Source organism: Haemophilus sp. SZY H56 (assembly GCF_054332415.1).
This window is the reverse complement of record NZ_JBTGNX010000001.1, coordinates 115,344-172,823: the sequence shown is the minus strand read 5'-3', so window position 1 is coordinate 172,823 and position 57,480 is coordinate 115,344. Positions and strand designations below refer to the sequence as shown.

The 57,480-nt window shown below is 38.8% G+C and carries 60 protein-coding genes and 1 pseudogene (2 of these 61 running past the window's edge); 39 read left to right on the top strand and 22 right to left on the bottom strand.

Annotated features, from left to right (window positions below; translation table 11 throughout):
• The 21 genes from ACXVWP_RS00915 to ACXVWP_RS00815 all read left to right on the top strand — a co-directional run.
• Positions 1-214, top strand: the 3' portion of a protein-coding gene (locus ACXVWP_RS00915) for a YqaJ viral recombinase family protein (RefSeq protein WP_369866564.1). It extends 407 nt beyond the left edge of the window; the window shows 214 of its 621 coding nt (coding positions 408-621); the start codon falls outside the window, past its left edge; it ends in the stop codon at positions 212-214.
• 2 nt (positions 215-216) lie between these two features.
• Positions 217-669, top strand: a complete 453-nt coding sequence (ssb, locus tag ACXVWP_RS00910) for a single-stranded DNA-binding protein (protein ID WP_369866562.1) — start codon at positions 217-219, stop codon at positions 667-669.
• A 9-nt stretch (positions 670-678) separates the two neighbouring features.
• The gene (locus tag ACXVWP_RS00905) at positions 679-858 is read left to right on the top strand and encodes a hypothetical protein (RefSeq protein ID WP_070714533.1); all 180 of its coding nucleotides are present in this window, start codon (positions 679-681) and stop codon (positions 856-858) included.
• Positions 859-958: 100 nt separating this feature from the next.
• The gene (locus ACXVWP_RS00900; RefSeq protein ID WP_369866560.1) at positions 959-1,096 is read left to right on the top strand and encodes a hypothetical protein; all 138 of its coding nucleotides are present in this window, start codon (positions 959-961) and stop codon (positions 1,094-1,096) included.
• A gap of 30 nt (positions 1,097-1,126) precedes the next feature.
• A complete protein-coding gene (locus tag ACXVWP_RS00895; RefSeq protein WP_369866558.1) occupies positions 1,127-1,615 on the top strand; it encodes a hypothetical protein in 489 nt (162 codons plus the stop codon).
• Positions 1,616-1,617: 2 nt separating this feature from the next.
• Complete coding sequence (gene rdgC, locus ACXVWP_RS00890) at positions 1,618-2,514, top strand: recombination-associated protein RdgC (protein WP_458473147.1); 897 nt, start codon at positions 1,618-1,620, stop codon at positions 2,512-2,514.
• On the top strand, positions 2,511-2,837 hold the full coding sequence (locus ACXVWP_RS00885; protein ID WP_369866554.1) for a DUF6378 domain-containing protein: 327 nt from the start codon (positions 2,511-2,513) through the stop codon (positions 2,835-2,837). The genes rdgC and ACXVWP_RS00885 overlap by 4 nt, the downstream gene beginning before the upstream one ends.
• Entirely contained in the window at positions 2,830-3,174 is a 345-nt protein-coding gene (locus ACXVWP_RS00880; protein ID WP_369866553.1) for a hypothetical protein, read from the top strand. The genes ACXVWP_RS00885 and ACXVWP_RS00880 overlap by 8 nt, the downstream gene beginning before the upstream one ends.
• 1 nt (position 3,175) lies before the next feature.
• On the top strand, positions 3,176-3,964 hold the full coding sequence (locus ACXVWP_RS00875; RefSeq protein WP_369866551.1) for a class I SAM-dependent methyltransferase: 789 nt from the start codon (positions 3,176-3,178) through the stop codon (positions 3,962-3,964).
• Positions 3,965-3,976: 12 nt separating this feature from the next.
• Entirely contained in the window at positions 3,977-4,423 is a 447-nt protein-coding gene (locus tag ACXVWP_RS00870; RefSeq protein ID WP_369866549.1) for a hypothetical protein, read from the top strand.
• Positions 4,424-4,425: 2 nt separating this feature from the next.
• Positions 4,426-4,686: a hypothetical protein gene (locus ACXVWP_RS00865; RefSeq protein WP_369866547.1), complete on the top strand. Its 261-nt coding sequence runs from the start codon at positions 4,426-4,428 to the stop codon at positions 4,684-4,686.
• Positions 4,683-4,805, top strand: a complete 123-nt coding sequence (locus ACXVWP_RS00860; protein ID WP_369866546.1) for a hypothetical protein — start codon at positions 4,683-4,685, stop codon at positions 4,803-4,805. Before ACXVWP_RS00865 ends, ACXVWP_RS00860 begins: the two co-directional genes overlap by 4 nt.
• A gap of 1 nt (position 4,806) precedes the next feature.
• On the top strand, positions 4,807-5,322 hold the full coding sequence (locus ACXVWP_RS00855) for a MazG-like family protein (RefSeq protein WP_369866545.1): 516 nt from the start codon (positions 4,807-4,809) through the stop codon (positions 5,320-5,322).
• A complete protein-coding gene (locus ACXVWP_RS00850; protein ID WP_369866544.1) occupies positions 5,306-5,503 on the top strand; it encodes a DUF551 domain-containing protein in 198 nt (65 codons plus the stop codon). The genes ACXVWP_RS00855 and ACXVWP_RS00850 overlap by 17 nt, the downstream gene beginning before the upstream one ends.
• A gap of 56 nt (positions 5,504-5,559) precedes the next feature.
• Entirely contained in the window at positions 5,560-5,835 is a 276-nt protein-coding gene (locus ACXVWP_RS00845; protein ID WP_297570188.1) for a hypothetical protein, read from the top strand.
• Positions 5,836-5,981: 146 nt separating this feature from the next.
• Complete coding sequence (gene ttcA, locus ACXVWP_RS00840) at positions 5,982-6,911, top strand: tRNA 2-thiocytidine(32) synthetase TtcA (RefSeq protein WP_128787319.1); 930 nt, start codon at positions 5,982-5,984, stop codon at positions 6,909-6,911.
• 1 nt (position 6,912) lies between these two features.
• Positions 6,913-7,242 carry a TusE/DsrC/DsvC family sulfur relay protein gene (locus ACXVWP_RS00835; protein ID WP_128787318.1) on the top strand — a complete coding sequence of 110 codons (330 nt, stop codon included), beginning with the start codon at positions 6,913-6,915 and terminating at the stop codon, positions 7,240-7,242.
• A 107-nt stretch (positions 7,243-7,349) separates the two neighbouring features.
• Positions 7,350-8,336 carry a FecCD family ABC transporter permease gene (locus ACXVWP_RS00830; RefSeq protein ID WP_289901770.1) on the top strand — a complete coding sequence of 329 codons (987 nt, stop codon included), beginning with the start codon at positions 7,350-7,352 and terminating at the stop codon, positions 8,334-8,336.
• A complete protein-coding gene (locus ACXVWP_RS00825; protein WP_289901769.1) occupies positions 8,336-9,124 on the top strand; it encodes an ABC transporter ATP-binding protein in 789 nt (262 codons plus the stop codon). Before ACXVWP_RS00830 ends, ACXVWP_RS00825 begins: the two co-directional genes overlap by 1 nt.
• Before the next feature lie 20 nt (positions 9,125-9,144).
• Positions 9,145-10,179, top strand: coding sequence for an ABC transporter substrate-binding protein (locus ACXVWP_RS00820; RefSeq protein WP_369866540.1), 1,035 nt, complete (start codon positions 9,145-9,147; stop codon positions 10,177-10,179).
• 71 nt (positions 10,180-10,250) lie between these two features.
• Positions 10,251-10,460, top strand: a complete 210-nt coding sequence (locus ACXVWP_RS00815) for a TOBE domain-containing protein (RefSeq protein ID WP_007525241.1) — start codon at positions 10,251-10,253, stop codon at positions 10,458-10,460.
• A 126-nt stretch (positions 10,461-10,586) separates the two neighbouring features.
• On the opposite strand, the pseudogene ACXVWP_RS00810 reads toward ACXVWP_RS00815, so the two are convergent.
• A pseudogene (locus ACXVWP_RS00810) lies at positions 10,587-12,984 on the bottom strand (FepA family TonB-dependent siderophore receptor).
• Positions 12,985-13,285: 301 nt separating this feature from the next.
• Between ACXVWP_RS00810 and metE the strand changes: the two are divergent.
• On the top strand, positions 13,286-15,559 hold the full coding sequence (metE, locus tag ACXVWP_RS00805; protein WP_289901767.1) for a 5-methyltetrahydropteroyltriglutamate--homocysteine S-methyltransferase: 2,274 nt from the start codon (positions 13,286-13,288) through the stop codon (positions 15,557-15,559).
• A gap of 87 nt (positions 15,560-15,646) precedes the next feature.
• Here the strand turns inward: metE and cdd are convergent, their stop codons facing one another.
• The 5 genes from cdd to ACXVWP_RS00780 form a co-directional block, all read right to left on the bottom strand.
• Positions 15,647-16,522, bottom strand: coding sequence for a cytidine deaminase (gene cdd, locus ACXVWP_RS00800; protein WP_289901766.1), 876 nt, complete (start codon positions 16,520-16,522; stop codon positions 15,647-15,649).
• Positions 16,523-16,700: 178 nt separating this feature from the next.
• Positions 16,701-17,513, bottom strand: a complete 813-nt coding sequence (locus ACXVWP_RS00795) for an ABC transporter ATP-binding protein (protein ID WP_005696082.1) — start codon at positions 17,511-17,513, stop codon at positions 16,701-16,703.
• Between the two features lies 1 nt (position 17,514).
• A complete protein-coding gene (locus ACXVWP_RS00790) occupies positions 17,515-19,491 on the bottom strand; it encodes a dipeptide/oligopeptide/nickel ABC transporter permease/ATP-binding protein (protein WP_289901765.1) in 1,977 nt (658 codons plus the stop codon).
• Positions 19,491-20,444, bottom strand: a complete 954-nt coding sequence (locus ACXVWP_RS00785) for an ABC transporter permease (RefSeq protein ID WP_049358061.1) — start codon at positions 20,442-20,444, stop codon at positions 19,491-19,493. The genes ACXVWP_RS00790 and ACXVWP_RS00785 overlap by 1 nt, the downstream gene beginning before the upstream one ends.
• A 297-nt stretch (positions 20,445-20,741) precedes the next feature.
• Positions 20,742-22,340 carry an ABC transporter substrate-binding protein gene (locus tag ACXVWP_RS00780; protein ID WP_289901764.1) on the bottom strand — a complete coding sequence of 533 codons (1,599 nt, stop codon included), beginning with the start codon at positions 22,338-22,340 and terminating at the stop codon, positions 20,742-20,744.
• 355 nt (positions 22,341-22,695) lie between these two features.
• On the opposite strand from ACXVWP_RS00780, the gene ACXVWP_RS00775 reads away from it, so the two are divergent.
• On the top strand, positions 22,696-23,178 hold the full coding sequence (locus tag ACXVWP_RS00775; RefSeq protein WP_289901763.1) for a Dps family protein: 483 nt from the start codon (positions 22,696-22,698) through the stop codon (positions 23,176-23,178).
• Between the two features lie 50 nt (positions 23,179-23,228).
• Here ACXVWP_RS00775 and ACXVWP_RS00770 read toward each other — a convergent pair whose 3' ends face one another.
• From ACXVWP_RS00770 to recB, 5 genes are all read right to left on the bottom strand, one after another.
• On the bottom strand, positions 23,229-23,690 hold the full coding sequence (locus ACXVWP_RS00770; protein ID WP_049363622.1) for a threonine/serine exporter family protein: 462 nt from the start codon (positions 23,688-23,690) through the stop codon (positions 23,229-23,231).
• Between the two features lie 4 nt (positions 23,691-23,694).
• The gene (locus tag ACXVWP_RS00765) at positions 23,695-24,465 is read right to left on the bottom strand and encodes a threonine/serine exporter family protein (RefSeq protein WP_289901762.1); all 771 of its coding nucleotides are present in this window, start codon (positions 24,463-24,465) and stop codon (positions 23,695-23,697) included.
• A 128-nt stretch (positions 24,466-24,593) separates the two neighbouring features.
• Entirely contained in the window at positions 24,594-25,241 is a 648-nt protein-coding gene (grxB, locus tag ACXVWP_RS00760; protein WP_369866536.1) for a glutaredoxin 2, read from the bottom strand.
• A 3-nt stretch (positions 25,242-25,244) separates the two neighbouring features.
• Positions 25,245-27,179, bottom strand: a complete 1,935-nt coding sequence (gene recD, locus ACXVWP_RS00755) for an exodeoxyribonuclease V subunit alpha (RefSeq protein WP_369866534.1) — start codon at positions 27,177-27,179, stop codon at positions 25,245-25,247.
• Positions 27,179-30,832, bottom strand: coding sequence for an exodeoxyribonuclease V subunit beta (recB, locus tag ACXVWP_RS00750; protein ID WP_369866532.1), 3,654 nt, complete (start codon positions 30,830-30,832; stop codon positions 27,179-27,181). Before recB ends, recD begins: the two co-directional genes overlap by 1 nt.
• 138 nt (positions 30,833-30,970) lie before the next feature.
• Between recB and ACXVWP_RS00745 the strand changes: the two genes are divergently transcribed.
• The 4 genes from ACXVWP_RS00745 (at position 30,971) to ACXVWP_RS00730 (ending at position 37,589) form a co-directional block, all read left to right on the top strand.
• Positions 30,971-32,515 carry a type I restriction-modification system subunit M gene (locus ACXVWP_RS00745; RefSeq protein ID WP_369866530.1) on the top strand — a complete coding sequence of 515 codons (1,545 nt, stop codon included), beginning with the start codon at positions 30,971-30,973 and terminating at the stop codon, positions 32,513-32,515.
• 83 nt (positions 32,516-32,598) lie between these two features.
• A complete protein-coding gene (locus tag ACXVWP_RS00740) occupies positions 32,599-33,768 on the top strand; it encodes a restriction endonuclease subunit S (RefSeq protein WP_369866529.1) in 1,170 nt (389 codons plus the stop codon).
• Positions 33,769-33,854: 86 nt separating this feature from the next.
• On the top strand, positions 33,855-34,385 hold the full coding sequence (locus tag ACXVWP_RS00735) for an REP-associated tyrosine transposase (RefSeq protein WP_071162753.1): 531 nt from the start codon (positions 33,855-33,857) through the stop codon (positions 34,383-34,385).
• A 108-nt stretch (positions 34,386-34,493) separates the two neighbouring features.
• The gene (locus tag ACXVWP_RS00730) at positions 34,494-37,589 is read left to right on the top strand and encodes a type I restriction endonuclease subunit R (protein ID WP_369866527.1); all 3,096 of its coding nucleotides are present in this window, start codon (positions 34,494-34,496) and stop codon (positions 37,587-37,589) included.
• A gap of 79 nt (positions 37,590-37,668) precedes the next feature.
• Here the strand turns inward: ACXVWP_RS00730 and ACXVWP_RS00725 are convergent, their stop codons facing one another.
• From ACXVWP_RS00725 to ACXVWP_RS00715, 3 genes are all read right to left on the bottom strand, one after another.
• A complete protein-coding gene (locus ACXVWP_RS00725) occupies positions 37,669-38,025 on the bottom strand; it encodes a DsrE/DsrF/TusD sulfur relay family protein (RefSeq protein WP_289901755.1) in 357 nt (118 codons plus the stop codon).
• Positions 38,026-38,088: 63 nt separating this feature from the next.
• Positions 38,089-39,396, bottom strand: coding sequence for an NCS2 family permease (locus ACXVWP_RS00720; RefSeq protein ID WP_289901754.1), 1,308 nt, complete (start codon positions 39,394-39,396; stop codon positions 38,089-38,091).
• Between the two features lie 20 nt (positions 39,397-39,416).
• Complete coding sequence (locus tag ACXVWP_RS00715; RefSeq protein ID WP_289901753.1) at positions 39,417-40,370, bottom strand: oxidoreductase; 954 nt, start codon at positions 40,368-40,370, stop codon at positions 39,417-39,419.
• 76 nt (positions 40,371-40,446) lie between these two features.
• On the opposite strand from ACXVWP_RS00715, the gene ybaK reads away from it, so the two are divergent.
• The gene (ybaK, locus tag ACXVWP_RS00710) at positions 40,447-40,926 is read left to right on the top strand and encodes a Cys-tRNA(Pro) deacylase (protein ID WP_005696054.1); all 480 of its coding nucleotides are present in this window, start codon (positions 40,447-40,449) and stop codon (positions 40,924-40,926) included.
• Between the two features lie 58 nt (positions 40,927-40,984).
• On the opposite strand, the gene fabA is transcribed toward ybaK, so the two are convergent.
• Entirely contained in the window at positions 40,985-41,518 is a 534-nt protein-coding gene (fabA, locus tag ACXVWP_RS00705) for a bifunctional 3-hydroxydecanoyl-ACP dehydratase/trans-2-decenoyl-ACP isomerase (protein WP_014065350.1), read from the bottom strand.
• Positions 41,519-41,687: 169 nt separating this feature from the next.
• Positions 41,688-43,490 (bottom strand): Lon protease family protein, encoded by a 1,803-nt coding sequence (locus tag ACXVWP_RS00700; RefSeq protein ID WP_289901752.1) that lies wholly within the window; start codon positions 43,488-43,490, stop codon positions 41,688-41,690.
• Positions 43,491-43,592: 102 nt separating this feature from the next.
• Here ACXVWP_RS00700 and matP point away from each other — a divergent pair, with 102 nt between their 5' ends.
• The gene (gene matP, locus ACXVWP_RS00695) at positions 43,593-44,042 is read left to right on the top strand and encodes a macrodomain Ter protein MatP (protein ID WP_297567947.1); all 450 of its coding nucleotides are present in this window, start codon (positions 43,593-43,595) and stop codon (positions 44,040-44,042) included.
• Between the two features lie 80 nt (positions 44,043-44,122).
• On the opposite strand, the gene cspD is transcribed toward matP, so the two are convergent.
• The 5 genes from cspD to ACXVWP_RS00670 form a co-directional block, all read right to left on the bottom strand.
• Positions 44,123-44,332 carry a cold shock domain-containing protein CspD gene (cspD, locus tag ACXVWP_RS00690; RefSeq protein WP_049358078.1) on the bottom strand — a complete coding sequence of 70 codons (210 nt, stop codon included), beginning with the start codon at positions 44,330-44,332 and terminating at the stop codon, positions 44,123-44,125.
• A 146-nt stretch (positions 44,333-44,478) separates the two neighbouring features.
• A complete protein-coding gene (locus ACXVWP_RS00685; protein ID WP_128787298.1) occupies positions 44,479-44,643 on the bottom strand; it encodes a YoaH family protein in 165 nt (54 codons plus the stop codon).
• 12 nt (positions 44,644-44,655) lie between these two features.
• Positions 44,656-45,372, bottom strand: a complete 717-nt coding sequence (gene truC, locus ACXVWP_RS00680; protein ID WP_289901751.1) for a tRNA pseudouridine(65) synthase TruC — start codon at positions 45,370-45,372, stop codon at positions 44,656-44,658.
• Positions 45,373-45,693, bottom strand: coding sequence for a YqcC family protein (locus ACXVWP_RS00675; RefSeq protein ID WP_289901750.1), 321 nt, complete (start codon positions 45,691-45,693; stop codon positions 45,373-45,375).
• A 70-nt stretch (positions 45,694-45,763) separates the two neighbouring features.
• Entirely contained in the window at positions 45,764-46,033 is a 270-nt protein-coding gene (locus tag ACXVWP_RS00670) for an acylphosphatase (RefSeq protein ID WP_289901749.1), read from the bottom strand.
• Between the two features lie 120 nt (positions 46,034-46,153).
• Between ACXVWP_RS00670 and ACXVWP_RS00665 the strand changes: the two genes are divergently transcribed.
• From ACXVWP_RS00665 to ACXVWP_RS00620, 10 genes are all read left to right on the top strand, one after another.
• Positions 46,154-46,810, top strand: a complete 657-nt coding sequence (locus ACXVWP_RS00665; RefSeq protein WP_369866524.1) for a curli polymerization inhibitor CsgI-related protein — start codon at positions 46,154-46,156, stop codon at positions 46,808-46,810.
• A gap of 94 nt (positions 46,811-46,904) precedes the next feature.
• Entirely contained in the window at positions 46,905-49,058 is a 2,154-nt protein-coding gene (gene yccS / locus ACXVWP_RS00660) for a YccS family putative transporter (protein ID WP_369866523.1), read from the top strand.
• Positions 49,059-49,159: 101 nt separating this feature from the next.
• The gene (gene rsxA, locus ACXVWP_RS00655) at positions 49,160-49,738 is read left to right on the top strand and encodes an electron transport complex subunit RsxA (protein ID WP_049363585.1); all 579 of its coding nucleotides are present in this window, start codon (positions 49,160-49,162) and stop codon (positions 49,736-49,738) included.
• 70 nt (positions 49,739-49,808) lie between these two features.
• Positions 49,809-50,387 carry an electron transport complex subunit RsxB gene (rsxB, locus tag ACXVWP_RS00650; protein ID WP_369866522.1) on the top strand — a complete coding sequence of 193 codons (579 nt, stop codon included), beginning with the start codon at positions 49,809-49,811 and terminating at the stop codon, positions 50,385-50,387.
• A 7-nt stretch (positions 50,388-50,394) separates the two neighbouring features.
• A complete protein-coding gene (gene rsxC, locus ACXVWP_RS00645; protein ID WP_369866521.1) occupies positions 50,395-52,860 on the top strand; it encodes an electron transport complex subunit RsxC in 2,466 nt (821 codons plus the stop codon).
• 14 nt (positions 52,861-52,874) lie between these two features.
• Positions 52,875-53,957 (top strand): electron transport complex subunit RsxD, encoded by a 1,083-nt coding sequence (gene rsxD / locus ACXVWP_RS00640; protein ID WP_289901746.1) that lies wholly within the window; start codon positions 52,875-52,877, stop codon positions 53,955-53,957.
• The gene (gene rsxG, locus ACXVWP_RS00635; RefSeq protein ID WP_289901745.1) at positions 53,957-54,583 is read left to right on the top strand and encodes an electron transport complex subunit RsxG; all 627 of its coding nucleotides are present in this window, start codon (positions 53,957-53,959) and stop codon (positions 54,581-54,583) included. Before rsxD ends, rsxG begins: the two co-directional genes overlap by 1 nt.
• 10 nt (positions 54,584-54,593) lie before the next feature.
• Entirely contained in the window at positions 54,594-55,304 is a 711-nt protein-coding gene (locus ACXVWP_RS00630) for an electron transport complex subunit E (protein WP_289901744.1), read from the top strand.
• Positions 55,301-55,936: an endonuclease III gene (gene nth, locus ACXVWP_RS00625; protein WP_289901743.1), complete on the top strand. Its 636-nt coding sequence runs from the start codon at positions 55,301-55,303 to the stop codon at positions 55,934-55,936. Before ACXVWP_RS00630 ends, nth begins: the two co-directional genes overlap by 4 nt.
• A gap of 26 nt (positions 55,937-55,962) precedes the next feature.
• Complete coding sequence (locus ACXVWP_RS00620) at positions 55,963-57,333, top strand: sodium-dependent transporter (protein ID WP_049374534.1); 1,371 nt, start codon at positions 55,963-55,965, stop codon at positions 57,331-57,333.
• A 44-nt stretch (positions 57,334-57,377) separates the two neighbouring features.
• On the opposite strand, the gene ACXVWP_RS00615 is transcribed toward ACXVWP_RS00620, so the two are convergent.
• Positions 57,378-57,480 carry the 3' portion of an ABC transporter ATP-binding protein gene (locus ACXVWP_RS00615; protein WP_289901742.1) on the bottom strand. The gene runs 1,841 nt beyond the window's last position, so the window shows 103 of its 1,944 coding nt (coding positions 1,842-1,944); its start codon lies beyond the right edge, outside the window — the gene reads right to left on this strand; the stop codon is at positions 57,378-57,380.

Sequence of the window (57,480 nt, the reverse complement as noted above, 5' to 3'; positions counted from 1 at the left end):
CGGAGGCGTGCCGTCTGAGTATGTTATCCAGGTGCAAGCAAATTTATGGGTGACTGGATATAAAACATGGGATTTTGTGAGTTATTGCCCTGAATATCAAAAACAACCGTTTTATCTCTTTACGGTTGAGCGAGATGAAAAATTAATGGCAGCGTTTGACAAGGAAATACCCGCATTTATCAAAACATTAAAAGCATATAAATCTATGGAGTAAATATGGCTGGAATTAATAAAGTAATTATCGTTGGCTTTTTAGGCAATGATCCTGATGTGCGCACTATGCCTAATGGTGAATTAGTGGTAAATATCAGCGTGGCAACAAGTGAAAGCTGGACGGATAAAAACTCAGGCGAGAAAAAAGAAGTGACCGAATGGCATCGCATTGTCATTTATCGAAAACTAGCCGAGATCGCCGCTCAATATCTACATAAAGGATCGCAAGTGTATGTTGAGGGAAGATTAAAAACTCGTAAATGGCAAGACAATAATGGCCAAGACCGTTACACAACAGAAATTCAAGGCGATAACTTACAGATGTTAGGCGGTCGAAACCAAGATGCTGCACAAAATCAACCGCCTAAACAGCAAGATAAACAACAAAAAGCGCAATCTAAACCTCAACAATCTGATCCACCAGTGGATGCTTTTGATGACAACATTCCATTTTAGGGGTGAGCTATGGGAAAGAAAATAACTTTAACGCACTTTGATAACAAACCGATAGAGCTTGATGTTGATGATATTCATGTTGTCGGGCCAAAAGATAAGGGAGCGTATATCGTCCTTAAAACCAAGAAAGTCTTTCTTGTAATGGAAAGTCAAAGCCGTATTTTAAGAATGATTGAGACCGCCAAATAAGGCGGTTTTCTTTTAGGAGAAAGAAATGGTTAGTTATAACTTGGTGATTAATGGCGTGATTATAAAGTTACGTGGTAAATATTTGAAAAGGCAATAAACAATGAATAAAGAACAAGCAGAACACGAATTAGCGGAACTTCACGAAAAAGAACGGAGTTTAGAAAAAGCTCTTGAGCTTGTGCGTGAGAAAATCCGTGAGTTAATCAACTACACTAACAAAAATAAGGCCGCTAGATAGTGGCCTTTAAGTTTATAAGGATGAGTAAAAATGAAGTTAAGCAAGCAAGTTAAAGAAGTGATTTATTTTAAAATTATGAATACTTTAAACATAAAAAAAGCAAGACAGTTTGCAGAAGAATTACAAGTAGATATTGATAAGGAGCAAGATCAAAAATTTGTCAAATTCTACAAAGGGGTTTTAAAGCAAATGCAAGGACAGCGATTAACTTTTGCCTCACACGTAGGATGTAGATTACAAAATTACACATATAACCTCTTTGTTGATGCAGATTTTTACAAAAGCGAAAGATTCAAAGAATTAGTGGAAAATACTCAAAAAGAAATCCGTCAAATTGAAATTGATTTAAAACAACTTAAAGAAACAATTTTATCAGTCGATACTGACAAAACATTCTTAACAATGTTTCCTCAATGGGAAAAACAACTATTAGATAGCTTGCCAAAAAATAAAATTAAACTACCGGCAACCGTAGCCGATGTTTCTTATTTAGACAAGTACAAAAAACAAGGAGAGTGACTATGTATTGGTTTAAAAATGCGATCATTTATTGCCTAACAAAAAATATTGACTTCGGTGAAATCGAATCAAAACTAAAAGAATGCCAGTTTACACCGTGCGAACCGTCTGAGATTAGTCGATTCGGTTGGACTGCACCGTTAGAAACAAATGGTGATTTAGCCTATTTTGCAGATAACAAAGTCTTGCTAATGGCTAAACGTGAAGAAAAGATTTTGCCGGTAGATGTAATCAACCGTGAACTAAATATCCGAATTGCGGCGCTTGAAGAAAAAGAACAGCGAAAATTGAAGAAAACAGAGCGCCTATCATTAAGAGATGATGTTGTTGCATCGCTAACCTCTCAAGCATTTTCCAAGTTTAAATTTACCGCACTTTTCATCGATTTAAAAACAAACCTGATTTACGTTGATGCAGCATCATCAAAAATCGCTGAAGATGCCCTAGCACTATTGCGTAAATCACTAGGCTCACTTCCAGTTATTCCAGTTAGCTTTAATACAGCGCCTTGCGAGGTTATGACTGAGTGGATTGCAGATAAAGAGCCTAATTGGCTAATCTTGTTAGAAGAGGCTGAGATTCGTGAGAAAAACGATCTTGGCGTAATCAGTTGCAAAAATAAATCATTGCTCGATGAAGATATTGTGGAGCTTGCGCAATCAGGGCTTGTATCAAAACTCGCTCTTGAATGGGAAAACAATCTCAAATTTGTTTTGCGTGATGATGGAACACTAAAACGGTTGAAATTTGATGACCGAATCACAGAGCAAAACAATGATATTTCCAAAGAAGAAATTGGCAAACGCTTTTACGCTGATTTTATTTTAATGGCCAACGTGCTATCAGGCTTATTGAATGAGCTATCAGTTGAATTTAATGGATTAAAGGTTGCACTATGAAAACAGCAGAAGAAATTTTAGAAGAACGAAAAAATACGCATGGCGATTTTGAAAAGGGTGCGCAAGATTTTGCACAACTAATGCGCCCGGTTGTCGAAAAATGGTTAGCTGGCACAATTAGCAATGTTAAATTTTATGGTTTAACAATGGCTAATGCAAAACAAGTGAGAATCTTGAATGGAGATTCAAGCCATGCCGATCATTATATTGATGCCGCAAATTATTTCACCCTTGCCGGTGGGCTTTACAAACCAAGTGAAGATTGGAAACAAGACATCTTGAAAGGTGGAATTTTAAAGTGCGGAGGGCGTGAGGATGAATGAGATTAATGTAAGCATCCCTTATTCGTTTTTTAAGGGTATTTTTGAAGATTCTTTTAAATACAACCTAATGCCAACAACTGATGAGCATACCTCTGAATCTATTGAAAATGTTAAAAAGTATTGGGTTTTGCTTAATAGCGGAACTAGAAAAGAGTTAATTAGACTATCTAAGTGCTATATATCGCTCAATGGAAGAAAAAAAGCTGATGTAAAAGATTTTCTGCAATGGGCTGAAGATAATATCCATAATCAGCACCAAACTAGTTTACAGCGACCACTGGTTGATATTTTGCCAGTGGTTAATATGGCAAAGGTAAACCATAAAGCGGGTGATTGATATGATTGTTTGGGCATTATTCGATAGTGGCAATGGTTGCTATACGCAAGGTGCAGAGCTATTTAATCAGCAATCCAACCAGTCAATTGAAATATACCCTATCGGCATAGATATTGAGAGTAAAAATAACCATTTTATTAATCTTAATTTAGCTGATTATAGTCGTATGTTTGGCGATAACAAGCTATTTGATGAGCTTGATAAGCTGCCTAAACCTGATTTGATTATAGCTAGTCCCCCTTGTGAGAGTTGGTCGGTTGCAAGTGCAATGTGGGGAGGCAATGCAAGTTGGAAACAGGAAACAGGCGCAGTCAATCGTGAATTATCAAAATTCACAGTAAGAAGTCGTGCGGATTATGATTTACCGCACGTCCAATTCAAATATGACCGCTCTTTTTTGAACCGCATTAATGGTGAGCTTTGTATCTACAACACGATAGAAATTATCAAACGATATGAGCCGAAAGTTTATGTAATTGAGAATCCGGCAAGCAGTCGAATTTGGCATTATGTAAATGATATTTTGAATTTTCCCATACCGTTTGACAATCTGGCACATTACCATTGCTATGGTTATCCACTGCGTAAGCCAACACGGTTTAAAAGTAATATCAACCTAAGACTAAAGAGCAACAATAAATTGCCTCCAACTATGGGATTTCAGGATTACTCAAAATCATATAACGAGCGATCTAACATCCCATTAGATTTAATCGTAGATATTTACAAGACAGTAAATCAATATTTAACAAATCCAATAGGCGTTCCAAGTGAGCGCCTTTTGTTTTGATGGAGAACGAAAATGAAAGAATTTAACTTAGATGCGGCTTTAAATGGCGAGCCGGTGATGCTGAGAAATGGGAAAAAAGCCGTTGTTAAATACAATTTGCTTAACGAGGTTGAAAAGCTAGAGGTAAGAGATGCCGAACATCCTTTAATTGGGTATAGATTTGATGGTATTTACATCAATACGACATCATGGAGCTTAACAGGTAAATCAGTACATTGGAAAACCATGGAATATGACATCATTGGAATGTGGGAAGAACCGATTAAATTTGAAGGCCTTCCTAAACCATTTATTCCGAAACGTCATGAAGCATATTTTATTATCTCTCCTGCTGATACAAAACCAGAAAAATACTTTGCTAATGATTTAGACCATCCTTCAATCCAAAATGGCAACAGTTTCCGCACAAAAGAAGATGCTCAAAAATGGCTTGATTTTATGAAGAGTATGATGGAGTAAGTATGAGTGAGAAAGTTTATGAGTTTAAAACTGTTATGGATTTTTTACAGCTAACAGAAGAACAATTTAAGCGCTTTCTTCCTGATTTTGCTAGTTGGTTTGCTATCCATAAAAAACTTCAAGCGGAGCAAGCTGCGCTCAATGATAGATTGGGAGGTGTTTTAAAAATCACTCCAGAGCCTGTTATTAAGTGGGTAGACGATGGCAAAGTTGGAGAAGTAAATTACACCGTAACAATTAAACAAAGCGGAGGCCGAGAATGAGAGGATTCACAGAATGGCTACTCTATCTATTGGCTGGCGCTTTCGTCATTACGATAGCTGGAGCTGGAATAGGATTATTTTTTGGTGTGGCGTGGAAGATTATCAAATTAGTGGTGTGATATGAAAGAAAAAGAATTAACTGAAAAAATCGCTCAATGGGCGAAAGATAGAAATCTTATTTTAGGCTCTACTCCACAGAAACAATTTATCAAGCTAATGGAAGAATTTGGCGAGCTTTGTGCTGGTATTGCACGAAACGACAAGGAGAAAATCAAAGACAGCATTGGGGATTGCTTTGTGGTGATGGTGATTTTAAATAAGCAAACTAATAGCAACTTTGATTTTACGCCTTTGCTATACTTGGCTAGAAAAGGGGTTGATGTTTGGATTGAAAAGTGTGTAGCAAGATTTGCAAGCATTTCAGAAAAAATAAATTACACAGGGAAAGCAAACCGTCATTTGGAATATGATTTTGCTTATGCATTATATTGTCTTATCAAAATTTCGAATGAATATGGCTTAACCTTAGAAAGCTGTGTACAAGCGGCATGGGATGAAATTAAAGACCGTAAAGGGAAAATAATCGACGGAGTTTTCGTTAAGGAAGAGGATTTGAATAATGAGTATTATGAGTAGATGGATTAAGTATGATAAATGTGTGCCAGCAGAGGATGATTATTATCTTGTGTATCGTCCAAAGCATGAGCCACCAATAGCAGTAGCAATATATGATTCCGATCTATGGGGGTGGTTTGATTATGCAGATGATGAGATATCTCACTGGCAACCACTTCCAGCACCGCCGAAAGGTAAATAAGCAAACCGATATAAGCCGCACAAGGAAGTGCGGCTTTTATTTTACATGGAGGTTTTATGGAACAAATCACTCTATCAAAAAAAGCAGAAGAAGAAATTGTTAAGGCCGCAAAAATGGCGGCGTTCGCTGCTTTCACTGAAAATAGCAAAAATCTCATGACTATTGGGGATATTGCGATCTATATCAATAAATCCTATAATTTTACAGCGAACAACATTATCACAAGAGCTGATTTTCCATCGGCAAGATATTTAGGCTCAGAAAACGAGCAAAAAAGATACGTTGCTGGAGAGATTGTGAAATGGGGAATACGGCACATGAAACGCTTATAAAGAATTTATACACTGCACCAAAACTGCACCAAAATGAATATAAATAATTGATTTTATAACCATTAAAGGTGCTGACCCTAGGCACCACAGAATTTATAAGCTCTGAAGTTGATTCAGGGCTTTTTTATTAGCTAAAGTTAATCAATATGACAGAACAAAACCAAGATAAAAAACAGACTTATAATTTCAATAAATTGCAAAAACGCCTTCGTCGTAATGTAGGCAATGCAATTGCTGATTTTGGCATGATTGAAGATGGTGATAAAGTAATGGTTTGTCTTTCTGGTGGTAAAGACAGCTATACACTGCTTGATATTTTGTTGAATTTACAACAAAGCGCTCCGATTAAATTTGATATCGTTGCAGTCAATTTAGACCAAAAACAGCCTGGTTTTCCGGAGCATGTTTTACCTGAATATCTGCAAAGTATTGGTGTGGATTATAAAATCGTTGAAGAAAATACTTATGGCATCGTGAAAGAGAAAATTCCAGAAGGCAAAACAACTTGCTCTCTCTGCTCTCGTCTACGCCGTGGTATTTTATACCGTACAGCAACAGAACTTGGTGCAACAAAAATCGCACTTGGTCATCATCGTGATGATATGTTGGCTACCCTGTTCCTGAATATGTTCTACGGTGGAAAATTAAAATCGATGCCACCGAAATTAATTTCAGATGACGGCAAGCAAATCGTGATTCGTCCATTGGCTTATTGTAAAGAAAAAGATATTGAAAAATATGCCGTAGCCAAAGAATTTCCAATTATCCCTTGTAATTTATGTGGTTCTCAACCTAATTTACAACGTCAAGTAGTAAAAGAAATGTTAAATACTTGGGACCGTCAATATCCAGGTCGCTTAGAAACCATGTTTAGTGCGATACAAAACATTACGTTGTCACACTTATGTGATCCAAAACTCTTCGATTTCAAAGGCATTAAACATGGCCAATCACTTGATGGCATTGAAGGGGATACCGCATTTGATGAAGAACGTATCGAACCAATAAAATTTGATGATGAAGATACGTCTGATTACTCCGATAACGAAATGATCAGCTTTAAAGAAGTGAATTAATATGATTACCGTGCAAGGAAAACAAATCAAAACCGACGCCTTTGGCTATTTACTTAATATTGCTGATTGGAATGAAGATGTAGCAAAACATATCGCTCAGCTAGAAGATGTAGAACTGACCGAAGCTCACTGGGAAGTGATTTATTTTGTGCGTGATTTTTACCAAGAATATAACACCTCCCCTGCAATTAGAATGCTGGTAAAAGCAATGTCAGAAAAATTAGGTGCAGATAAAGGCAATAGCCGCTATTTGCAACGACTCTTCCCTGACGGACCAGCTAAGCAAGCAACCAAACTAGCGGGGCTACCAAAACCAGCTAAATGCTTATAAAATAACGTAACCGCACGATAAAGTGCGGTTATTTTTTTACCCAAATTTCGCTATATACAAAAAAATATAATCGCTATATACTTATAAAAACAACGAAGTCTAAGTATATGAACAAATCCTCCCTTACCTTTCCCCTTTTACTGTGCTTGCTTATTGGGCTCATTTTATGTTCGCTCTCTTGGGGGCGTTTTGCGATTCCGCTTGAGGATGTAGTGCAAAGTCTGATTGGCAATAATATCAATGATGTGCAAAACAACATTATTTTTAATCTTCGTTTACCTCGTGTGATTGCAGCCATACTTGTCGGTGCCTCATTGGCTATTGCGGGTGTTGTGTATCAAGGTATTTTTCGTAATCCATTGGTTTCACCTGATATTTTAGGCGTGTCTAATGGCGCTTGTGTCGGTGCTGCATTGGCGATTTTACTCGGTTCGGGGATGCTGGGTATTCAAGCTCTTGCCTTTGTCGGTGGTTTGATTGCCGTCTTGCTCACCATGAATTTACCGCGTTTAATTCAACGTGACTCCACCATTGTATTAGTCCTTTCCGGCATTATCGTTTCGGGCTTTATGATGGCGACACTAGGCTTGCTAAAGTATCTCGCCGATCCCGAAACCCAGCTGGCCGATATTGTGTATTGGCAATTAGGTAGCCTAACCAAATCCAACTACGACAACTTGCTCATCCTTTCTCCTATTATTTTGCTTACTACCCTTGGCTTATTTTTAATGCGTTGGCGTATAAATGTGCTTTCATTGGGGGATCGTGAAGCAAAATTAATCGGTGCCAATATTCGATTAGAACGTGGATTAATGGTGGTTTGTGCCACATTGCTGACGGCATCATCGGTTTGTTTAAGCGGGACAATTGGTTGGCTTGGTTTAGTGATTCCGCATTTAGCTCGACTTTTCATTGGTGATAACAATGTCAAAAGTTTACCGCTTGCCGGACTTATCGGTGCGATTTTCTTGCTCGTTATCGACACTCTCGCTCGCAATTTATACATTCAAGAAATTCCTCTCGGCATTCTCACCGGCTTTATTGGCGCGCCATTCTTTGCTTGGGTGCTGATTAAACAAAAGGTGGTGGACTAATGTTGCAAATCAACGATCTTTATTACTGGCACAACGTTGAACATTCGTTACTCAATGGCATTGATTTAATCCTACAAAAAGGTGAATTGCTGACTATTCTTGGTGCAAACGGTCGTGGTAAATCAACGTTATTAAACTGCATTGCGGGGCTTTTGAAACCAAAGAGCGGTCAGATTTTGCTGGATAATTGCAAATTAAGCGAAATGAGCAGCAAGCAAATTGCGCAAAAAATTGCTTATGTCTCGCAACACAGTCCACAAACCTATCAATATCGCGTGCGTGATTATGTGGTACTCGGCCGTGCTGCGCATTTAGGTGTTTTTGATAAGCCAAGTGAAGCTGATTTTGCATTAGTCGATGAGGCTTTAAATAAACTTGGCATCAGTCATTTTGCAGACCGAATTTATATGCAAATGAGCGGCGGTGAAAAGCAACTGGTCAATCTTGCGCGTATTTTGGTGCAACAACCGCAACTGATTTTATTTGATGAACCTACCTCGGCATTAGATTACGGCAATGTGTTTAAAACCTTAAGCCTAATAAAAGAGCTCTCACTGCAAGGCTTTACCATTGTGATGACAACACATAATCCCGATCATCCCATGTTGTTACACAGCGCACTGCCCCACAGCCGTGTAAGCATCTTAAACGAGCAAGGCAGATTACAAACCGGTACAGCGCCGGAAATTATTACTGAAGCCAACTTAAAAGCGCTTTATCAAACAGATTTGCGTTTAGTAGATGTGCCTGCACTACAACGACAAATTTGTGCAATTACTCATTTATAACCCACTAGAAGGACATTCATATGTTGAAACATTCTCTAAAAAAAGGCCTAATCGCCCTCTCTCTTGCCGCTTGTTTTGCTATGCCACTACAAGCTAAGATCATAACCGACGTTGAAGGAAACAAAGTTGAATTACCAGATAACGTACAACGTGTAGCCGATCTTTGGCATGCTAATAACCAAATTGTCTTACTATTAGGCGGTGCCAATAAACTGGTTGGCACGACCACATCTATCGCGGCCAATCCTTGGTATAGCGAAGTGTATCCAAATATCAAAAACGTACCAGTATTAACCAATGGCGAAACCATTCAAACAGAAGAATTGTTGAGCCATAAGCCAGATGCCGTATTGCTCTCGAAAAAATCCATGTTAACTGAAGTGGAACAAGCGGGATTAAAAGGCGTGCGTGTAAGTTTCCAAGATTTTGATGGTTTGAAGAAAACCGTACGGATTACCGCTGAAGTTTTAGGTGATAAAGCGCCTGAAATCGCAGAAAGCTATATCAAAGAATTAGACGGTAACATTAAATTTGTTGAAGAACGTCTTAAAGGTCTTAAAGATGAACAACGCCCAACCGTATTACACATCACTAAAGGTTCTGATCTAATGATGATTGACGGCGGAAAATCGATGATTGGTGAATGGATTAAATTAGCCGGCGGTAAGAGCGTATTACCGGATGAAGCGAATATGGTGACAGTTACAATGGAAGCTATCTTACAAGCGAATCCAGATGTTATTATCATCGGTAGCAGTGGTAATAAGGCGCAAGCCGCAATCGAAAAAATCAAAGCTGATCCAGCATGGCAGTCTATAAGTGCGGTCAAAAATAATCGTATTTATGCGAATCCAACCGGCACATTCCCATGGGACCGCTACAGTGCAGAAGAAGCCTTACAAATTCTTTGGGCGGCTCAACTCTTCCACCCAGAGCAATTTAAAGACTTAAATATGGTGGAAAAAACGCAAGGTTTCTATAAAAAATATTACGGTTATACATTAAGCAAAGAAAATGCTGAACAAATCTTGAAAGGCCTAGCACCTCTTAAGTAGTATTTTCATTTGAAGCATTTATCGTTATAATGCGCGCTCTTTTTTTTAACTCAAACATAAGGAAATACTTGATGAAAATTAGTGCAAGAAACCAACTTAAAGGTACTGTAAAATCAATCGAAACTGGTTCTGTGAACGCAATCGTACACATTGATATCGGTAACGGTAATGTAATTTCTTCTACTATCTCTATCGATGCAGTAAAAGAATTAGGTTTAGCAGTTGGTAAAGAAGCATATGCGATTATCAAAGCAACTTCTGTAATGGTTGGTGTTGAATAATCTCAACTAAACTGTTCAGAATTCTCTATAACCGCGCTTTAAAAGTGCGGTTATTTTTTGTCTAAAATATAAAAAAGGCGGTCAAATTGACCGCACTTTGTTTAACGATGATAGAGAAAAGAAAGCTTAGAAACTGTATTTTAAATTAGCAAAGTAAGAACGACCACGTTCATTATAAGTACGAGCTGTACCTGCATTACGATAAATACGTTTATCTAAAATGTTATTCACACCAACTCGTAGGCTTAAACTATCATTGAATTTATATCCCACGTTAGCTCCCCAAATACCATAGCTACCAAGTTGATATTGCGTAACAAGGCTTTCACCCGTGGTGTAAATCACTTGCATGAAGTTTTCAGCATTTTCTACCGTTTTTTGTCTGCCATAACGGGTGTACGAGGTATTCACATCCCAATGGTCATTGATTTTCCAGTTAAGATTACTGTTCACTGTATATTTCGGTACAAGTGAGATCGGATTACCGGTTTTCTTGTTTTCATTTTTGAGCATATACGTGAAATTGGTACTGAATACTAGCGCATCATCTAAGAATGGTAATGTAATATTTCCTTCCAACCCTTCAATGATTGCTCTTGGTGTATTTCCCCAACGATAAACGTTAGTTGCTGTGTAGTTGCGGTAAATTGCTTTTCCATTTGGTGTATTGCTTGGGCGAATTTCACGATCATAACCACCAGCTGGTGCATCAATCGTTGTCAAGAATTCACCGTTAGACACAATTTTATTACGGTAATCATTATGGAAATAAGCTAAAGAGAATAACTTACCATCTTTCTCATATTCCACACCAATCTCTTTGTTCCAGCTTGTTTCTGGCTTAATATTTTCATTACCTAAGAAGTAACAAGCTCGTCCCCAATCAAAGCCTTTTGCATTGCTATTTTGAAGAACGGTATATTGTTTACCTTTTGCATCTGTCTTAACAATACTACCTGTTGAGGTTAATGCATTCGGATTATTCCAGTTATTAGCACTATCAATCGGGCAACCATTACTTGCATTAATTAACAAATAATTTGGTGAAGATTGGTAAAGATTTGGTGCTTTGTAAGCTCGAGCTACCCCACCTTTGATTTTCCAGTTATCGCTAACTTGATGGGAGAAGTTCAGAGAGGGACTCCAATTTGATTTAGAGTTCGTACTAGAATCAAAACGAATACCTGGGGTTAAAATAGTTTTCTCATTCGGCAATATAATATTGTCTTCTAAGAACGCTGCCCATTCATTTTGTGCCACTTTACCGCTACGGCCTTTATCAGCTAACCAAGGTACAAGTGCGTAAACTTGCATGGTTTGCGTCATAGAGGCCGCGTCGTTTAATTCTGAACGAGAGCCTTCTAAACCAACGGTTAACATATGTCCAGTACGACCGGTCATAAACGGAATATAAAGCTCATTACTAAAGCGATAATTTCGCAACAAACCAACCGATTTTTCTAAACCGTTATAAGCGCCTTCCGTACTACCTAATAAACCTTCTGGATAATGATAGTTGCGGGTTTGGTCAAAGGTAAAATAAGTGCGGTTATCGAAAGCCCCCCATTTTCCTTCATGCGTTAAGCCGTAACTTTGGCGATAAAGTGTTGACGTTTCTGCTTTTTGTAAAGCAAGATCACGACTCGTTTTCATCGCTTGAGTCAGTAAAACAGAACTATTTTGAGTATCACCATTATAAATATTACCCTGTCTGCTATATGTTGCATCAAAGGTTAACTTTTGATCCGGAGTTCCAAACTAACTGTCCTGCAATATCGCGGTTACGAACCCCTTCACGACTTGCATAGCGTGTATTATCTTGCGTTGCTGCATTATTATTTGTACTAGAATCCTCTCCCGAGTTAATATCTAGCGCATCCGCCTGTGTTTTAGCAATGTTGCCGTATAAACGGAAGCCCAATACATCTTTAACTAGTGGACCGCTGAAATTAAAACCGAGACGATTAGTGTAACCTTCTTTGCTGTCTTCTGGTTGTTCTGTAAATAAATTCAAACTACCATGGTATTCGCTTGTTGGTGATTTGGTTTTGATATTAACCACACCACCCATTGCACCAGAACCGTAACGTGCAGCAGCGGGACCTCGTAGTACTTCGATAGAGTCGATTGCGTCTGCCGGCACCCAGTTTGTATCACCACGTGTATTGCGTGTGCCATTACGTCCATAACGTTCTGAATTACGAGATTTTACAGGTTTTCCATCTACTAAAATCAGCGTATTTTCCGGCCCCATTGCGCGGATATCAACCTGACGTTTATTACCGCGGGCACCGCCAGGCGCATTTGTACTTAATGTGACCCCTGGTTGTTTAGCAATAATTTCAGAGGCATCATTTTCAATTGGATCTCGCTCTAAATCTTTTTGTGAAATCACCGAAACACCGAGAGATTGTTTAACTTGCTCTTCTGCTGTGACATTAATAGCTTCAAGTTTTTCTTCAGCATACGCTGTACTCGAAATCACTAATATCGCTAACAGACTTAATTTATGTTGTTTTTTCATTGGGTTATCCTTAAATATCATTATATAAAAAAAGATATAAAGGCCTCATATTACATCGTTATATAAATATGTAAATAACAAATATGAGTTATGAGAAATTTCATCATAAAATGCAGAAAAACGATGGAGAGTTACTACTATTTGGAGAAGGAAAAAGAAAATAATCAAACAGCAAATCTTAATTATTAATTTTATTCATATAAAACCTGAAAATTATGAAGTTGTATAATCTTTTATTTTATTGCATTCTATACATGAAAAGACGTTTAGACGTCTAAACTAAACAATAGAAGGATTAATTATGACAACATTTCATTTAGCAGGATTTCCGCGCGTAGGCGCAAAGCGTGAACTTAAATTTGCTCAAGAGCGTTACTGGCGTGGCGAAATTGAGGAAGCGGATTTATTAGATATTGCAAAAAGATTACGTGAACTAAATTGGCAGCACCAAGCCAAGGCAAATGCTGATTTTATCGCAGTGGCTGATTTTACACTTTACGATCATATTTTAGATTTACAAGTGGCAACAGGTGCGATTCCTACTCGCTTTGGTTTCGATAGCCAAAATTTAACACTCGATCAATATTTCCAATTAGCGCGTGGTAATAAAACTCAATTTGCGATTGAAATGACAAAATGGTTCGATACCAACTACCATTATCTTGTTCCTGAATTCCATAAAGAAACGCAATTTAAAGCAAATCCAACTCATTATGTGACACAAATCCGTGAAGCTAAAGCGCTTGGGTATGATGTTAAACCAACTATCGTTGGTCCACTCACTTTCCTTTGGTTAGGGAAAGAAAAAGGTGCAGCATTTAATCGCTTTGATTTATTAACACAACTCGTGCCGGTTTATGTTGAAATCTTAAATGCATTAGCTGCAGAAGGTGTTGAATACATTCAAATTGATGAACCTGCTCTCACTTTAGATTTACCGGCAGAATGGATTTCTGCTTATAAAGCGGTTTACGCCACTTTTGCTGAACAAGTGAAAGCGAAATTATTGCTTGCGACTTATTTCGGCTCTGTGGCAGAACACGCTGATTTGTTAAAAGCCTTACCTGTAGCAGGTTTACATATCGATTTAGTGCGCGCACCAGAACAACTTGCTGCCTTCGCGGATTATGACAAAATCTTATCTGTAGGCATCATTGATGGCCGTAATATTTGGCGTGCAAACTTGAATCAAGTGTTAGATGTGGTTGAACCATTAAAAGCGAAATTAGGTGATCGTTTGTGGATTGCGCCAAGCTGCTCTCTCCTCCATACACCTTATGATTTAGAAGTTGAAACGCAACTCCAAGCAAATAAGCCTGAGCTTTATCAATGGTTGGCTTTCACGTTACAAAAAATTCAAGAATTACGCATTATTAAGACCGCTCTAGAACAAGGTCGTGAAGCCGTTCAAGCGGAATTAGCTGCATCTCAAGCAGCTGCGGATGCTCGTAAAAACTCGCGTGAAATTCACCGCACTTGTGTAGCTGAACGTTTAGCAAACTTACCGGAAAATGCTGACCAACGTAAATCGCCATTTGCGGAACGCATTAAATTACAAAATGCATGGTTAAATTTACCACTTCTGCCAACGACGAATATTGGTTCCTTCCCACAAACGACAGCCATTCGTCATGCTCGTGCTGCCTTCAAAAAAGGCGAACTCAGCTTAACTGATTACGAAACTGCAATGAAAAAAGAAATTGAATTCGTTGTACGTGAGCAAGAAAAATTAGACTTAGATGTATTGGTACATGGCGAAGCAGAACGTAACGACATGGTGGAATATTTCGGTGAATTACTCGATGGTTTTGCGTTCACCAAATTTGGTTGGGTACAAAGTTATGGTTCACGTTGCGTAAAACCGCCTGTGATTTACGGTGATGTTACTCGTCCAGAACCCATGACGGTACGTTGGTCACAATATGCCCAAAGCCTTACCAATAAAGTGATGAAAGGCATGCTGACTGGTCCGGTCACGATCTTACAATGGTCTTTCGTGCGTAACGATATTTCTCGTGAAACAGTCTGCAAACAAATTGCGGTAGCGCTTTCTGATGAAGTATTAGATTTAGAAAAAGCAGGTATCAAAGTGATTCAAATTGATGAGCCGGCTATTCGTGAAGGTTTACCGTTAAAACGTGCAGATTGGGATGCTTATTTGAAATGGGCGGGCGAAGCCTTCCGTTTAAGCTCAATGGGTTGCAAAGATGATACCCAAATTCATACGCACATGTGTTATTCCGAATTTAACGACATTCTACCGGCTATTGCGGCCTTAGATGCCGATGTCATTACTATCGAAACCTCGCGTTCTGACATGGAATTACTCACCGCATTTGGTGATTTCAAATACCCGAATGATATTGGTCCTGGCGTATATGACATTCATAGTCCACGCGTACCTACAGCAGAAGAAATTGAACACCTCCTTCGTAAAGCATTACAAGTGGTGCCGAAAGAACGTTTATGGGTGAACCCAGACTGTGGATTAAAAACTCGCGGTTGGCCAGAAACGATTGCTGCACTAAAAGTGATGGTTGATGTCACGAAAAAATTACGTGCTGAATTAGCATAAAATCAGTAAAAAGAAAGGCGAACATGAAAGATTATCTCTGTTCGCCTCTTTCTTTTCGTTCAAAAACTAATTCATTTTTGACCGTGCTTACAGGCTAATATATTCCATTTTCACCTTGCAGAGGCTCTTCAATAACTGCTCTGCCATCTTGCGGTGACTTAAACGCAACGGTTTCTCTGCAAATACTACTCGCTCAATTTTCGATACATCCAATTGATTTAAGTAGGCAAAATTAATCGCTGTTTGCATAGCCGGTAAGCTTGGGTTAAATGCTGCATTTTCTGCATATCGACCACAAATCATTTCCCCATTTTTAAATAAAATGCCTACACCGTGAGGGCTTTTAGAATAAGGTGAATGAGCTCGGTTTGCCCCTAAAATCGCTTTATTTGCCACTTCATCTTCCGTCGTCAAAGTAAAACCTTGTTCTTCTTTGTTTAATAGAAGCAAATCAACGCCTAAAGCTTTCGGGCCAAAGCTATCGGGTAAATATTGAGGAAGTGGATTATTTTGGCTGTGTGGTAAATGAATTTTTAAATCTTGCGCTTGATAAAGCTCATTCATAAATTGACGGCAGTGACCACAAGGCGTGTAATTCACTACAATATCAGTGATTCGAGGTTCATTACGTAACCATGCATGGCTAATCGCACTTTGTTCAGCATGGATGGTTTGAGCCATGCTACTACCCTGAAACTCTTGATTCGCACCAAAGTAAAAATCACCACTTTCACCAATCGCAATCGCGCCAACATGAAATTCTGAAATGGGTGTATGGCTATAACAAGCCGCTACGGGCAAAAGTGCCAACCCTAGTTGAACAGGCGTAAGCTTAAATTCATCACAAATTGACCGCACTTTTTCAGCCGGTAAAAAGCCTTTCCATTCTTGTTCTTCTAACGCAGAAAGAATTGCATTTGAAAGTGGCGAGTTTGCTAATGCTTGTTGAATTTTTTGTTGCATGTTAAATCTCCTCATTTTTATATGCCCATTCTACGCTATTTGAGAAAAAAACCTAAACTCTAAAAGACTTTCGGAATATGTTTCTAAAATTTATCAACACCTTAAAACAAAAAATGCTCAAAAAAATAACCGCACTTTTAAAGTGCGGTCATAAATTAAGATGTTTTATTCACTCGTTTTATAACAATGACGGGGCAACACCAAGTAATTTTCGGGTGTAATCCACGGTTGGGTGGTTGAAAATATCTTCAGTGCTACCGGTCTCCAAAATTTGACCGCCGTACATCACGACAATACGGTCAGATACTTGGCGTACGGTTTGAATATCGTGAGAGATAAACACCATGGCAAGATTGAGTTCTTTTTTCAAGTCCGCCAATAAGTTTAATACCTGAGCACGAACGGATACGTCTAACGCAGAAGTCGGTTCATCCGCAACAATCAGTTTTGGATTCAGCGCTAAAGCACGTGCAATCGCCACACGTTGTTTTTGCCCGCCAGATAAACGAGTTGGCTCAACTTGTGCTGCAGAACGTGGTAAACCGACGCGAGAAAGCAAGTCATACACACGTTTTTCCCGTTCATGAGGTTGTAACACATTGTGAATATCCATTGGGTCACGCAAAATATCCAACACTTTCATACGAGGATTCAGTGCGGTTGCTGGGTCTTGGAAAATGACCGATACTTGGCGACCGAATTGTTTTCTCGCTTCTGAGCTGCCATATTGCATTTGTAAACCGTTGAATTTCACTAAACCAGATGTTGGTTTAAGAAGTCCAATTATTACATTGGCTAGGGTAGATTTCCCGCAGCCAGACTCCCCTACTAAACCAATGGTTTCCCCCGCTTTAATGCCAAGACTCACATTATTCACCGCTGTGAATTTTTTACGTCCAAACAATGAACCGTCGCGAGAAGGAAATTGCACCACGATATTTTCTAAATCGATGATGTTTTGTTCTTTAATGACTTTAATACTACTGCTCATATTATGCTCCTTTCGCTTCCGTTACAGGCTCAGCTAAATGAGAAGCCCACAAGTGAGACGGCTCACCTTCCACGGCGGTTAATATCAATTTTTGATCCGGATTAGCATCTGGTCGCAATGAACGACTTGCAAAACGGTCGCCGGCAGCAAAATCGTAAGGTGATGGTACGCTGCCCGGAATTTGATATAAACGTTTCGCACGGACTTCGGTTGAAAGGACAGAACCCAATAAGCCACGGGTATATTCGTGTGTTGGATTAGCAAGCAATAAGGATGTTGGTGCCATTTCAACCACTTGACCTGCATACATTACCGTAATGTGGTGAGCTAATTGTGCAACTAATGCTAAATCGTGGCTGACAAATACCATAGCAAAACCCAGTTTTTCACGTAATTCATTCAATAATTTCACCACTTCAGCTTGAACGGTTACGTCTAATGCGGTTGTTGGTTCATCGGCGATTAATAATTTCGGCTCACGAGTTAATGCCATTGCAATCACCACACGTTGACGTTGACCACCAGAAAGTTCATGCGGATAACGGTTCAACACTTTTTCTGGAGCGAGGTGTACCCATTCCAGCAATTTTTCTGCGGTATGGTGGCTACCACGTTTGATGAGCTGTGCCATTTGATCTTTGATACGCATTGATGGGTTTAATGCACTTAAAGAGTCTTGGTAAATCATCGCAATTTCAGAACCACGCAATTCACTTAGATTGTTAGCGTTAAGCAAACTGTGTTGTTTTCCGCTACGGTCTGTGAAAAGCACTTCCCCAGTAATTTTAGCTGTTTTTGGTAACAAGCCCATGATAGAGAATGCTGTAATAGATTTACCACAACCGGACTCTCCTACTAACCCCATGGTTTCCCCTTCATTTACGGTGAAGCTGATGTTATCAACCAATGGAATTTCACCATAACGATTCGGGAAACGGATTGATAAGTTTTTCACTTGTAAAATCGGTTTTGCATTTGGATCTAATTGCATACGATTCGTACGGGTGATTTCTTTTTCATGTAATTTGAGCAAGTAACGTTTTAATGCAAGACCTTCAGAAAGCGCTTCTTGTACGTCAGTAGAAAGACGTTCATCTGATTTACCTTCTGGTTTTTTACCGCCTTTCAAGCGCGGGTTAACCAAGGCATCGGTAAGCCCTTCCGCTAAGATATTTAAGGCTAATACGGTTAAAAGAATCATCACACCCGCAAAGGTTGTCGCCCACCATGCACCGTTTAATACGATGTTACGACCTTCAGAAAGGATGTTACCCCATGAAGGATGTGGAGGTTGTACACCTGCGCCTAAGAAAGAAAGCGAGGCTTCAAACACAATAGCATCTGCCACCATTACGGTCGCGAAGACTAAAACCGGTGCCGCGGTATTGCGTACAACGTGTTTGAGAAGAATATAAGTACGGCTACCACCAATAACACGTTCAGCACGCACATAGTCTTCATCCCATTGTGATACCACATTCGCACGAACTACACGAGCAAGTTGCGGGGTATAAACCACGGCAATGGTGATGATAATGACCGGCACTGAGTTACCAAAGGTTGCTAATAACACTGCCGCTAATGCGATACCTGGGAAGGCCATTAAAATATCCATTAAGCGCATGATAATTTCATTGCCCCATTTCTCGGATGTGGCTGCAGTTGCACCTAAAACACTACCGAAAATAATGGCGCAAGCTACCGCACCTAAACCGATAAATAAGGACGTTTGGGCACCATAAACAATACGAGAGAAAATATCACGACCAAGTCGATCAGTCCCAAACCAATATTCCGCACTTGGAGCACGCATACGTGCGATCACTTCTAATGGATCATGTGTTGCTACCCAAGGGGCAAATACCGCCACTAAAGCAACGAAAACTAAGAATAATAATGAAATTTTTGATGCGGTGGAAAGTGCTCGGAATCTCGCACCGCTTGCAGCTAATCGATCTGCTAAACCTTGACGAAACATTATAGACTCCGAATTTTAGGGTTAATCAACACATAGAGAATATCAACGATAATATTCACTAAAACGAAGGTAAAGGCGATTGTCAGAACCACCCCTTGTACTAAGTGTAAGTCATGATTGACGATACCGTTAAAAATCAATTTACCCATGCCCGGTAAGTCAAAGATTTGTTCGATAACTACCGCACCACCAAGTAAGTAGCCTACGCGTAAACCTAATACTGTTACTGGTGTGATTAATGCATTACGTAATACGTTGTGACGAATAACAGTTGCATAAGGCACACCGTTACCAATCGCCGTTCTCACATAATCTTTATCCATTTCTTCTACCATGGTTGTACGCACCACACGAATTAATGACGCACATACCGGCACGGCAAGTGCAAGAGATGGCAAAATCATGGAATTGATATACCCCATCGGGCTTTCGCTGAATGGCACAAAACCACCTGAAGGCAACCAATCTAACTCCAAAGAGAACCATTGAATAAGTAAGATACCTAACCAGAATGAGGGGGTCGCAACCGCTGCAACAGAGATTAAACGAATCACTTGGTCTACCCAGCTATCACGATAAAGCGCGGCCAGTACACCTAATGAAAAAGAGACTACTGCCGCAAACACCACACCAATTAGGGTAAGTTGTAACGTGATTGGGAAAGATTTCGCTAGCATGCTACTGATTGGTAATTCTGGTGGCATAGTCACACCAAAATCCAATACAAGTAAATGACCTAAGAAACGAAAATATTGAACAAAGAGTGGATCATTTAAGCCGTGTGATTCGCGGTAAAGTTGTTTTGCTGCTTCACTCGCACTTTCGCCTAGTGCCACCGTAGCGGGATCACCTGGTGTAAATTGAAGCACCACAAAAACGAGTGCTGTTACACCTAGAATCATGACTGGCAAAGCCATCAATCGACGTAACAATAATCGAAGTATCATATCCATCTAACTTCTCCTGTTCTAGCTTGAGAAATTCGTTCGCTTCAAAAATGAAGCAAAACAATCAAATTCAAAAACAAAATGAATTACAGTAATCATAGTGTTCAGCTCAAGCCCTGTCAATCCAAGTACATAGAGCAAAATTCAAATCTGTGATCGGCTTCACAAAGATTTTTTTGAAATGAAATTGAGAGAAAAAATGATTGAAAAACAGAGAGAAAAATGACCGCACTTTGAGATAAAAAGGAAAGAAAAAAGGCTGTTGATTGCTCAACAGCCAAAACATTAAATTAAAAAGCACTTTTATTTACGGCCCACACCGAGGAAAGATAAACCGGTTGTTGCCAATGGTTGATAGCCTTCAAGGCTACTATCATCCCATGCTGAAGGAAGTTTACGATGAACAATCGGATAAAGTGGTACTTCAGCCGCAATAATGTTAATCGCCTCTTCCCATGATTTTTTCGCTTCAGCGTGATCTTTTGCTCTCACTGCTGCATTGAGTAATTCAGTCACTTTCGCAAATTCAGGGGTATTACTCCAACGGAAACGACGTTTCGGCCATACATCACCACGATACCACCAGCTTAAAAGCAAGTCTAAGTCATTACCGAACACTGATGGGTCACCCGGTGCGATTGCCACTTCATATACACCTGGATCTACGTTGTTGCTGTATAACGCACCAGATTGTAAGTGTTGTAAAGTCACTTTCACACCTGGAATCTTATTCCAAGACTCTAAAATTAACGGTGCAGATTCTTTCACCCAGTCATGGTCGGTTGCGAGCAATTCAAATTTAAGCTCAGTTACACCGGCTTCTTTTAATAATGCCGCGGCTTTTTCCTGATCATAAGGATATTGAGTTGATGCCTTAATATAATCTGGGTGAGTCGTTTGTAAGTATGATGTTGCAGCTTCTGCATTACCATCAAATACAATATCAACCAGTTTGTCAGTGTTTAAACCATAGTGTAACGCTTGACGTACTTTTGGATTATTAAACGGTGCTTTTTCACAGTTAAACATTAAGAATAGCAAGCCGAAAGATTGAACGGATTGCACTTGTTGTTTTTTGTTTTTCAAGCGACTAATGTCTAAATAAGGCACGCTTTCCATTGCTTGAGTACGTTTAGACTCTTGTGCAGTCACACGAGCTGCGGCATCAGAAAGTAATAACCAAGACATTTTTTCAACTTGCGCTGGATATTTACCATTGTAAGGTTCATACGCTTCAAAGACGATTTTGTCATCTTTCACAGCTGAAACAAATTTGAATGGACCAGAACCAACTGGGTGCGCATCAAATGCAGATTGACCGACTTTGTCGATTACATGTTTCGGTACAATTTTCACACAAGTTAAACGGTTAGCAAATAAAGCAAATGGATATTTCAATTTAAATTCCACCACTTTATCATCCACAGCTTTCACACTTTCAATGAAATCAATAAACATCACAAATAAAGATTTATTGGCTGGATCCATAATACGATTGAAAGAATACACAACGTCTTCAGTGGTGACTGGTGCGCCATCATGGAAGGTTGCGCCTTCACGTAAAGTAATGCGCCATGTTGTTTCATCAACTTGTTCTGGCTCTTTTCCTGCTAAAGCAAGATAAGGTTCACGAGTTGCAGGATGCAAATCCACTAAACCTTCAAAAATGTGCAAGTTTGCTGCATAAGGTGAAGCGCCACTTGATGTCATTGGGTCAAAACCGGTAGAAAGCGGATAAGCAATCCCCGCTTCAATAGTTTTACCTTTAATTTCTGCAGCAAAGGCTTTTGGTGCAAATGTGCCTAATGTACCACTAAATGCAAGACCCGCCCCCACGCCAGCCATAAGTTTCATAAAATGACGACGAGATTCATTCGTTTCAAAGGAAAAATGCTTTGTCATACTAAACTCCTGATGAGTAATAAAATCATATTTTGGGTTTTTAAACCTAGCCAAACATTTCATTCGAAAATGAAGTAAAGCAATCAAATCTTAGAACAAAATGATTTGCATCAATCATAGTCATCTTCGCTTCATTCTGTCAAAGGGGAAATATTGAATGTGTGATCTACTTCACAGAGTTTTTTTCCGCACCTTAAAATAAAAACTTTTAACTATGTATAATTTTTATAAATAGGTTTTAACTATTAAATCACTAGATAATATGAAATAGCTATCAGAAAAAATGATGCTTATAATGACCACACTTCCTAAGCAAGGGAACAATATTTTAATTAACAATAAAGAGGAAAATACTATGTCAAAAACATCAATCGGTTTAGATAAAAAAGCATCTGAAAAATTAGCAGCAAAATTAAATGAATTATTAGCAACCTATCAAGTATTCTATACCAACGTGCGCGGTTACCACTGGAACATTAAAGGGGTAAACTTCTTTGAATTACACGCAAAATTTGAAGAAATCTACACAGATTTAGTAGTAAAAATAGATGAAGTGGCAGAACGTATCTTAACTTTAGGTTACACACCGCATAACGGTTATTCACAATACTTCCAACACTCACGTATTAAAGAAGAGTTAGGGGTAAGTGATGCGCAATCTTGCTTAAAAGGCACATTAGAAGGATTAAAAGTACTACTTGAACAACAACGTGAAATCCTTGAATTAGCGGGTGAGTCTGATGATGAAGGTACCGCTTCTCAAATGAGCGACTACATCAAAGAACAAGAAAAACTTGTTTGGATGTTCCAAGCCGCTTGCCAAACTTGCCATGGTTAATTAAATATTGATTAAATGCGAAAGCCGATTCATGTCGGCTTTTTTATTTTCTACACGACCGGTTTTTGTCGATAGAACAATAGTCCTGGTAAGGCTAAGCCCAAAACAAGAGCGCCCAAAATAAAGCTGGTATTGATAAAAGAGCTGATCATTTGCTCAAATAATTTATCGGAAAAGCCATAATGGTGAATTTGTACGATAGCAATCATCGCTTTATAAGCATGAACACCTGGAATCATTGGAATAATTGCCGCAACAGTAAAGACTTTCGGATGGGCTAAATAACGATGAGATAAATGCACCCCAATAAAACCAATTACACAAGTGGCGAAAAAAGTGGCAAAAACAATTGGGACACCAAAGTGTAGTAATAAAGTTCGTGTGACATGTCCAAGTGCACCTAAAATCGCACAATACTTTAAGGCTTTAGGCGGAACATTAAATACTAAAGCAAATCCTACTGCGGGGATGGCAGCAAAAAGCATATCATCGAGTAAATTCAGTAAAAACATCTTATTACCCCACCCAAGAAACAATATTTAAAAGATTTAACGCAAAGACAATACCTAAACAAGCACCAAAAGTGAGAACCGTAGCGATGGTCCAGCGTCCTATTCCCATATTGACATACCCTTTTAAAATATCCGCAAGTGAATTAATTAATGGGAATCCTGGAACGAGTAATAAAACGCTAGACGCTAATGCGATATGGGGATCGTTGCCTAAACTATATTTCAAACTCATACCTGAAATAAGTGAAGCAACAAACGCGGTAATGGCAAAAACGATGAGTGGATTGTAATGACGTTTAGAAATTTCTTGTCGAATAAACATGGCAATGGCAGAAGCAATAAAGGTGATCGCACAAATTGTCATATCTCCGCCAGAAAGGTGAGCAAAAGAGGCACAAGATAAACCAATCATAAACACCACCAAATAACGGTTATATTTTAGTGGTTTTAACTTATCCAATTTCTTTTGTGCCATAGACAAATCATACAAATGATGCTCTACGGCAACCACAATGTGCTGAACATCCGTAACGATTTGCATATTAATGCCTTTATCGACATTCTTACGCACTGTGGTAATGCAATGTTGTTTAGAAAGTGTGGTCAATAAGACGGCATTTGCCGTTAAAGCACACTCCACGCTTTCAATGCCTAAAGCTACACCTAATCGCTGTGCCATTTGTACGACAACAGCACTTTCTGCTCCATGCTGTAACAATAACAAAGCGGTTTCCACACAAATGCGGGTAACCGCTCGTTGGTATTCCTGATCCATATCTCTACGCTCTTATTAAAGTAAACGTAGAGATTATAGATCGATGAATAAAAAATACTGAAAAAATGACCGCACCTATGATCCAAGTCAAAACTTCAGTATTTCCAATGCCTATGAATCAGCAGTGATTAAATGGCTTTATCAAAATATAGCGGCACATTGCTTAACTTAGCCATATTCGTGATATAAGCTAAAACTGCTGGTGGAAATTCGATGCCTTTCACACAAGTTAGATTTCGTAATACAGGGAAAACGATAATATCTTCAAGAGAAAGTTGGCCGTTTAAGGCATTTTCAGATTGAATTAATACAGCTAATTTCTTTAAATCCCCTTTTAAGCGAGTAAGATAGGTTTCGGTCTTCGCAATATTTTCAGCAAAATCACCGATAAATTCCGTTTTCTTTTTAGTGAAATAATCGACCGCACTTTGGGTTTCAAATTCGGCTAAACCAATTTGTGTGAAGCGTGCAGTCGTAAGATGACCATAATAACTGCTGACTTCTTTTAACCACGCTTCAATTTCAGGACGAACGTGTGCAGACAGGATTTTTTCACCAAAATGCTCATCGACATAATGCACAATATCCAAACTTTCTGGCATCGCGGTACCATCTTCTTTAACAAGAATGGGGACAACCTTTTTCCCCACTAAACCGATTGGCGTTGCTTCATCATCATTTGCAAGCACTACAAGTTCTACCGGCAGATTTTTCAAACCGAAAATCATGCGAGCTCGCACACAAAATGGGCAATGATCGTAAACATATAATTTCATTTTTTACTCCTCTTTTTCCTGTAATAACTTTCCTAATCCACTTTGTCGTTTCACGGTATTTCTGACCGCACTTTGCCAGATTTTTTCATTGGCAAATACGGAAAGTTGATTTTTCGCACGGGTAATACCGGTAAATACAAGCTCTCGTGAAAGTACTGGATTAGGTTCTGTTGGTAACACCATGACGGTATGTTCAAACTCCGAACCTTGGGATTTATGAATCGTCATCATAAACGCAGGCTCGTGAGCGGGAATACGACTGGTCGAAACTTCTCGATTGCCGAACCACACTTTGCCTTTAGCTAAACACAAGCCAATATCACCGTTATACAGTTTCACATTATGATCATTTTCCGTAATCATAATTGGTTTACCAATATACCAATCGTCCTCTTGACGGAACCAAAGTAATTTCTCAGCACTCAATACCAAAGCAATTTCTCGATTTAACTCTTCTACACCTAATGCCGAAGCACGAAGTGCGGTCAAAAATCTCACCGAATTAAAACGGTCTAAAATCGCTTCTGCATAAGTTTTCTCATTGCCCTTTTCATCTATAAATTTTGCATTAAGATCTTTCTTCTGAGCAAAATAAGTTTGAAGCTGGGTTAAATAAACACGGTAATTTTCGACCGCACTTTTCACCACTTGGCGAACCGATTCTTTAATATCTTGTTCTTCATCAAAATGATGGAAATGCAATTCTTCTGGGTATTCCGCAAAAGTCGCCACACTGCCCTCACCTTTTCCTTGTTGAATTTGCTCAGCAAGTTGTTTAATGCCCGAATCATCTCGGAAACGGCGACTAAAGGTTAAATGGCAAATGGCATCACGCAACGGACTATGTTCATCTGAAGTTGGAACGGTATAGCCTGTTGTTGCATGAATATAATCAGCTTGAGCTGGGCTATAATCTTGCGTTAAAAATTGTGCAATTTCCCCTAATACCGCTCCCGCTTCCACTGAAGCTAATTGAGCTTGGTCACCCAATAAAATTAAACGCGTTTCGGGTTTCAACGCTTGCACCAGTTTCGCCATCATAGGCAAATCAATCATCGAGGTTTCATCCACCACTAATACATCAATTTGCAGTGGATTATGTGCATGATATTTTACGCTATCGGTAAAAGGTCGAACGCCTAGTAAACGATGCAACGTTTCTGCGGTTTTAGGAATGGATGCACGTAACTCATCTGAAATCGGCATTTGTGCCAAAGCGTTTTCGATAGATTCCGTTAAACGAGCTGCGGCTTTCCCCGTTGGTGCGACCAATTTAATATGAAGCTTGCCGCCAAATAATTCCTGTAATACACATAACAAGCGAGTGACTGTCGTGGTTTTCCCTGTTCCCGGCCCACCTGTAATCACAGAAAATGGGCTTTTCACCGCCGTTGCGACTGCTACTTTTTGCCAATCAACTTGCGCTTGTTGTTGAGGGAAATAACGATCTAATAAGGTTCGAATTTGTTGCGGTTCCACCGATAAAGTGCGGTCATTTTTCAAGGCGTTTTTAATATATTGCGCAACGCGGAATTCATCTTGCCAAGCTCGATAGAAATAAATCGCCCCAAATTGAAATGCGAGAGGCGCAATCTGATTTTCAGGATCTTGTGTAAAAGCAATATGTCCCGCTAAGGCTGATTGCCATTTTGATACAGGAAGCGAACCAATCTTTTCATTGATCAGTGACAAAAAATCCGTTTCAGTATGACGATAAGCCAAGCCGAATAAATTACGTTCTAAGAAACGATCTAACACACAACAAGTATTGCCTTGCGTATAGCTCCAGTTGCAAAGTGCGGCTAATAAAATCGCTAAATTTTGTACGGTCTCTGCATAGCCTTTATCTTTTTGTTTATCAGCAATTAATTGAGCAAAATAATAATCGCCTTGAGTAATCACACCTTGTTCTTGCAAGGATTTTAATAGGCTTAACATTAAAATAATTCCTCTAATTGTTGGATTAATTGCCAATCTGGTTTATCAAAAAAGATGCCCGATTGCGGCGAACCATTCATTCCTCGTAAAAATGCATAGACCACACCACCAAAATCTCGGTTGTAATCGTAGTGAGGCAAACGTGTTTTTAAATAACGGTGTAATGCCACCACATACAACAAGTATTGCCAATCATAATGATGCTCTAACATGGCTTTTTTCAATGCAGCTTGATCGTAATCCTTTAATGTATCACCTAAGAAATTCGATTTGTAATCAAGCAAATAATATTTATCTTGATGACAGAAAACTAAGTCCATTGTGCCTCGCACCATGCCTTGAATATCATCAAACTGTAACGGTTCTGACGGCAAATGATGTAAGGTTGATAACGCTCGATTAAAACCTGTGACATCAAAATGGCTTGTGATATTGAGATAAAATGCCAACTCTTTTAAGCATTGTTTTTCGTTAATTTGTGCAAGGGTAAAATCATCGTTTGGCAAAATTGGCGTGCTGAGTATTTGTGCAAACCAGTATTGAACTGCTACAAATTGCTCTTCTGCAAGATTCAAATCCTGACATAATTTTTCAATATTTTCTTTCTCAGCTAGTTGAGCAAAAGGCACCTTTTCAAAATAACGATGCAATAACGTACCGATTTGTGTTCCCCGTGGGAAATCTAAAACCATTTCATCGTTATCATGAGCAAGTGCGGTCAGATTTTCAGGGATATTTTCTGTTGAAATCGAGGCATCATAATCTTTCGCGTCATCAAAAATGAGCGATTTTTTCACCGCACTTTCATTCAAATAAGCTTTGCGTTGATGGGTTTGTTCTATGCCACTAAAGCTCGTCACTCGCCAATCTTGTTCAATTTCACCTTGGAAAATTTCTGCACTTAAATTTTCTTGAGAAACATTTAAGGTCAGTGGTTCACTGGCTTGTAACACATCGGTTGATTCAATCTCTACATCATTAGGTAAAAGTTGCTTAAATTTTTCCAATAATGGTTGAGTATCCCAATTATTTGGCAAATCGAGTTTTCGACCAATTTCACCTTGCGTTAAAACATACAATAAAGCATTCCATTTTTTATCAAAGGCTTTCGGTAACACAAAGGCCATTTGATATTTTGCTCGAGTCAATGCTACATAAAGCAAACGCAATTCTTCCGCAAAAACTTCTTCTGTTAAATCATCCAAGTGTTGATCTTGCATATCCCACAAGGTTTTCTCTTCATCACTGTTGTAATATAAATTAAACAGTTTCTTCTGCTTACCTGATTTTGTTGGGTCTTTTGCTTCATTACCTAAAAATGGCAACCAAACCAAATCATATTCCAATCCTTTGGATTTATGGATAGTCACAATCTTCACTAACTGACGTTCGCTTTCTAAACGAATTTGTGCTTCTTGACGGCCATTATCTTGAATTTGCTTTTCAAACCAGCGCAATAATGCCGCTTCACTTTCATTTAATGCGGCTGCTTGCTGTAAAATTTCAGCTAAATGTAATAAATCCGTCAGTTTTCGTTCGCCATCAGGCCGAGATAAGAGTTTTTCTGTGATATTTTCAGCTAAAAGTAAATGGTGCAACATCGGCAATACGCCTTGGCGTTGCCAAATTTGTTGATACTCTGCAAATTTTTCTGCCCAACGTTGCCACTGAATTTCATCCTGGTGAATTTGGTGAATTTCAGCTGCATTTAAGCCGAAAAGTGCGGTCGCAATTGCATTCAAAATTGGGCGTTCCGTCACACTCAAACAAGCTTGCAAAATCAAGGCCAGTTCTTTTGCTGTATTACTCTCAAAGACATTTCCCCTATCCGAAAGGTAAACCGAAGCAATACCGAGTGATTGCAATTCTTTTTTCACCAGATCTGCTTCAGTATAACCACGCACCAAAACAGCAATATTTTCTGCTCGCAATGTTTGATTTTCTGCTTTGCTTTCATTCGGAAAAACAACCGGATTTTCAGCCGTACTTTTTAACCATTGCTGAATCGATGTCGCACAAGCTTTCGCATAATCTTGCTGGGTGGATTTGTCTTTATCGTTAATATAAAAACGGAAGGCTGGTTCAGGTTGATTATTCAACTGAAAAACAAGATTTTTCTTGGCTGCACCGACATTTAAAAATTCGATGTTTTCATAAATAAAGGGATCATTTTCAAAATCAAATAACCGATTTACCCCTTCCACTAAAGGTTGGGATGAACGGTAGTTTGTGCCTAAGTTAAAACGCTCGTTCGCTTCTTTTGCTGCTTTTAGATAAGTGAAAATATCGGCACCACGGAAACGATAAATCGCCTGTTTTGGGTCCCCGATCATCATAAAGCCAACATTACCGGACGCAGTTTCATTGCGATAAATTTTCGAGAAAATTTGATACTGTAACGCATCCGTATCTTGGAATTCGTCAATCATGGCAAAGGGATATTGAAAACGAATTAATTCCGCTAACTGTTCTCCGCCCTCACCATATAGTGCTTCTTTCAATAAGCGTAATAAATCATCAAAGGATTTTTCAGGATGATTCGCTTTGTATTCAAGGAGTTTCTTTTGAATACCTTGACGATAGTGATAGAGAATGATTTTTTTAAATAAATCACTTGGTTGAATTTCTTCAATTAAAGCTTCAATCTCTTCAAAGGCTGGATGCGTTATTCTCACCCCTTTTTTCTTAAAATCTGCTTTGACGGCGTTATCTAAAGCCGATTGCGTAAATTTTTTTACTAGCGTTTCATTTAAGGTGATATCTGCTCTATTTTTTGCCCATGAGGTGACTTCATCCACAAAAGATAAAATCGTTTTACCTGAATATGTTTTACCATTTAAACAAGATTTCTCTTTTTTCACGACTTCTTCATCAAAAAGGTTTCGGATTTCAACCGCACTTTCTAACCAAGTATCTTTAATCTTTTCAATAATTTCCGCATTTTTAGTGATATCTTTTTGCAAAAATTCTTTTAATGACAGTTCTAATAGTTCTGGTTTATTCAGTTGTATAGAAAAATCATTCCCAATATTTGAGCCTAAATCATTCAATACCTCTTCTGGCGACTTTAATTCTTTTGAGATAAATACAGCTAAATGGAAAGGCAAATCATAAAAATGCTCCCGCCAAAATTCATTTGCAAATTGTTTGAGTAAATCAGACTGATCTTTGAGAAGTTTTAAATTGAAATGCACGCCTGAATTGAAAGCATGTTGCATCAGCATTCGGCGACAAAAACCGTGAATGGTATAAATGGAGGCTAAATCTAAATTTTGTTCGGCCAGCTTTAAGCGGCGAAGTGCAGTCGGAATATCCCCTAAATAAGGCAACAATTCCGCTAAAAATTGATGTTCTCCAGTAAAAATCGCCTTGTCTTGCTTTTCATAATATTCAGAAAAAACCGAAATTGCCGCCGTTAAACGTTCCCGAATTTTGCGTTTTAAATCTTCTGTCGCCATTTCAGTAAAGGTTACCACCAAAATCTCTTCCACATTCAACGGACGAGGAAAACAATTCTCACCAGCCTGTAAAAGTAAACGAAGATAGATAGAACCAATGGTATAGGTTTTCCCTGTACCTGCAGAGGCTTCAATTAAATTGACTTGATTTAAGGGCAACGAAATAGCATTAAGTGCGGTTGATTTTTGGCTCATTTTTTATTTTTTTGGAAACATTAGTGTGTTCTTATTGTAGAGGAATTTCCATAGAAATTCATTTAGTTATTATTTATTTCTTGTATAATTTGGAGCATTTATATCATTAATAATGACACAAAATATTCTGAGGATTTTATGGCAGCAGCAATTCAACAACGCGCCGAACTTCAACGCCGTATTTGGCAAATTGCTAATGATGTACGCGGTTCTGTCGATGGTTGGGATTTTAAACAATACGTTTTGGGCTCACTTTTCTATCGCTTTATTAGCGAAAACTTTGCTAATTATATTGAAGGTGGTGATAAAAGTGTGAACTATGCCGGTTTATCTGATGACATCATCACGCCAGAAATTAAAACAGATGCGATAAAAACCAAGGGCTATTTTATTTACCCAAGCCAATTATTTAAAAATGTCGTGGCAACAGCCAACACTAATCCGAATTTAAATACAGACCTAAAAAACATTTTTACAGCTATCGAAAACTCCGCTACTGGCTACCCTTCCGAACAGGATATCAAAGGCTTATTTGCTGATTTTGATACCACCAGCAACCGCTTGGGCAATACCGTTGCCGATAAAAACAGCCGTCTCGCTGCCGTATTAAAAGGCGTTGCCGAGTTAGATTTTGGTGACTTTGAAGATAATCATATTGATTTATTCGGTGATGCTTACGAATTTTTAATTTCCAACTATGCTGCTAATGCCGGTAAATCGGGTGGCGAGTTCTTTACGCCACAATGCGTTTCCAAGCTGATTGCTCGACTGGCTTTATATGGACAAGAGAAGGTCAATAAAATTTACGACCCTGCGGCCGGTTCAGGTTCTTTATTATTGCAAGCGAAAAAACAATTTGATGAACACATCATTGAAGAAGGATTCTTTGGGCAAGAAATCAATCACACCACTTATAACCTTGCTCGTATGAATATGTTTTTGCATAACATCAACTACGACAAGTTTGATATCGCCCTTGGCAACACCTTAATGAATCCGCAATTTGGTGAGGATAAACCCTTTGATGCTATCGTATCTAACCCGCCTTACTCCGTGAAATGGATTGGCTCAGACGACCCGACACTGATTAACGATGAACGCTTTGCCCCTGCCGGCGTGCTTGCGCCAAAATCCAAAGCGGACTTTGCCTTTATTTTGCATGCGTTAAGTTATCTTTCAGCAAAAGGCCGTGCGGCGATTGTCTCCTTCCCCGGCATTTTTTACCGTGGCGGTGCGGAACAAAAAATTCGTCAATATTTGGTGGATAATAACTATGTGGAAACCGTGATTGCGCTTGCTCCAAATCTCTTTTTCGGCACCAGTATTGCGGTGAATATTTTGGTGCTTTCCAAACATAAACCCGATACTCAAACCCAATTTATCGATGCCAGCGGTTTATTTAAATCCGCCACCAATAACAACATTTTAGAAGAAGAACATATTGAGCAAATGCTCAAACTGTTTGCCGATAAAGAGAATGTACCGCATTTGGCAAAATCAGTCTCCTTTGAAGAAATCGTTAAAAATGACTACAACCTTGCGGTGAGTTCTTATGTGGAGCAAAAAGACACCCGCGAAGTCATTGATATCGATGAGCTCAATGCGCAAATTCGTGAAACTGTTGCCAATATTGACCGCTTGCGTGCCGAGATTGACAAGATTGTGGCAGAAATTGAGGGATAAAATTTAGGGTGGGCTTCAGCCCACCAATTTACGATAACTTGCGGTGGGCTGAAGCCCACCCTACGAGAAGCAACAAAAATACAATGAAAAACAACCGCACTTTTTTAGAAAAATTATTGGATGGGGCTAAGGTTGAGTGGAAGCCTCTAAAAGACATTCTAATCAGAACTAAAGGCACAAAAATTACAGCTGCTGAAATGAAAGTATTGCATAAAGACAATGCACCACTAAAAATTTTTGCTGGCGGGAAAACATTTGCATTAGTAAATTTTGAAGATATCCCTGAAAAAGACATCAATAAAAATCCTTCAATTATTGTAAAGTCTCGAGGAATTATTGAATTTGAATATTACGATAAGCCTTTTTCTCATAAAAATGAAATGTGGTCTTATTATTCAAATGATAAAAATATTAATATTAAATACATTTATTATGTTTTGAAAAATCAGGAACCCTATTTCCAAAATTTAGGTTCAAAGATGCAAATGCCTCAGATTGCAACACCTGATACAGATAAATATTTAGTCCCCATCCCCCCACTCTCGGTCCAAACCGAAATCGTAAAAATTTTGGACGCATTGACAGCCCTTACCAGCGAGCTTACCAGCGAGCTTATACTACGCCAGAAACAATATGAATACTATCGGGAAAAATTGTTATCTTTTGATAGTTTAGAACAATTAAATTCGGGGGGGGGGAAGAAGAAACTTATTGATGTGGCTATTTATGCAAAATCACGCATCTCGACTGATAAATTGGATAAAGAAAATTATATAGGGGTAGAAAATTTACTTCAAAATAAACTGGGTAAAACAAGTTCCAATTATGTACCAACTGAAGGCTCATTTATTGAATATCTTCCTAATGATATTTTAATTGGAAACATTCGTCCCTATTTAAGAAAAATCTGGTTAGCAGATAAAACAGGTGGAACAAATGGTGATGTGTTAGTTATACGATTGACAGATGAAAACATTATTTCACATTATCTTTATCATATATTGGCAAATGAACATTTCTTTGAATATAACGTTAAATATTCAAAAGGTGCAAAAATGCCTCGAGGGGATAAAACTGCAATTTTGCAATATGAGTTTGATGTTCCCCCACTCGAAGAACAACACCGCATCGTTTCAATCCTCGATAAATTTGAAACCTTAACTAATTCCATCACCGAAGGCTTGCCTTTAGCGATTGAACAAAGCCAAAAGCGGTATGAATATTACCGAGAATTGCTATTAAATTTCTCGTAACCCGTAGGGTGGGCTTCAGCCCACCAATTAATCACAACAAACGGTGGGCTAAAGCCCACCCTACGAACGACAATTTGGAATAATATATGTCTAATTATCGTCGCAATTTTACTAAAGGTGGATTATATTTTTTCACAATTGTTTTACAAGATAGAACAAAATCTTATCTAACTGACTATATCAATGAATTTAGATCTGCATATAAACAAACTTGTGAACATTATCCATTCGAAACAGTAGCAATTTGTATTTTGCCCGATCATATTCATTTACTGATGCAATTACCTGAAAATGATGATAATTACGCAATACGCATCGCATATTTAAAAACACAATTTACACGACAACTTCCAAAAGAATGCCGACAATTTAATAAAAATAGACAAAAATATCGAGAATCAGGTATTTGGCAACGCCGATTTTGGGAGCATTTAATTCGTGATGATAAAGATTTAGCGAATCATTTAGATTATATTTATTACAATCCTGTGAAACACGGCTATGTTGAGGTAGTAAAAGATTGGCCGTATTCTTCCTTCCATCGTGATGTGAAAGCAGAGATTTATCCTGAAGATTGGGGAGGCAACCCAGATTTGAAAATTAAAGGTGATATATAACAATACTGTAGGGTGGGCTTTAGCCCACCAATTAACAATCATAAATAAAACGGTGGGCTAAAGCCCACCCTACAAAAACTAAAAAGCAAAAGCATTAAGGAACTACTTATGACCCAATACAAAACTATCGCTGAATCTAATAATTTTATCGTTTTAGATCAATATAATAAGTTTGTTGAAGAACCTAATGCCGGTTATCAAACGGAAGGTAGCCTTGAGCGTGAGTTTATTCGTGATTTACAGGCGCAAGGCTATGAGTATTTACAAGAAATCAATGGTCATGATGTGTTGATTAAAAACTTACGGGCACAATTACAACGCTTAAATAACGTGGTTTTCTCTGATGCGGAATGGCGACGTTTTTTAGAGGAATATTTGGATAAATCGAGCGATAGTCTGATTGAAAAAACCCGTAAAATTCATGATGACTATATTTATGATTTTGTGTTTGATAATGGACGCATTCAGAATATCTATTTGCTAGATAAGAGAAATCTTACCAATAACACTCTGCAAGTCATCAATCAATTTGAGCAAAGCGGTAGCTATGATAATCGTTATGATGTGACGATTTTGATCAATGGTTTACCGCTTGTGCATATCGAACTAAAAAAACGTGGCGTGGCGATTCGTGAAGCCTTTAATCAAATTCACCGCTACAGCAAAGAAAGTTTCAATAAAGAAAATTCTCTCTTTAAATATATTCAGATTTTTGTCATTTCTAATGGCACAGATACCCGATATTTTGCCAATACCACCAAGCGAGATAAGAACAGCTACGACTTCACAATGAATTGGGCAACGGCAAAAAATACTCTGATTAAAGATTTAAAGGATTTTACGGCGACATTCCTACAAAAACATACCCTGCTCAATGTGTTGGTGAATTACTGCGTGTTTGATGTTTCCGACACCCTATTAATTATGCGCCCCTATCAAATTGCCGCCACCGAGCGTATTTTATGGAAAATCAAAAGTTCTTATTTAGCAAAAAGCTGGAGCAATAAAGAAAGTGGTGGCTATATTTGGCATACCACAGGTTCAGGCAAAACGCTCACCAGCTTTAAAGCCGCACGTCTTGCAACAGAATTAGACTTTATTGAAAAAGTATTCTTCGTAGTAGATAGAAAAGATTTGGACTATCAAACTATGAAAGAATACCAGCGCTTTTCACCGGATAGCGTGAATGGCTCGGAAAGTACGGCTGGGCTAAAACGCAATATCGAAAAAGACGACAATAAAATCATTGTTACCACCATTCAAAAACTCAACAACCTGATGAAATCGGAAGATAAATTACCGATTTACGATAAACAGGTCGTTTTTATCTTTGATGAATGCCATCGTTCTCAATTTGGTGAAGCGCAAAAAAATCTAACGAGAAAATTTAAAAAATACTATCAATTTGGTTTTACCGGCACGCCTATTTTTCCAACTAACGCATTAGGTGCCGAAACTACAGCCAGTGTTTTTGGCATCGAACTCCACTCTTACATTATCACCGATGCGATTCGTGATGAAAAAGTGTTGAAATTTAAAGTGGATTACAATGATGTACGACCACAATTCAAGAGCATTGAAACCGAAAAAAATCTTGAAAAACTGACCGCACTTGAGAAGAAACAAGCCTTTTTACAGCCTAAACGCATCGAGCAAATAGCCCAATATGTTTTAGATAATTTCAAACAAAAGACACATCGCTTTAATGCGGGTAACAATGGCTTTAATGCGATGTTTGCGGTAAGTAGCGTAGATGCTGCTAAAGCTTATTATCAAACGTTTAAACAGTTACAAAGTGCGGTCAAAAATCCACTTAAAATTGCAACAATCTTTTCGTTTGCCTCGAATGAAGAACAAGATGCGATTGGCGATATTGTTGATGAAAGTTTTGAAGTAGAGGCAATGAACTCTTCTGCTAAGGAATTTTTAAAATCTGCCATTGATGATTACAACGGCTATTTTGCCACCAATTATGATGTGGATGCAAAATCGTTCCAAAACTACTATCGTGATCTCGCCAAACGCGTCAAAAACAAAGAAGTGGATTTACTGATTATCGTTGGAATGTTTTTAACTGGTTTTGATGCCCCAACCTTAAATACGTTATTTGTAGATAAAAACTTGCGTTATCATGGTTTGATTCAAGCTTATTCTCGTACAAACCGTATTTACAACAGCACCAAAAGTTTCGGCAATATCGTCACTTTCCGCGACTTGGAACAAGATACCATTGATGCGATTACCCTTTTCGGTAAATCCAATACGCGCAATGTCGTTTTGGAAAAAAGTTACCAAGAATATATGGAAGGCTTCACCGATGCGGGTGTTGCCCGTCGTGGTTATTTAGAGGTTATTGCTGAATTGCAAGAACGCTTCCCAGATCCAGATGTAATTCAAACGGAAAAAGACAAAAAAGACTTTGTGAAATTATTTGGTGAATATTTGCGGGTTGAAAACATTCTGCAAAACTATGATGAGTTCGCTGCTTTACAAGTATTTCAATCACTCGATACCAGCGATGCAAAAGCCGTTGAAGACTTTAAAGAAAAATATTATTTAACGGACGAAGCTTTTGCTGAAATGCAACCTATTGATATGCCAAGCGAACGTAGCATTCAGAATTACCGTTCAACTTACAACGATATTCGGGATTGGCTCCGTCGTCAAAAAGATGGTGAGGAAAAAGCAAAATCGACCATTGATTGGGACGATGTGGTGTTTGAAGTGGATTTATTAAAATCCCAAGAAATCAATCTAGATTACATCTTAGAATTGATTTTTGAACACAACAAGAAAATGAAAAATAAATCTGAGCTGATTGATGAAATTCGAACCACAATCCGAGCGAGCCTAGGTAATCGAGCCAAAGAAAGTTTAATCGTAGATTTTATCAATCAAACGGACTTAGATAGCATAGTTGATAAAGCCGGTATTATTGAATCTTTCTTCCAATTTGCCCAAAAAGAGCAACAGAAAGAAGCTGACGAATTAATTAGCAGTGAAGGGCTGAATATTGATGCCGCGAAGCGTTATATTAACGTATCCTTAAAACGCGGATATGCTAGTGAACAAGGTACGGATTTAAATGATGCCCTACCGAAAATGAGTCCGCTTAATCCGCAATATCTCACGAAAAAACAAAGCATTTTCCAAAAGATCGTTGCCTTTGTTGAGAAGTTTGTTGGGATTGGTGGCGAGGTTTGAAAACTTAAACCAACTATATAGAATTAAAAAGGTGCAATCTATTGATTGCACCTTTTTATTTTGTCAGTTATATCAGAAATTAGAACGTTAAAACTTTATCCGCCCATAATGTCCACTCGGATACATCATCTAAGGTACCAAGGGTCACGCCATCAATTAATTTAGCGTCTAATAAACCACGTGCTTTTACGCAGCTGGTGCATAATTTAATTTCAGCACCTTGTGCCGCTAAAATATCGATAAGTTGTTGGATATTGAAACCTTCGTTTGGATTTTGCCCAGCAATACCGCATAAAATCGCATCAGAAAAGCAGAATAATTTAATATTCACATCCTTGCTGTACTCTTCTTTCATATTGATAGCGAAACGAACAGCGTTGAATGTTTTTTCTCCGCTATATGGGGAATCATTGACGATAAAAAGAATATTTTGCATAACGTACTCCTTGTTGTAAAAACTGTGATTAAAATAGGAGAAGAAATATTGCTTCCCCTTTATTTAGCCAACCCAAATGAATTTAGCGATAAATAATAAAGATACAACCCAAACAGGCGCATTTACTTCTTTGATTCTACCTGTTCCAACTTTCATAACGCAATAACTAATAAAGCCAAATGCGATACCTTCAGTAATTGAATAAGTAAATGGCATCATCGCTGCAGTGATAAAAGCAGGCGTGGCTTCGGTTAAATCATCCCAGTGTACACGAATAAGACTAGATGCCATTAAAATCCCTACATAGACTAACGCCCCTGCGGTTGCATAAGCCGGTACCACACTAGCTAGTGGCGAGAAGAAAATGGTAAGTAAGAATAAAACACCGACTGTCACCGCTGTTAAGCCAGTTCTACCACCGACAGAAACTCCTGCACCACTTTCAATATAGGTACTGATAGCGGATGTGCCGATATAAGAACCCACTACCGCACTCATACTATCTACATAAAGGGCTTGTTTCATTTTCGGGAAACGACCTTTTTCATCGCTGAAACCTGCTTTATCAGTCACACCTAATAACGTGCCTGATGAGTCAAATAGGTTTACTAAAAGGAAAGAGAAAATGATGCCGAGCAAAGCGGTATCTAAAGCACCTGCAATATCCACTTTACCCACAACCGTACCTAAGCTTGGAGGCATAGAAACAATGCCGTGGAAAGTCACTTGATCATCAATAAAAAGGGCTAAACCAGTGACTACTGCGATAGAAATTAAAACACCAGAGAAAATATTACGTGCAGCTAAAACTACGATAATAAAGAAACCTAATACGCCAAGCAGAATTTTCGGATCATGTAAATTGCCTAATGCCACTAAGGTTGCAGGATTCGCTACAACCAATCCCATATTTTTAAAGCCAATTAACGCAATAAAAAAGCCGATACCCGCACCAATTCCCACGCGTAGTGAAAGCGGAATGGAAGCCATTAACCAATAACGGATTTGGAATAAGGTGAGAACAAATAAACCAATTGAGCCCCAGAAAATGGTGCCCATGCCCACTTCCCAAGAATAACCAAGCTTGCCAACAACTACATAAGCAAAGAACGCATTGAGCCCCATGGCAGGTGCAAGGGCGATAGGTAAATTACTGAATAATCCCATCGCAATGGTGCCGAGTGCGGCAATTAAACAGGTAGTCACGAAAACAACTTGCTTATCCATTCCCGCATCACCTAATACGGATGGGTTCACAAACACGATGTACACCATGGTAAAGAAGGTGGTAATACCGGCAATAATTTCGGTTTTGGTCGTACTGCCCTTTTCTTTAATGGAAAAAAGGCGTTCAAGTAAAGATTGTTGCATTGTCTTCCCCTTAACTTAAATTAATAACCTTGGTGATAAATCGACTCAAGTAATTTCACACCTAATAAGGCAATATTGAAACGTTGCTCATCTGCAACCGTCCAAAATTCGATGCCATTTTCAACCGCACTTTGTTGGCTAATATGCAATTTTACGCTGTCTTCACCATTTTCATTTTCACCGTTAATCACAGGCGTAATAAGGCTATCGTGTAATTCAACCAATTCGCTTTGTTGTGGCTGGTAATCAAATTCATAATCTGAAAGTGCGGTCACTTTTTGTGCCATGCCGTAGAAGACTGGCACTTGAATTTGGTGGAAAATTACATTGCCTAACTGTGGAAAGATTTTTTGTAATTGCAGATTTAAATTTGCCGCTTGTTGTGGAAACACATCAAAGGCAAAACGAGTTTCACCTTCTTCTAATGGCATACCATTCAGTAAACGAGCGGTTTGTCCAGCAAGTTTATTCACGGTTTCACCATCCGTATAAGAAGCCGGTAAAAGTGACGTTGCAAAAACTTGAGTTAAATTTGTTTGTTGAACGATTGGTAATAAAGATAAAGCTAATTGACTCACTTGCGGATCGGGCAAACTCACAATGTTACGTTGTCTTAACTCAGTCAGATTTTCTTCATTGATTGTAGGGACCACGACGGGTACATCAGACAATGCAGCACAAATCCCTTTTAAATCAATCACCACACAGCCACTTTCTGCGGCTTGAGCTAATAAGGGGGCTTGGTCAATTTGGCCAGCGAAGAAAAGATAATTAATGCTATCCCACTCAATCTCATCGGTGGCTAATTGAGCAACGGCTTTATTGCGAAAACGTACTGCTTGCTCTTCTTCAAAAGGATAAATTTCTACAATTGAAACCTTGCCAACATCTAGCTCACTTTGTTCAAGGGCTTCGGCAATTTTTTCACATAGATCAAATTCTGCTGCAATAGCAATATTTAGGCTTGCGTCCATTTTTCTCTCCGCTGTAAAATGTTCTGAACCGATTCATTCTACAGAAAAAAGACTAATAAATACATAAGGAAATCAGATGACACCGGCAATTGATTTACTAAAGAAAAATAAAATTCCTTTTACTCTCCATACCTATGATCATGACCCTAACAATACGCATTTTGGCGATGAAGCCGCTGAAAAACTTGGGCTTGATCCGCACCAATCCTTTAAAACACTTTTAGTCGCTGAAAATGGTGATCAGAAAAAATTAGCGTGTTTTGTACTTTCCACGGCAAATATGTTGAGTTTAAAGAAAGCGGCAAAATCCATTGGTGTCAAAAAAGTGGAAATGGCCGATAAAGATGCGGCACAAAAAAGCACGGGATATTTAGTCGGTGGCATTAGTCCATTAGGTCAAAAGAAACGTGTAAAAACAGTGATAAATTCGACCGCACTTGAGTTTGATACGATTTTTGTTTCAGGTGGTAAACGCGGATTAAGCGTCGAATTGGCCCCACAAGATTTAGCTAAATTACTGAATGCCGAATTTGTCGATATCATTGACGAAGAATAGGAAAAGAAAAGCCCGAGTAAATCGGGCTATCTTTTTTATGATGTTGTGTTTATTTAAATTAGAAACTTGATGTATCTTGGAATAAGCCAACTTTTAAATCAGTTGCAGTGTAGATAACACGACCATCTACTTCCACTTCACCATCAGCCATTCCCATCACTAATTTGCGATTAATTACGCGTTTCATATTGATGCGATAAACCACTTTTTTCGCGCTTGGTAAGATTTGTCCGGTAAATTTCACTTCACCAACGCCTAATGCACGGCCTTTACCTTTACCGCCTACCCAGCCAAGGAAGAAACCGACCAATTGCCACATCGCATCTAAGCCTAAGCAGCCTGGCATGACTGGGTCACCAATGAAGTGACAACCAAAAAACGGTAAATCTGGATGAATATCTAATTCTGCTTCAATATACCCTTTACCAAACGCACCACCGTCTTCGGTCATTTTTACAATACGATCCATCATCAACATCGTTGGTGCTGGAAGTTGCGGGCCTTCTTTACCAAATAATTCACCACGCCCAGAAGCTAATAAATCTTCATAGGTATAGCTGCTTTTAATATTTGGTGTACAGGTGTTTTCCATTTTTTATTTCCTTGTATACATAGTTTTACTTGGTTACAACCAATAAGTAAGGATTTTATGGGGATTTATAAGAAATGTAAACAGCGAACACTTGTTAGCTCAACTTGTCGGATCAGTCAGTGAAATTAAGATAAAAGAAAAGCGAACACAAGGCTCGCTTTTAAGAAAATTAAGATTTAAAGAAATCTAACCAGCTTTTTTTCGGCGTTTCCGAGCGGAAAGCAATTCGATTTTGAATTAAACGCGCAATAGGCTCTTTGCCCTTCGCATATTCTTCTTTCTCTTCCAATAAATCGCGGTCAAATAGGATTTTGGCTGTTTGATAAATATCTTCGACTTGATAGATAAAGAACTGCTCATTTTTCACCGCCTCAACCACTTCATCAGATAAACTTAATTGCTGAATTGTTGTTGCAGGAATAATCACCCCTTGTTTACCCGTCAAACCACGACGTTGGCAAATAGTGAAAAAGCCTTCAATTTTATCATTCACACCACCTACCGCATGCACCAAACCAAATTGGTCAATGGTACCGGTAATGGCAATATTTTGTGGCAACGGCAAATCAGATAACGCACTGACCAATACGGAGAAAATAGCTAAAGACGCACTGTCACCATCAATTTCACCATAAGACTGCTCAAATACTAAAGAAGCAGAAAATGGTAACTGTGATGGCAACTCTAAGATACTTGCCAAGCACGCTTCAGAAATCATCATGCCTTTTCCGTGGAGGTTGCCCGCTAATTCATTTTTACGCTCCACATCCACAACTTCACCATCACCAAACTGCACTAAGCAACTGATACGAGAAGGTTCACCGAAACAAACGGGGGTACCAGGATATTCAATCACAGACAAGCCATTAATCTGCCCAACAATTTCGCCGTTGGTTTCCACATAAATTTGCTCATTGAGAATATCCGCATAAGTACGTTCACGTAAAAAACCGTGCTGTTCGTTCTTTTGTTTAAAAGCTTGTTCAAAATCAACCGCACTTAAGGTTTGTTTTTGTGACAACGTCGCGGCATTAAGCAACATTTCTGTTATTTTTAACGGTGAAATGTTAATTAAAAAGCGATCTTCACTCTCACGCACCAATAACTGATAGAGTTTATTTAATGCGGTTAAATCTAAATCGAGCTCATATTTTGAGGCTAATGCCAACACATAATTAGCCCAATTTTCTTGTGCTTTAGGTTGTGCAACAGAATAATAACTTTCAATTTCAGCATAATCAGCCAAGCTGTAAAGATCTTCTTCTAACTCACCTAAGGTCGCAATTTCAGTGCGATTGCCTAAAATCACCACTTTTAAATTAAGTGGATAACTTGGAATATCACAAGGCAAGGTTTTAAATGGATGGGCTGAATACCAATCAAAAGTTTGCGTTTGTAAAATATGTTTTAAGCGTTGCCATAAATCAAATTGGCTTAGCATCGTTGCTGCACTTAAAATCAAAACGCCCCCATTGGCTTGATGCACTAAACCTGGTGTAAGCAAAATATCTTGCGAACTTGGGTGAACTCGCACACTACCAAAAAGACTAAATTGATCGGCATGTAATGCCTTCAGTACATCACCTTGTGCAGCAAAATTATCAGCGAGAGATTGGGCAGGCTCAGTATAAATACGAGGGAAAGAAAAAGAATCTCCCTGCTCAACTACATAATTCACCCCAAAAACTGACCGCTCTTTTGGCTGTTCTTGGCGAATAAGTTCCGCTAATAAATCTGCATATTCTGCTTGATCATCGGCTTTTAAAACCAATAGAGAGCGACGAGGCTGTTTTAAAAATAAAGAAATCGCTTTTGTGGCATGTTTTTGTAATGACCAAAAATCAGCCTTTTCAGCTGAAAGTTCAGTAATCGATAATTCTGGTTGTAAGGCTCGCCAATTTAAGGCTTGTTCCGAAGATGTTGAAGTCACGACATATCTCGCTTTAATTAAATTGGCGGTATTATCGCACACTTCATCCTAAGTGAAAATCCGTTATAAAAATCTACTGGAAAATTTTGTTTAAAGCGCGTATATTTATGAGGTTACCACGTCACTAAAAAGCATAATAAAACGATGAAATATCAGAAATTAGAAAACCAAGAAGCAAACTGGAAATGGATTTATCTCATTCGCAAATATCGCGAAGGGGAAAAAATTACCCGTTATGAAGAAAAAAGCTTAGAAGAAAGCAAAGTTCAAGAATTAATAGAATGTCAGAATTATCCTGAAAAAATAGAGGAATGGATTAAAAATCACCTTTCTCTTGATTTACCTATTAAACTTGACCAGGCTATTCGTGCAAGACGTAAACGCTTTTTTAATGCTGAAAAACAATCAACGAAGAAAAAATCTATTGATTTAGAATATGGTGTTTGGCTTCGTTTATCTAAATATTCACGCAGAATGAAAATGACACTTTCTGAAACTATCACTTATATGATTGATGAACGTGAAAGCAAAGCATTATATGAAAGCCAAATGACGGCAATGAAAGCCGGTTTAAAAAATTTGCTCAATAAATAAGATGAAAAAAAGCCAAAGTCGAAACCTTGGCTTTTGATTATGCTAAATAGAGAAAATTTTGAAACGTTTTAGCGTTCCATCTATTCCACAATCGGAATAATTTTTGTAGCGTGAGATCCTTTGTCGCCGTGAATCACCTCAAACTGCACACGCTGCCCTGCTTTCAATGAACGGTAACCATCCATCTCAATCGCTGAATAATGTGCAAAGATGTCTGTATCCACGCCTTCTGCAGAAATAAACCCAAATCCTTTTGCGTTGTTAAACCATTTTACTACACCAATTTCCATAGTAGACCTCTATAGGCTTCGCCATTAATACCTAAAAACAATAAGACTCATGCCTTATCACCTAAATTGGAAATATATTCAAACATTTTATTTTTTTATGCAACAAGGAAACTTAAAAAATGATACATTGATCACAAAAATTTTATTTATTTACTCTCAGAAATCGATTTCTCATCTTTTTGATGAATTTCACGTAATGCTTTTGCCACAATTTGAATGGCTTCGCCGCTACTCATTCCTTGTGCCATTAATTCCTGAATTTGTTCTACGGCTTTTTGTTGTTGTTCATGGGTTAAATTAATGTCTAACATGATTTCTTCTCGTTAAATTGACCAATTAAATAATTCCATCACACGCTTCCATTGTTCATCTATACCAGCCTTAATTTCTATTTTGGTAAAATGAATAGGATGCTCAAAAATAAGTGTATCTGCGTGTAAAAATAAACGCTGACAGCCAGAATATTCTGTTAAAGCACGATTTTGATGTAAATCACCATATTGTGTATCACCTAAAATAGGGTGAAAGATATGCTTCATGTGACGTCGTAACTGGTGTTTTCTGCCCGTTTGAGGAACTAACCTCACCAATGAATATCTCGCGGTTTGATAACGCCCTACCGCATAAGACATTTCCACAATTTTTAAGCCTTCATAATCCGTCACCGCCTCTTGAGGCGCTTTATCTTCTTGCGCAAATTTATCCGCAATCTTATCTAATTGGATTTTAAGGGGATAATCAATCCGTCCTTCCCCTTGCAAATACCCTCGCACAATCGCTAAATAAGATTTTTGCACCGTTTTCTGTTCAAATTGCTGACACATTAAATTTGCTATTTCACTATTTAAGGCAAATAGCAATACACCTGATGTAGGGCGATCTAATCGATGAATAGGAAAAACATGCTGCCCGATTTGATCGCGCAAGGTTTGCATCACAAATTGCGTTTCATGCGTATCAAGCCAACTACGATGCACCAACATGCCTGCTGGTTTATTGACGGCGACAATATATTCATCTTGGTATAAAATTTCTAACATTTATTGATTTTGTAATAAGTCTTCTAATTCACGTAACGGTGTTAATAATTCCACTAAAAAATCTTCTTCTGCTTCTTTAAATGCTTCCTCTAAATAAGGGGATACCGCAATTTGTGAAGGTAAATCTGCCCCGCTTTCAAGTAAGGCGAACATTCTTGGGATGAAAATCCATTGCAACCACTCTTCTGGCGACATGGTATCAATCGCAAAAGGCTCCTGGCTTAAAAAAGCGTCTTGTGCAGGAGGCGTGACTTGCCATAAATCAAGCTTTTGCATAGCAAACTGTAATTGTTGAAGGTGAAGTTTTGTTTGATTACGCATAATTTTTCCTATTTATAAATAAGCGGCGTATTCTACGAGCATCAAGTAACGCTGTAAAGTGCGGTCAGTTTTAACGGTGAATAATAGAAAAGTCAGGATAGTGTTTATTTTCAATATTATCCTCTAAAACTCGTTCAACATTTGCAGTTCTTGGGCCGACTTTTAACCAATTATAAAAATCCTGTAGTTGATCGTTATTGCCTTCGGCAACAATTTCCACGCTTCCATCAACACAATTTCTTACGGTGCCTTTAATACCAATTCTCTCGGCTTCTTTCCAAGTAAAATAGCGAAATCCTACCCCTTGAACTCGCCCATATACAACAAATCGTTTTGCCATGATTTGCTCCTTTATTACAAAAACTTTTTAAAAATTAACCGCACTTTCCTATTCCCATTTTTTTAAATTTAGCATAGCATTACAACCATCTAATTTCATTCAAAAATAAAAGGAGTAATTATGAAATTATGTAAGTTTGCTTTAGGTGTTGTCGCGCTTGCTATCAGTACGAGTAGCTTAGCCGGCATGGTAAGCACTTCATCAAACCTTGAGTTTCTTGCTATCAACGGCCAAAAAGCTAGCAAATCCATTCTAAAAGAAAAAAAATCATTCAACGCTGAAGCAAACCAAACACAACAAGTTGTTGTTCGTTTAGGCGAAATCGTAGGCTCAGGCTCTAGCCAAGCGCTTTTTGAATCTAACCCAATTATTGTGACTTTCCAAAGTCCTGCTAATGATGTTGTGGTATCTGCAGAAAAAATTCGCTCCAAAGAAGAGGGTGAAAAATTCAATGCCCAACCACAAATTACTGTTAAAACGAAATCAGGTAATGTGATTGATGCTAAAATCGATACTTTAAAACAAGAAGGTTTATTCCCAGCGGCTAATATTGTTAACGATTTAGCTGAATATAATGCTTCAAATGCGCCAGCGGCGGTTTCAGCTTTAGCTGCACCTGCAGTTGGAATGATGCCTGCAGCGTCAGGAAAAGCTGCGAAAGGCAAAGTTGTTGTACAAGGTGAAAATGTTGCTGAACAACAGTTACAATACTGGTTCCAACAAGCCGATAAAGAAACCCAAACTCGTTTCTTAAACTGGGCGAAAAAACAAAAATAAGTGTTTTTAACCATACGTTAGAAAAAAGAAGTGAGCCTTCCTTTCACTTCTTTTCTATTTAATATTTAACGACGAAATATTCTAGAATATCAATATGAATCAATGGCTTAATGCAAAAGTAATCGCTTCAATACCTATTTTTATTGCAGTGAATATAGCCGCATTTAGTGTTTGGTTATTTGATATTTCTACGCAATCCATGCCCTTAATTTTAGGCATTATTGCCGGTGGTTTAGTGGATTTAGATAATCGCCTCACTGGACGATTAAAAAATATCTTTTACACATTAATTGCCTTTGCCATTTCAACCTTTATCGTTCAGCTTAATATTGGTCAACCCATCCAATATGTATTGTTGATGACCATCATCACCTTTTTATTTACGATGGTTGGCGCCGTAGGTGAACGTTATCGCACCATTGCATTCGGTACGCTGGTGGTAGCCATTTATACCACCCTCACTTATACACCAGATAATTCTGCAAGTTGGTTTATTAATCCTGTAATGATTTTATTAGGCACTTTGCTCTACAGTATTGTGACCATCATCGTCTATCTCTTTTTCCCAAACCGTCCTGTCCAAGAAAGTGTCGCGAAAGCTTTTTGTGCATTAGGTAATTATTTAGATGCCAAATCAGAATTTTTTGCTCCTGATGAAATTGATGAAATCGAGAAAAAACACCTCAATTTCGCGATGAAAAATACCAATGTGGTGGATGCCTTTAACCAAGCTAGAACAGCACTTTTCTATCGTATTCGTGGACAACATCGACATGCTCGCACACAACGTATGATTCGCTATTATTTTGCAGCGCAAGACATTCATGAGCGTGCAAATTCCACACATTTTGATTATCAACAAATTGCTGAACAACTCAAAAATACAGATTTAATTTTTCGCATTCAGCGCTTGCTCGAACTGCAAGCACAAGCCTGTCATGATATTACGGCTTGTCTCCGTCAAAATACGCCTTATCACTATAATATTCGCGTAGAAAAAGCCTTGGTGGGCACTATTCAATCTCTTGAGCTTTATAGCAAAGAACATACCAATCAAAACAATGTTTTACTTGCCCTTCAAACACTTATCGATAACCTACAAAGCATTAACTGGCAGTTACGTCAGCTTGAGCAAGAAACCACTGAAAATGAGCAAACTGCACAAATCCATACCGAACAAATTACGGGATTAAAAAATATTCTTTCAGTTATCAGAAGTAATTTTACCTTTGAGTCACCACTTTTCCGTCATGCCGTGCGTTTGTCTATCGTGGTGTTTTTGTGTTGTGCTATTGTTGAATTCTTCCAATTTAATTTGGGTTACTGGATTTTGCTTACAGCGGTCTTTGTTTGTCAACCAAACTATTCCGCAACCAAAGTGCGGTTACGTCAGCGTATTATTGGGACGATTTTAGGGGTAATTATTGGCTCCTTATTGCCCTATCTCAACCCCACATTAGAGATGAAACTGGGTTTAATGGTGGTCACCAGTACGCTGTTTTTCTTCTTCCGCAGTAATAATTACAGTTTCTCAACGTTCTTTATTACCTTACAGGTATTGATCAGTTTCGATGTGATGGGATTTGACACACAATCGGCGCTCTTCCCTCGCCTCATTGATACAGTCTTAGGTTCAGCCATTGCATGGTTTGCGGTTTCTTATTTATGGCCGGATTGGAAATATCTGCAACTCGATAAAGTGAGTCGCCGAGCGATGCAAAGTGATGCGCAGTATTTCTTACACATTATTAGCCAACTGCAATTTGGTAAAAGCGATAATTTAAAATACCGTATTGCACGCCGTAACGCTCATCAATATGCGGCAGCATTAAGCACAACGCTTTCCAATATGAATAATGAGCCGAAGAAATATCAGGCCTATTTGCAGGAAGGTTTTGACTTGTTAAAAATGAATTATTCCCTATTAAGCTATATTTCTGCTTTAGGGGCATATCGCAATAAAATGGCGCAATTACAACAAACTACCGAGTTTTTGTCAGACTTTTATCCTATTGCGAAAAAGGTTTTATATACACTGGAAAATATCGAAAAACTTCGTCCTGAAATTTTTGAAAAGCTCCAAAATAGTATTGAACAAAGCCTTAAAAAAATTCAGTGGGATGAAACCCAAGCCAAAAACAATGCGGTCTTTGCTTTGCCATACCAGCAACTTAATTTGATTTCTCAATTGCTACCTCAGCTATATCGCTATTTCCAACATAGCCAGGTAGAACCAATGAACAAATAAAAAACAAAGGAAAAACTGACCGCACTACCCCGAATTTTTTATTGTTCTCAAGGCGATAAACAGGGATAATACCTCACTTATATAAAATAAATTTAGACGCAATGACACATTATATTCTACTCGTTATCAGTACTGCATTAATCAATAACTTCGTTTTGGTCAAATTCTTAGGACTTTGTCCATTTATGGGCGTATCCAAAAAGATTGAAACGGCGATTGGTATGGGGCTTGCTACGACATTCGTATTAACTGTAGCATCACTGTGTTCTTATTTAGTCGATAATTATATTTTAATGCCGCTAAACGCCACATTTTTGCGCACGTTAGTCTTCATTTTAGTGATTGCCGTTGTGGTTCAATTTACTGAAATGGTGATCAATAAAACGAGTCCATCACTTTATCGCTTATTAGGGATTTTCTTGCCACTGATTACCACAAACTGTGCAGTTCTCGGTGTGGCATTATTAAATGTCAATTTGGCACACAATTTAACCGAGTCTGTCATTTATGGTTTTGGCGCCTCTTTAGGTTTTGCGCTGGTTTTAGTTTTATTTGCAGCATTGCGTGAACGCCTTGTTGCTGCAGATGTACCTATTACGTTTCGTGGCTCGTCTATCGCATTAATTACGGCCGGTTTGATGTCTCTCGCCTTTATGGGCTTCGCCGGATTAGTAAAATGATTTATCTCTTGATGTTTATTACTGTAACAGTGATTTTTCTCGGCTTATTTTGGAATAACACTAAAAAATAATGTTTATCTTAATTTCAGTAACCGTTCTCGCTTTAATTTTTGGTGCGATTTTAGGCGTTGCTTCGATTAAATTAAAAGTCGAAGCTGATCCTATCGTTGAAAAAATTGATGCCATCTTACCGCAAAGCCAATGTGGGCAATGCGGCTATCCTGGTTGCAAGCCTTATGCCGAAGCGATTGCCAATGGTGACGTTATCACAAAATGTGTGCCGGGTGGTCGACCAACGGTAGTAAAAATAGCCGAAATCATGGGCGTTGATGTACCCGCAATGGATGATGTGGCAGAACCAGAAGAAATGGTTGCCTTTATTGATGAAAATATGTGTATTGGCTGTACCAAATGTATTCAAGCCTGCCCTGTTGATGCGATTATCGGCACAAACAAAGCCATGCATACTATTATTCCTGATCTCTGTACTGGCTGTGAACTTTGTGTTGCACCTTGCCCAACAGATTGCATCTCCATGATTAAAGTGAAAAAAGATATTGATAATTGGAACTGGAAGTTTGATCCTAAATTAGTCATTCCAGTCGTAAATACCACAGAAATCGAGAAAAAATTAGTGGTTGGGGAGTAGGAATCACATGGCTGATGTATTAACAAGATTTAACTCCGGCAAAATTTGGGATTTTAAAGGCGGAATTCATCCTCCGGAAATGAAATCTCAATCAAACCAATCCCCTATTCAGCAATCAAAACTTGCTCATGATTTTTATGTGCCGATTAAACAACATGCTGGCACTGCAGGAAATATATTAGTTAAAGAAGGCGATTATGTCCTTAAAGGCCAGCCTTTAACACAAGGCGATGGCTTAAGAACCTTGCCTGTTCATGCGCCAACTTCTGGTACTGTAAAATTTATCGGAAAACATGTTGCGCCTCATCCTTCTGGTTTAACCGAAGACATGATTCATATTCAAGCGGATGGTTTGGATAAATGGCGTGAGCAATTTCCACTTGAAGAATTTTTTACACAACCGGTAGAGCAACTTATTGATCGTATTTACCAAGCTGGCATTGCCGGCTTAGGTGGTGCGGTATTCCCGACTGCAGCCAAAATCCAATCGGCTGAAAAGAAAGTTAAACTCTTAATTATTAACGGTGCAGAATGTGAACCCTATATTACCTGTGATGACCGCTTAATGCGTGATTACACCGATGAAATGATCGAAGGGATTCGCATCTTACGTTATATCTTACGCCCTGAAAAAGTGGTGATTGCGGTTGAAGACAATAAACCTGAAGCGATTCAGGCTATTCAACAATCACTACAGGGTGCAAATGACATTGAATTGCGCGTTATTCCGACTAAATATCCATCAGGTGCAGCCAAACAACTGATTTATTTACTTACCGGTATAGAAGTGCCAAGCGGTGGACGCTCTTACGATATTGGCGTATTAATGCATAATGTCGGCACGGCTTTTGCGATAAAAAGAGCGGTCATTAATGACGAACCGTTAATTGAGCGTGTCGTCACGCTGACTGGTGATAAAATTTCCGAGAAAGGCAACTACTGGGTTCGCTTAGGTACACCAGTTGACCACTTATTGGCACAAGTTGGCTATCAATATGACGAACGCTTCCCTGTTTTTGCAGGTGGGCCAATGATGGGCTTGCAACTTTCAGATCTCAATGCCCCCGTCACCAAATTAAGTAACTGTCTATTGGCACCTGATCATTTTGAATATGGTGAACCCGAACCGGAACAATCTTGTATCCGCTGCTCTGCTTGTTCTGATGCTTGCCCAGTCAATTTAATGCCACAGCAACTTTATTGGTATGCTCGCAGTGAAGATCATCAAAAATCTGAAGAATACAGCTTAAAAGATTGTATTGAATGTGGTGTGTGTGCTTATGTTTGTCCAAGCCATATTCCACTTATCCAATATTTCCGTCAGGAAAAAGCCAAAATTTGGGAAATTAAAGAAAAAGCAAAAAAAGCTGAAGAGGCTAAAATCCGTTTTGAAGCCAAACAAGCTCGTATGGAGCGTGAAGAACAAGAGCGTAAAGCACGTTCACAACGTGCGGCAGAAGCTCGCCGTGAAGAGCTTGCAAAACAAAAAGGTGAAGACCCGGTTAAAGCGGCGTTAGAACGCTTGAAAGCAAAACAAGCGGGTTCAGCAGCAAATAAAGAAACAAAAACTATTGTATCTGAGAAAGGTGAAATCTTACCGGATAACCATGAGCTCATGGAGCAACGTAAAGCCCGTCGCCTAGCTAAACAACAAGCACAAGCAGATACAGGCACTGTGACAGAAGCAACAACGTCACAAACTGACGAAAAAGAGGCGAAGAAAGCAGCTGTTGCTGCAGCTCTAGCAAGAGCAAAAGCAAAAAAAGCAGCTGCTCAAGGTGAAACTGCTACAACAAATGCAACTGAAAGCGCAGTCGAAAAAACAGATGAAAATCCAACCGCACTTGATACGAAAAAAGCTGCAGTAGCTGCGGCCATTGCGAGAGCCAAAGCGAAGAAAGCTGCCGCTCAAAATGAAGCAGTTACAACAAATGAAATTGAAAGTGCGGTCAAAAAAACAGATGAAAATCCAACCATATTTGATCCGAAAAAAGCGGCTGTAGCTGCAGCCATTGCAAGAGCCAAAGCGAAGAAAGCTGCTGCTCAAAGTGAAGCAGTTACAACAAATGAAACAGAAAGTGCGGTCGAAAAAACGGATGAAAACCCAACCGCACTTAATCCGAAAAAAGCGGCAGTAGCTGCGGCCATTGCGAGAGCTAAGGCTAAGAAAGTTGCCGCTCAAAGTGAAGCAGTTACAATAAATGAAACTGAAATTGCGGTCGAAAAAACAGATGAAAACTCAACCGCGCTTGATCCGAAAAAAGCCGCGGTAGCTGCAGCCATTGCGAGAGCTAAAGCTAAGAAAGTTGCCGCTCAAAGTGAAGCAGTTACAATAAATGAAACTGAAAGTGCGGTCGAAAAAACAGATGAAAACTCAACCGCGCTTGATCCGAAAAAAGCCGCTATCGCAACAGCCATAGCAAGAGCTAAAGCAAAAAAAGCGGCGGCTGAAGCTGCCAAAGAAATAGAATAACGCAGGAAAAGATTATGTTTAAGAAAATGGTGAGTTCGCCTCATACCCATTCAGGCAAATTAACCGCCCGTATTATGTTATGGGTGATTGCAGCCATGTTGCCTGCTCTGCTCACACAAATTTATTATTTTGGAATGGGTGTTTTGGTGCAATCCGCTTTGGCTATTTCTTTCGCATTATTGCTTGAGTTTATTGTGACCAAATTGCGCAATAAGCCAAATCTTGTCTATATTTCAGATTTTAGTGTGGTGCTTACTGCCTTAATTTTAGCGATGGCGATTCCGCCTTATGCACCTTATTGGGTAATTTTAATTGGTACGCTTTCTGCTGTTATTCTAGGTAAACATGTTTATGGTGGTTTAGGACAAAACCCATTTAATCCGGCTATGGTGGGGTATGTGGTGCTATTGATTTCTTTCCCACTACCAATGACTAGTTGGATGCCACCGATTTCATTATTAAATGAACCCCCAACATTTGCAGATTCGCTTTCTTTAATTTTCACAGGCTTAACTACTGATGGTTTTAGCTTAAGCCAACTCGTCCATTCCATTGATGGAATTACACAAGCGACACCATTAGACAGCGCAAAAATCTTCTATAACTTACATCAAGGCGATGAAAGCGTATTCCATGATTTTGTAAAATTACCGATTTTATTACAAAACGGGACTGACTTCGCTGAAGGTTGGTGGCAGGTTAATCTGGCATTCATGCTTGGTGGGATTGTATTAATCTTAAAGAAAAAAATTCACTGGCAAATTCCCGTTTCAATGCTCGTGACCTTTGTAACCTTAGCAACAATCACTGCGATGTCAGGTCATCATCATTTAAGTATGATTAGCCAACTCTTTAGCGGTGCCATGATGTTCGGCGCATTCTTTATTGCGACTGACCCTGTCACCGCTTCTATTACACCTCGTGGTAAGCTTGTATTTGGTGCATTAGTTGGACTATTGGTTTACCTCATTCGTTACTTTGGAAACTACCCTGACGGCGTGGCATTTGCGATTTTATTAAGTAATATTTGTGTGCCACTTATCGACTACTACACCCGTCCTCGCGTAGCTGGGCACTTTACAAAAGGGAGAAAATAATGGGTATTTTAAAAGTCACCTCCCGTTTTGGTCTTTTATTAGGTTTCATCGCATTGCTTTGTACAGCAGTTTCTGCGGGCATTTATATGCTAACAAAAGATAAAATTGATGAAGCCATGGCTGAACAACAAAAAGCGTTATTGCTTCAAGTCATCCCTCAAGCGTATTTCAATAATAACTTGCTTGAAAGCGTTGAAATACCTGAGCAAGATAAACTCAAAGGTATTCAAAAAGTCTATTTTGCGATCAAAGATCATGTGCTAACAGCCTATGCTTATGAAACGACAGCGCCAGATGGCTATTCGGGAAATATCCGTTTATTAGTAGGGATTACACCAAAAGGTGAAGTTTTAGGTGTGCGTGTGATTGAACACCATGAAACCCCAGGATTAGGCGATAAAATCGAACTTCGCATTTCTGACTGGATTTTAAGTTTTACAAACCAAGTTATCGTACCAGAAAGCCTAAAAGATTGGGCGGTCAAAAAAGATGGTGGTAAATTTGATCAATTTTCTGGCGCAACTATTACGCCGCGCGCGATTGTGAATCAAGTAAAACGCTCTGCTCTCGTGATGCTTGAAAATGAAGCATTACTCAACGAGATGGCAAAAAAATACGCGCAATAGGATATTTATTATGACTGATTTAACCGAAAAAACGACCGCACTTGATAAGCAAAGTGCGCTTGAAAATTCAGAAGAAATAACGCAAACGCCTTCTGTTTGGAAAGAAATCTTTATTCAGGGTGTGTGGAAAAACAACTCAACTCTCGTGCAATTATTAGGACTCTGTCCGCTCTTAGCTGTTTCGAGTACGGCAACAAATGCCTTAGGTTTAGGGCTTGCAACTATGTTGGTTTTAACTTGCACCAATACAATTGTTTCACTCTTTCGTAAGCAAATACCTCATGAAATCCGTATTCCGATTTATGTGATGATTATTGCGACTACCGTAACGGTGGTGCAATTATTAATGAATGCTTATACCTATACACTCTATCAAGCTCTCGGGATTTTTATTCCTTTAATCGTCACCAATTGTATTGTGATTGGCCGTGCAGAAGCCTTTGCCTCTAAAAATAGCGTAGCACATGCTGCCTGGGATGGTTTTTCAATGGGGTTAGGCATGGCATTAAGTATCACCGTATTAGGTGCATTACGTGAAATCTTAGGTCAAGGTACCCTTTTCGAAGGGATTGAAAACTTATTTGGTCAAGGTGCGAAATTCCTTACATTACATATTTATCACGCTGACAGTAGCTTTTTACTCTTTATTCTTCCGCCAGGTGCCTTTATTGGATTAGGCATCCTATTGGCGATTAAAAACCGAATTGATATGAAAAAATGAACCAAGCTAAACGAATTGAAATTCTCACTCGACTTAGGGAGCAAAACCCGCGTCCCACCACGGAATTAGAGTATAATTCGCCTTTCGAATTACTCATCGCCGTGATCTTATCGGCCCAAGCCACCGATAAAGGTGTCAATAAAGCGACGGCAAAATTATTCCCTGTAGCAAATACTCCACAAGCCATTTTAGATCTTGGCTTAGAGGGGTTAAAAGAATACATTAAAACCATCGGGCTTTATAACAGCAAAGCAGAAAATATTATTAAAACCTGCCGTGATTTAGTTGAGAAACACAACGGCGAAGTACCTGAAAGCCGTGAAGCCTTAGAAGCCCTTGCGGGTGTCGGTAGAAAAACAGCAAATGTGGTATTAAATACCGCTTTCGGCCACCCGACTATTGCAGTGGATACCCATATTTTTCGCGTATGCAACCGCACGAATTTTGCCCCTGGTAAAGATGTGGTAAAAGTAGAAGAAAAACTGCTCAAAGTTGTGCCTAAAGAATTTAAAGTAGATGTACACCACTGGCTTATTTTACACGGGCGCTATACTTGTACCGCACGAAAACCTCGCTGCGGTGCTTGCATTATTGAAGATCTCTGCGAATACAAAGAAAAAACAGAATATTAAACGAATAAAATCAAACGGAATATATTATGACAACAAACAATCAATCTCGCCAAACGTGGTCTAGTCGACTAACTTATGTGCTTACCGTAGCGGGTGCGACAGTTGGCTTTGGGGCAACATGGCGCTTTCCTTATTTAGTGGGTGAAAATGGCGGTGGTGCCTATGTACTCCTCTTTTGTATTGCGATGATTGTGATTGGTATCCCGATGATTTTAGTGGAAAACGTTATCGGACGCCGTTTGCGTGTGAATTCCATTGATGCTTTTGGCGATAAAATCCAAGATAAAGGTAAAAACATCTCCAAATATTGGAAGATTCTCGGCTACATGGGGCTTCTCGGCGCATTTGGTATCATGGCCTATTATATGGTGCTTGGTGGTTGGGTGATGTCTTATATCATCAGCCTAATTAATAACACCCTTGATATTTCTGCACCAATAACAAAAGAAGTAGCCAAAGATTTCTACGATTTACATATCAGCAACAGTCCATGGGAAATCATGCTTTATACCTTCCTGTTTGTGGCGGTGAATTACATCATTTTAGCGAAAGGTATCATTGGTGGGATTGAACGTTCCGTGAAATACTTAATGCCATTGCTCTTTATCTTCCTAATTGGCATGGTAATTCGTAACCTCACCTTACCTGGCGCAATGGAAGGTGTGACTTTCTACTTAAAGCCTGATTTCAGCAAAATCACACCTAAATTATTCATCTTCGTATTAGGGCAAGTATTCTTCGCTTTAAGCCTTGGTTTCGGTGTATTGATTACCCTCTCCAGCTATTTGAACAAGGAAGAAAACCTTATTCAAACAGCCGTTATTACGGGTTTTACTAACACCATTATCGCCGTGTTATGTGGTTTTATGATCTTCCCATCATTATTCACATTCGGCATTGAACCTAACGCAGGGCCAACCTTGGTTTTCCAAAGTTTACCAATTGTATTCTCACATTTATGGGCGGGTAAATTCTTTGCTATCGTGTTCTTCGGTTTATTGCTTATTGCAGCATTAACCACGTCAATTACGATTTACGAAGTCATCATCACCGCGTTACAAGAAAAACTCAGAATGCGCCGAGGCAAAGCAATTTTTGTTACCTTAATGGGGATTTTCTTATTAGGTAACGTGCCATCTATTCTAGGTGATAACCTTTGGAAAGATTTCACCATATTCGGTAAAAGCATTTTCGATGCCTTCGATTTTGTTAGCGGAAATATTCTCTTTATGCTGACCGCACTTGGCTGTGCCATTTTCGTTGGTTTCGTGTTAAAAGACGATGCAAAAAAAGAGCTCTCTCCAACACCAAATTCACGCTTCACCACAATTTGGTTTAACTATGTTAAATTTGTGGTTCCAGTGATTATTTTGGTGATTTTTATCAGTAATATTTAATAAAAAAACCGAGCTATTTAGCTCGGTTTCTTTTTATCTATCCTCTATTTTGCTTCAGCTTGAGTTTTTTTCTCTTCAAGTTCTTCCCAACGAAGAAAAGCCGTTTCAAGCTCCGCTTCAGTGTCCGATAATTCCTTAAGCTTAGCA

Bases quoted from the DNA above. Each gene is read 5' to 3' on its own strand.
- ssb (WP_369866562.1), top strand. From the start codon at position 217: ATGGCTGGAATTAATAAAGTAATTATCGTTGGCTTTTTAGGCAATGAT.
- ACXVWP_RS00905 (WP_070714533.1), top strand. From the start codon at position 679: ATGGGAAAGAAAATAACTTTAACGCACTTTGATAACAAACCGATAGAG.
- ACXVWP_RS00900 (WP_369866560.1), top strand. From the start codon at position 959: ATGAATAAAGAACAAGCAGAACACGAATTAGCGGAACTTCACGAAAAA.
- ACXVWP_RS00895 (WP_369866558.1), top strand. From the start codon at position 1,127: ATGAAGTTAAGCAAGCAAGTTAAAGAAGTGATTTATTTTAAAATTATG.
- rdgC (WP_458473147.1), top strand. From the start codon at position 1,618: ATGTATTGGTTTAAAAATGCGATCATTTATTGCCTAACAAAAAATATT.
- ACXVWP_RS00885 (WP_369866554.1), top strand. From the start codon at position 2,511: ATGAAAACAGCAGAAGAAATTTTAGAAGAACGAAAAAATACGCATGGC.
- ACXVWP_RS00880 (WP_369866553.1), top strand. From the start codon at position 2,830: ATGAATGAGATTAATGTAAGCATCCCTTATTCGTTTTTTAAGGGTATT.
- ACXVWP_RS00875 (WP_369866551.1), top strand. From the start codon at position 3,176: ATGATTGTTTGGGCATTATTCGATAGTGGCAATGGTTGCTATACGCAA.
- ACXVWP_RS00870 (WP_369866549.1), top strand. From the start codon at position 3,977: ATGAAAGAATTTAACTTAGATGCGGCTTTAAATGGCGAGCCGGTGATG.
- ACXVWP_RS00865 (WP_369866547.1), top strand. From the start codon at position 4,426: ATGAGTGAGAAAGTTTATGAGTTTAAAACTGTTATGGATTTTTTACAG.
- ACXVWP_RS00860 (WP_369866546.1), top strand. From the start codon at position 4,683: ATGAGAGGATTCACAGAATGGCTACTCTATCTATTGGCTGGCGCTTTC.
- ACXVWP_RS00855 (WP_369866545.1), top strand. From the start codon at position 4,807: ATGAAAGAAAAAGAATTAACTGAAAAAATCGCTCAATGGGCGAAAGAT.
- ACXVWP_RS00850 (WP_369866544.1), top strand. From the start codon at position 5,306: ATGAGTATTATGAGTAGATGGATTAAGTATGATAAATGTGTGCCAGCA.
- ACXVWP_RS00845 (WP_297570188.1), top strand. From the start codon at position 5,560: ATGGAACAAATCACTCTATCAAAAAAAGCAGAAGAAGAAATTGTTAAG.
- ttcA (WP_128787319.1), top strand. From the start codon at position 5,982: ATGACAGAACAAAACCAAGATAAAAAACAGACTTATAATTTCAATAAA.
- ACXVWP_RS00835 (WP_128787318.1), top strand. From the start codon at position 6,913: ATGATTACCGTGCAAGGAAAACAAATCAAAACCGACGCCTTTGGCTAT.
- ACXVWP_RS00830 (WP_289901770.1), top strand. From the start codon at position 7,350: ATGAACAAATCCTCCCTTACCTTTCCCCTTTTACTGTGCTTGCTTATT.
- ACXVWP_RS00825 (WP_289901769.1), top strand. From the start codon at position 8,336: ATGTTGCAAATCAACGATCTTTATTACTGGCACAACGTTGAACATTCG.
- ACXVWP_RS00820 (WP_369866540.1), top strand. From the start codon at position 9,145: ATGTTGAAACATTCTCTAAAAAAAGGCCTAATCGCCCTCTCTCTTGCC.
- ACXVWP_RS00815 (WP_007525241.1), top strand. From the start codon at position 10,251: ATGAAAATTAGTGCAAGAAACCAACTTAAAGGTACTGTAAAATCAATC.
- metE (WP_289901767.1), top strand. From the start codon at position 13,286: ATGACAACATTTCATTTAGCAGGATTTCCGCGCGTAGGCGCAAAGCGT.
- cdd (WP_289901766.1), bottom strand. From the start codon at position 16,522: ATGCAACAAAAAATTCAACAAGCATTAGCAAACTCGCCACTTTCAAAT.
- ACXVWP_RS00795 (WP_005696082.1), bottom strand. From the start codon at position 17,513: ATGAGCAGTAGTATTAAAGTCATTAAAGAACAAAACATCATCGATTTA.
- ACXVWP_RS00790 (WP_289901765.1), bottom strand. From the start codon at position 19,491: ATGTTTCGTCAAGGTTTAGCAGATCGATTAGCTGCAAGCGGTGCGAGA.
- ACXVWP_RS00785 (WP_049358061.1), bottom strand. From the start codon at position 20,444: ATGGATATGATACTTCGATTATTGTTACGTCGATTGATGGCTTTGCCA.
- ACXVWP_RS00780 (WP_289901764.1), bottom strand. From the start codon at position 22,340: ATGACAAAGCATTTTTCCTTTGAAACGAATGAATCTCGTCGTCATTTT.
- ACXVWP_RS00775 (WP_289901763.1), top strand. From the start codon at position 22,696: ATGTCAAAAACATCAATCGGTTTAGATAAAAAAGCATCTGAAAAATTA.
- ACXVWP_RS00770 (WP_049363622.1), bottom strand. From the start codon at position 23,690: ATGTTTTTACTGAATTTACTCGATGATATGCTTTTTGCTGCCATCCCC.
- ACXVWP_RS00765 (WP_289901762.1), bottom strand. From the start codon at position 24,465: ATGGATCAGGAATACCAACGAGCGGTTACCCGCATTTGTGTGGAAACC.
- grxB (WP_369866536.1), bottom strand. From the start codon at position 25,241: ATGAAATTATATGTTTACGATCATTGCCCATTTTGTGTGCGAGCTCGC.
- recD (WP_369866534.1), bottom strand. From the start codon at position 27,179: ATGTTAAGCCTATTAAAATCCTTGCAAGAACAAGGTGTGATTACTCAA.
- recB (WP_369866532.1), bottom strand. From the start codon at position 30,832: ATGAGCCAAAAATCAACCGCACTTAATGCTATTTCGTTGCCCTTAAAT.
- ACXVWP_RS00745 (WP_369866530.1), top strand. From the start codon at position 30,971: ATGGCAGCAGCAATTCAACAACGCGCCGAACTTCAACGCCGTATTTGG.
- ACXVWP_RS00740 (WP_369866529.1), top strand. From the start codon at position 32,599: ATGAAAAACAACCGCACTTTTTTAGAAAAATTATTGGATGGGGCTAAG.
- ACXVWP_RS00735 (WP_071162753.1), top strand. From the start codon at position 33,855: ATGTCTAATTATCGTCGCAATTTTACTAAAGGTGGATTATATTTTTTC.
- ACXVWP_RS00730 (WP_369866527.1), top strand. From the start codon at position 34,494: ATGACCCAATACAAAACTATCGCTGAATCTAATAATTTTATCGTTTTA.
- ACXVWP_RS00725 (WP_289901755.1), bottom strand. From the start codon at position 38,025: ATGCAAAATATTCTTTTTATCGTCAATGATTCCCCATATAGCGGAGAA.
- ACXVWP_RS00720 (WP_289901754.1), bottom strand. From the start codon at position 39,396: ATGCAACAATCTTTACTTGAACGCCTTTTTTCCATTAAAGAAAAGGGC.
- ACXVWP_RS00715 (WP_289901753.1), bottom strand. From the start codon at position 40,370: ATGGACGCAAGCCTAAATATTGCTATTGCAGCAGAATTTGATCTATGT.
- ybaK (WP_005696054.1), top strand. From the start codon at position 40,447: ATGACACCGGCAATTGATTTACTAAAGAAAAATAAAATTCCTTTTACT.
- fabA (WP_014065350.1), bottom strand. From the start codon at position 41,518: ATGGAAAACACCTGTACACCAAATATTAAAAGCAGCTATACCTATGAA.
- matP (WP_297567947.1), top strand. From the start codon at position 43,593: ATGAAATATCAGAAATTAGAAAACCAAGAAGCAAACTGGAAATGGATT.
- cspD (WP_049358078.1), bottom strand. From the start codon at position 44,332: ATGGAAATTGGTGTAGTAAAATGGTTTAACAACGCAAAAGGATTTGGG.
- ACXVWP_RS00685 (WP_128787298.1), bottom strand. From the start codon at position 44,643: ATGTTAGACATTAATTTAACCCATGAACAACAACAAAAAGCCGTAGAA.
- truC (WP_289901751.1), bottom strand. From the start codon at position 45,372: ATGTTAGAAATTTTATACCAAGATGAATATATTGTCGCCGTCAATAAA.
- ACXVWP_RS00675 (WP_289901750.1), bottom strand. From the start codon at position 45,693: ATGCGTAATCAAACAAAACTTCACCTTCAACAATTACAGTTTGCTATG.
- ACXVWP_RS00670 (WP_289901749.1), bottom strand. From the start codon at position 46,033: ATGGCAAAACGATTTGTTGTATATGGGCGAGTTCAAGGGGTAGGATTT.
- ACXVWP_RS00665 (WP_369866524.1), top strand. From the start codon at position 46,154: ATGAAATTATGTAAGTTTGCTTTAGGTGTTGTCGCGCTTGCTATCAGT.
- yccS (WP_369866523.1), top strand. From the start codon at position 46,905: ATGAATCAATGGCTTAATGCAAAAGTAATCGCTTCAATACCTATTTTT.
- rsxA (WP_049363585.1), top strand. From the start codon at position 49,160: ATGACACATTATATTCTACTCGTTATCAGTACTGCATTAATCAATAAC.
- rsxB (WP_369866522.1), top strand. From the start codon at position 49,809: ATGTTTATCTTAATTTCAGTAACCGTTCTCGCTTTAATTTTTGGTGCG.
- rsxC (WP_369866521.1), top strand. From the start codon at position 50,395: ATGGCTGATGTATTAACAAGATTTAACTCCGGCAAAATTTGGGATTTT.
- rsxD (WP_289901746.1), top strand. From the start codon at position 52,875: ATGTTTAAGAAAATGGTGAGTTCGCCTCATACCCATTCAGGCAAATTA.
- rsxG (WP_289901745.1), top strand. From the start codon at position 53,957: ATGGGTATTTTAAAAGTCACCTCCCGTTTTGGTCTTTTATTAGGTTTC.
- ACXVWP_RS00630 (WP_289901744.1), top strand. From the start codon at position 54,594: ATGACTGATTTAACCGAAAAAACGACCGCACTTGATAAGCAAAGTGCG.
- nth (WP_289901743.1), top strand. From the start codon at position 55,301: ATGAACCAAGCTAAACGAATTGAAATTCTCACTCGACTTAGGGAGCAA.
- ACXVWP_RS00620 (WP_049374534.1), top strand. From the start codon at position 55,963: ATGACAACAAACAATCAATCTCGCCAAACGTGGTCTAGTCGACTAACT.